Origin of the sequence: Candidatus Schmidhempelia bombi str. Bimp, assembly GCF_000471645.3 — a bacterium.
Taxonomy (GTDB): Bacteria; Pseudomonadota; Gammaproteobacteria; order Enterobacterales; family Orbaceae; genus Utexia; species Utexia bombi.
Map to the genome: position 1 here is coordinate 1 of NZ_AWGA01000063.1, position 57671 is coordinate 57671.

Consider the following 57671-nt stretch of genomic DNA (forward strand, 5'->3'; position numbering starts at 1 on the left):
GCCCCGCCGTAAAGGGGCGTTAGACTTAGGTGGTTTACCTGGAAAACTTGCTGATTGTCAAGAAAAAGATCCAGCCTTATCAGAGCTTTACCTCGTGGAAGGGGACTCAGCGGGTGGCTCAGCTAAACAAGGGCGTAACCGCAAAAACCAAGCGATTTTACCGCTAAAAGGAAAAATCTTAAACGTCGAAAAAGCCCGTTTTGATAAAATGCTCTCATCACAAGAAGTGGCGACTTTGATCACGGCGTTAGGTTGTGGTATTGGCCGCGATGAATATAACCCAGATAAAATGCGGTATCACAGTATTATTATTATGACCGATGCCGATGTTGATGGTTCTCATATTCGTACATTATTATTAACATTCTTCTATCGTCAAATGCCAGAAATTATTGAGCGTGGTTATGTCTATATTGCCCAACCACCATTATATAAGGTCAAAAAAGGTAAGCAAGAGCAGTACATCAAAGATGATGAAGCAATGACGCAGTTTCAAATTACCTTAGCGCTAGAAGGTGCCTCGCTACATGTAAACGATCATGCGCCAGCTATCTCTGGTGAAGCGTTAGAGAAATTAATTGCTGAATATCAGCAAGTCCAAAAACTGATCAATAAAATGGAGCGACGTTATCCAAAAGCGTTATTAAATGAGCTTATTTATCAACCAACATTAACGGAAGCGCAACTTAAAGATCAAAACCAGATCAAAGATTGGATAGCTGCCCTTTCAGAAAGTTTAAAACAAAAAGAACAGAATGGTAGTGGATATAGCTATACCATTACGGAAAATGCGGAACGTCAATTGTTTGAACCAATGTTAACGATTCGAACTCATGGCGTGGATACCGATTATGCTCTAGATTTAGGCTTTATCTATAGTAATGAGTACCAAAAATTATGTCATTTAGGTGAACAATTACGTGGATTAATTGAAGAAGGCGCTTTCATCAAGCGTGGTGAACGAACACAATCAATTACTCAGTTTGAACAAGCAATTGATTGGTTAATGAAGGAATCACGCCGTGGTTTAGCTATTCAGCGTTATAAAGGTCTAGGAGAGATGAATCCGGATCAACTCTGGGAAACAACCATGGACCCACAAAGTCGTCGTATGTTACAAGTAACGGTTAAAGATGCGATTGCTGCTGATGAATTATTTACCACATTGATGGGTGATGCGGTTGAACCTCGCCGCGCCTTTATTGAGGAAAATGCGCTTAAAGTGGCTAATTTAGACTTTTAATGATGAGCTATCCCAGCACCCGTATTGAGGTAATATATCTGACCTAATAAAAATCAGATCCATCCATAACAAACAAATAAAAAACCAGGCAACTATGTCTGGTTTTTTATTGATTAAATTTTTTCTAAGTTCATCTCAATCATCATATATAAATACAGATAATAGTTAGGATTAAATTATAATAAACGCGGCTTTTAAAAATATAGCAGATCACTTTAGCATAAATTTATGGTGGTATAGTTTCAATAAAAGCAGTGGAAATAAACGCAATAAATTACCAAGAAAAAGAGTATTTATAACTAGCAATAAACGAGTTCAAAGAGATTAAGTAAAAATATAATTTATACTTACAAAGATTGTTTTCTCAAATTAAATCAATATTATCAATAGCATTGATTAAAGTCTATTTAAAATTAAAATAAGGGATAATCGTTATCTTTTTGAATCACATTCATTAGTCTAACTAAATTAGTTACTGTGACCACGAGTACTTCCTAATTTTTAGTCACACTTATATATAGCAGAGTCAAAATAACAGTTCGTTAGAAAAATGTTTAAATATCATTATAAATAAAATAAAACCTACCTTAGATAGCACAAAACAATTAAAGGCGTATTAAATAAACAAGCCTATCCTTATCACAAATCGCTACTGTTAGATCAATTCATCTTGACCTATCTTGGTATTCCTGATTTAAACCAAAATATTGACTACTAGGCGATGAATATAATTTTAGCTTAAATTTATCTGTTAAAAGATCACAGTATTAATTAGTGTGAGACGTCGTTATTGAATAGAATGTACCACTATATAGATATATCTGAAGTATTATCTGGTTAAATTCAATATTGATTTAAATGAATAAAAAACAGTTACTACACCCTGTTATATGGATACACAGCCTATCTTACATGGATATCCCCCCTTTGAGTATCAAAAGCAAAGCTAATTTATAACCAATCACTGTAAGAATTAAGATACTTATATGATAAATTGGATAATGAAAATAGAATTTTATTTACTATCAGTAAAAACATCTTTTTGTTCAATAAAGATTAATACCTAACAGAGTATTTTATCCGAAGTATCATAGTAGCAGATACCTTTACCAATTAGGCAAGCTTATTGAAATCGCTCGCCTATAGTATTAGTTAAGTCAAAAGCAGTAATAGCCTAGTATTATTTAACCTATTTATTTAAAGATCCAATATCGTTTCGCCAAAAGTAGGAAACTAATAATTGAGATAGCAACAAAGATAGCACCAACGAAACCTACATAAGCCACTGAGCTATGGATAATGACCTGACTTCCAACCAATGCGCCACCACCAATCCCAATATTATAAATTCCTGAATAAAATGCATTGGCGACATCATTTGCATCTGGCGCAGCATCTAGTACCTTGCTTTGTAGTGACATACCAATCATAGTGATAGCCACACCCCAGCATAAACATAATAGAAGAACAAGGTATTCATTGGTTGCGACAAACCAAAGTAACATTAAACAGAACCATAAAAGAAATAATGGCACCAAAAATATTGGTATTGGGTATTTATCTAAATAATAAGGGAAGAGTAAACTACCTAATATTCCTGCAAAACCAATACATAATAGCATTAATACAATCGCTTTATTACTGTAACCACCTATATTTAACATAAAAGGCGTAATATAGGTATATGCCGTAAAATGACCAACAATGGTAATTGCAGTTAATCCGTAAACACATAATAATGTTGGGCGTTTAAATAGCGCTAGGGCTAGTCGCACAGAATTGCTACTCGTGCTTGGTGACGTTGGTATCAAGTAGGCTAATGCAATCGTGACGAGTAATGCCGCCGCACCAATAACTAAAAACGTCACTCGCCATCCAGCTATTTGCCCAATTATAGTTCCAATAGGAACCCCTAATACGGTGGCTATCGACGTGCCAGCAACAATAAGTCCCATAGCACGCGCTCGCTTACCAACAGGTGCTAATCTTACCGCTAATGGCGTAATAATTGACCAGAAAACAGCATGAGCACAGGCAATACCAATGCGTGCAATCATCAGTGTAGTAAAATTCCATGCTACACCGGCAAGTAAATGGCTGGCGATAAAAATAGTAAATAAACCAATTAGCAATTTATGCCGTTCAATTTTGGCCGTTAGAATCGTCAATGGTAACGACAGTAACGATACACACCAAGCGTAAACAGTGATTAATAATCCAGTATGCGCAACATTCATAGAAAAACTTTCGGCAATATTGGTTAATAATCCTACAGGCACAAACTCAGTAGTATTAAAAACAAAAGCGGCAATCGCTAAACAAAACACCGATGACCAAACCTTGGTTTTAGATCTCATCTCATTCATAGATTAACGTTTTCTCAGCAAACAGTGACAATAATTATCATATAAAAAATGGAAGATATAGGCGCTAAAGCATATAGATAAAAATATAAAATTTTCTCAATAGCTATTGGGCGATTTAATCATGTATAAAATAAAAATAAACCACATAAGAATTATGTGGTTTATTATTTAAAATCATTAACATTCGTTGTAAAGCAGCCTACTACTATCTTTTAGAAACGTGTTGGATAGCTTCACCGCCCGATTCTATATCTTGGCCAACACCATGCACGGTATGACAGGCAGTTAATAAAAAACAGCTAATTGCAATAATGAAAGTCAATTTTTTCATGTTACTCATCCTTAAATCTTTTAATGTCCAATTCATCATCATCATTGTCAATGAACAAGATAAAACCTTATATAGTCCACTGATTTTGTTATCATAATTGGCTCTATGTTTAAAATCAAAGGCTATTACTTTGTATTATCACAATCTTATCAACAGGGAAATAGTGATAAATTTATCCATGAATTCAGTTAAAATAGTATTGAATAATTAGATTATTTATATATTATTTTTATCTTATTGATTTAATCTATTTAACGAATTAACGCATGGTTAACGTATGACGCTGCAACAACTTAAATATATTATTGAAATCGCTCGCTGTGGTTCAATTAATGAAGCAGCAAAAAAATTGTTTATTACGCAACCAAGTTTATCGTCTGCCGTGAAAGAGCTTGAGCAACGTCTTGGCATTGAGATTTTTGTCCGGTCAAGCAAAGGGGTGTCGTTATCATCTGAAGGCGTAGAATTTTTAAGTTATGCTAGACAAGTGGTTGAACAAACTGAGCTACTTGAACAGCGTTATATCAATAAGAAACCGACCAAACGATTATGCAGTATCTCAACCCAGCACTATGCATTTGCTGTTAATGCTTTTGTAAATTTAATAAAAAATAATAATTCAGATGAATATGAATTTACTTTACGTGAAACGCGGACTTATGACATCATTACCGATGTAGCTTCATTTAAAAGTGAAATAGGCATTATCTATCTAAATGATTTTAATCGTAAAGTATTAAGCCGTATCTTAAAACAACATCACTTAAAATTCACCCCGCTTTTTGAAGCCAGTCCTCATGTCTTTATGAGTAAAAAGCATCCATTAGCAAAACAAAATTCAGTAACGCTCAGTCAGTTAGAGGATTTTCCTTATCTCTCTTTTGAACAAGGCGACTATAATTCATTCTATTTCTCAGAAGAGATTTTAAGTACGGTCTATCATAAAAAAAATATCTATGTGAGCGATCGGGCAACATTATTTAATTTATTGATAGGTTTAAATGGTTATACTATTAGTACTGGAATATTAAATAGTGATCTAAACGGATCGGATATTGTCGCCATTCCTTTAGAGGTAAAAGAAAAAATTTTAGTGGGTTGGATCACAACGGCTAATGCGTATTTAAATCAGACCGCGCAAAGCTATATTATTGAATTGGAGAATCTAATTCGTCAATATGGATTTCAATTGGTGAAATAAAATAGTTGATAATAGAATCAATAAACTATGTCATTAATTTATTAATTCTATTATCAAATTTATAATTCGTCTATGTGATGACCAAGTTATTTAGGTAAGGTAATTAGTTTATTCCGTATCTGCTGAGTTGCCGCAACGATATTTTTTAAACTCGCTACCGTTTCTTTTTCGCCACGCGTTTTTAAACCGCAATCAGGATTAATCCATAATTTGGTTTTATCCACTTCAAATAACATCTGTTCAATGGTTTGACTAATTTCAGCCACCGTCGGAATACGTGGAGAATGAATATCATATACCCCTGGTCCCACTTCTGTTTTAAATTGCTGAGCTTTAAGTACTTTAATAATTGATAAATTAGAGCGTGAGGCTTCAAAAGAGATCACATCTGCATCCATATTATCAATATCACTTAAAATATCTTCAAACTCACTATAACACATATGGGTATGTATCTGAGTGTCACTTTTTACACCACTATGTACCAATCTAAATGCCGGTATCGCCCAATCAAGGTAACTAATGTGCCACTCTTGTCGTCTTAACGGTAATTTTTCTTTTAATGCGGCTTCATCAACCTGAATTACCCGAATACCTGCGGCCTCCAGATCCAAGACTTCTTCTCGAATCGCTAATGCAATTTGTAATGCTGAGTTACGTAATGAAATATCTTCACGAGGGAATGACCAGTTTAAAATTGTTACTGGCCCAGTTAGCATCCCTTTAACTGGTTTGTCAGTTAGTTTTTGGGCATAAACAGTGTAATCAACGGTGATAGGTCCCTTACGTGCTACATCGCCCCAAATAATAGGTGGTTTAACACAACGTGTACCATAAGATTGTACCCAGGCTTTTTCTGTAAAAATAAATCCCTCTAATGCTTCACCAAAAAATTCTACCATATCGTTGCGTTCAAATTCACCATGAACGAGTACATCTAAACCAATTTGTTCTTGTAATGCTATACAATCGGCGATCTGTTTTTCAATAAAATGGCGATAATCGATAGCTGAAATAGTGCCTTGTTTGAACTTAGCACGATAGGTTCTAATTTCCGCCGTCTGTGGAAATGAGCCAATAGTTGTGGTTGGTAATAGCGGTAAATTAAATGCCTGTTTTTGTATTTGTTCACGCTGAGTAAATTCTGGATGACGTATAAAATCGTCATCGACTAATTTCGCTACTCGTTCGTTAACTTGGGTATTTTCAGTGTAACGGGACTGGGTAAACAGTTCTTGATTGGCGGTATACATCGCATGATGAGTATAATCTTTTTCGGCAATTAAGGTTTTTAACTGATTTAATTCAGTTAGCTTTTCTTGGGCAAAAGCAAAATAACGTTTTTGCGTATCAGTCAATTTGGTTTCATTATTCAGCGTATAGGGCACATGCAATAATGAGCAAGAGGTATTGATTACGACGTTATTTGCCTTACTGGCTATGGATTTTAATCGTTCAAGGGTGTGTTGATAATTATTTTTCCAAATATTTTTCCCATTAACGACACCAGCAAATAGCACTTTATCTTGAGCAAAGCCATATTTTTCTATTAATTTAAGTGAGTATTCACCTTCGACAAAATCTAAACCAACTCCATCGAAAGGTAATTGATTGACACGTTCATAAGCATCACGAATATCACCAAAATAAGTTTGTAATAAGACTTTAGTTTGCCCTTTATGTTTTAATATGCCGTCATAAAGCTGGGTAAATAAGGCTAAATCACTTAAAGTTAGATCAAGAACTAACGCCGGTTCATCTATTTGTACCCACGTTACCGAAAGTTGATTTAATTGTTCTAACAATGAACGATAGGCGTTGATCATTGCAGATACAAAATCTTTGGATTGACGATTACCGCTATAACGCGCTAGTTTTAAGAAAGTAAAAGGCCCTATTACAACCGGTTTAGTTTCAATATTAAGGGCTTTCGCTTGTTGGTATTCGTCAAATAATTTAGTCCCCGTTAATTTCAATTCAGTTTGATTATCTAATTCTGGTACTAAATAATGATAGTTGGTATTAAACCATTTTTTCATGGCTAATGCTTTAACATCCCCTTTTTCTCCTTGATAACCGCGAGCCATGGCAAAATAAGCGGCCAATGGCGAGAGATCGAGCGTACGATAACGATGAGGAATCGCATTAAATAAAATCGCGGTATCTAACATTTGATCATAAAAAGAGAAATCATTTGAGGAGATAAAATCTACCTGCGCCTGATGTTGGATTTGCCAATGGGTTTCACGCAATAATTTAGCAGTAGCTTGTAATGCCTCTTCGCTACTTTCACCTTTAAAATAGTTCTCTGTCGCGAATTTTAATTCTCTTAAAAGACCAATACGTGGATAACCAATAACTGCTGTTTTCATTTTAATCTTTCCCTGTCTGTTTTTTAAGTAAATAAAAACATAACATAAAAGATCCTTATAGGATATATGCTTAATTTTTATAAATACATATAGATTAAACCTATATCAATGCCTAACTTACTGTTTAAACAACAAATAAATAGCCACTAGGCTATTTATGGGGAATCATCAATATAAAATAATTGATAAAAAATGCCACTTAGTTAAAGTGGCATAAATGAGCGCATACCTTATTTAGCATTCAAAATGAGTATCGTGACAAATTTAATCCATTACCAATTAAGATCAAATACCTCTATATTTTGTTGTCCGCCATAAATATCATACCATGGCGTGGCGTACTGTTTTAAAATTGCGTTGAGCTCTTCAACATTTTGGCGGCCGACGGTATCTAACCATTTTAGTAATCCATCACGCCCACCTTTAGCATAAGCAGCGACACCTTCGAACCAAGTTGCGCGCCCGCCCAAAATACCGCTATAGTTTGCCCCAGCTTCACCCGCAAATCGCAATTGTTGATGAAAGCGCTGTGTTGGAACGCCGGCACTTAAATAAATAAATGGTCTTGTTGCCGCTTCGCTAGCTTGACGGAAATAAGTCTCGGCTTGTTTTTGCGTATAAACTTCAGGTTGATTGTCATTAAATCCAGCGACATAATTAAATAATACGGGAACTTCAACTTTTAAAATATCAATATGATATTGATCTTTAGTGAATTCTTTAATCGTATCAATCACTTTTTGGGGTTTAATTTGGGCAAATTCGGGACTTTTATCATCAGTGATATGATTATCATAAACAATAGGTTCAACAAAAACCGGCATATCGCTAGCACGAGCTTCTTCGCCTAAACGCTCTAAAAAAGCATGTTTTTTGTCTAAAATATCTTGGGGATCATCGGGATTATAGTATACTAATACTTTCGCCGCATCCGCTCCCTTTTTAATTAAACGTTGTAGTGATTCTTCTGGTAGTAATTCTGGCAAACGGCCTGGTGTATTGACATCATAGCCGGTTTTTTCATAGGAGAGGATTAACCCCGCATTGGCATTTTTCTTTGCAATACCCTTAAATCCTAACTCTTCATCTAAGAGAATGGCGCTAACATATTTGGTCAGTTCTTGTGATACGAGCTCTTTAAACTCATAAACCATATCGATATGATAGGCATCCTTACCTACTGCATTTTGCATCATTTTGACCATAGAACCACGTTGATCAATCGCTAAGGCTGCGATTATCCCATCCTGATTAGCGACGCGATTCATACGTTCAAACTTACCACGAGACATCTTTACTTTCGTACGCATTGCAAATCCTCCTTCCTTCGTTCATTTTATTGTAGACCTCGCGATATAAAGCTGCAATGTAAAACATGACTAATAAAGATTAAATAAAATAAAAATACTATTTATACCCCATTAACAATTGTTTGGATATTTAGACGAATGATAATATTTTGAAATATATTCAATTTTATTGCATAATTATGTAATATTTAGTGATTTTAAAGACCTTTAATAATTAAACTCAACATAGCGAGATGATACGTTGTTGTGTCGAATAACCTAGTTATAGATTTATTGACCTATAACGCTTATCAATATGTTATTAACCAGTAAGGTCAAGATGAGATTAACACCCAATATGGATAACATGACTAAACCTGACGATTTAGCTAAGCTATTTAAAGAATTACTTCGTCAAGAGACATTTAGCTCACAAATTGAGATTGTTCAAGCATTGCAACAATATGGCTTTGAGAATATTAACCAATCTAAAGTATCACGTATGCTGACTAAATTTGGTGCTGTACGAACTCGTAATAGTAAAATGCAAATGGTTTACTGTTTACCGGCTGATATCAGCGTGCCGTCTACAAGTAGCCCATTAAAAAATTTGGTATTGGATATTGATTACAACCATTCTATGGTGGTTATCCATACCAGCCCAGGTGCGGCACAATTGATTGCCAGATTATTAGATTCTATTGGTAAATCAGAAGGGATTTTAGGGTCGATTGCTGGCGATGATACCATTTTTAGTACGCCAACGCTAAATAGTACCGTTGAGCAACTATATCAAACTATCGTCGATCTATTTGAACAAGAGCTTTAAGCCATCTATTCCCTGAAAGTGAATGTATATGCCATTCAGGGAACGATGGATTTTAGATATTGCTATAGGCGTCTACTCACCACCTTCATCGTATTGACGACATAAAACCAGGGTCTCTTCTATTAACCTACGTGCAATAGTGCTATAAGGGGGAATAACAGGTAGTGATTGATAATGATACCAATCGGCCTCAATCAGCTCCTCAGTATCAATCATTATTTCGCCTGACTCGTAATCAGCTAAGTAAGCTAACATTATTGAGTTGGGAAAAGGCCAAACTTGCGACGCAACATAACGAATATTTTTTATCGTAATGTTGGTCTCTTCAAATACCTCACGCTGCACCGCTTCCTCTATCGTTTCACCCACTTCAACAAAGCCCGCTAGCACCGTATAAATAGGGTTTTGCTGATGTCGAACATGCTTCGCTAATAAAATTTTATTTTTATTACGTATGCCGACAATAATCGAAGGCGCAATTTGTGGATAGTAGCGCTGCTGACAATAGTTACATAAACAGCACCATTCGGTTTGACTAATAGACATTGGCTTATTGCAGTACCCACAAAATTGGTGTGACGCATAAAAATCCGCCAGCTGTACGGCGCGCCCTGCCAATTTGAATAATCCATCGTCGACATTGCCCAATAAGCATTTAAGCCAACACATCTCTGCTGGCATTTCATGACCAACAAACCAGACCGTTTGCTCTTTCCAGTGACCGATTTGTTGAGCGGTCAAGCCTGTTAATTGCCATTGCTGGGCATGACCATAGGGAATATCACCCTGTGGTAACCATAACTTGCCTTTAGCACTAATAAGCCAAAGCCCCTGTTCACTTCCAGTTAATTTAATTTGAGCAAGTTGCATTATTGATACGCCAATGTTTTATGGGTAGACATCACTACCGTAATGATATGTGATGCTCAGATAAAAAAAGAACGATCCTTGGATCGTTCTTTTTTGCTCGCTTATTTTTTCTTTTTCTTCTCATGAAGACCTTTTCTCTCAAGCTCCCAATAAATAATTTTTTGTTGGGCAATAGTAAAAATATTACTAACAGTGTAGTAAAGCACTAAGCCTGATGGGAACCATAGGAAGAAAACGGTAAAGATGACAGGCATAAACATCATCATCTTTTGTTGCATCGGATCAGTAACTGGCGTCGGTGACATCTTCTGAATTAAGAACATCGTACCACCCATTAATAGTGGCAGAATATAATAAGGATCCTGTGCCGATAAATCCTGAATCCATAATGCAAATGGTGCATGGCGCAATTCAACTGAATTACCTAACATATAGTATAATGCGAGGAAAATTGGCATTTGAATTAATACCGGCAGACACCCACCTAACGGATTCACTTTTTCTTGACGATAAAGTGCCATCGTTTCTTGGCTTAAACGTTGTCTATCATCACCATAGCGTTCTTTTAATGCTTGTAAGCGTGGTTGCAATACTTTCATTCTCGCCATTGAACGATACTGTGCACGGGTTAAAGGGAATAAAATACCACGCACAATAAATGTGATGATAATAATTGCCACGCCCCAATTAGTCACAAAACTTTGAATAAATTTTAACAAATGAAATAGTGGTTGGGATAAGAACCATAACCAGCCATAGTCTACGATAAGATCAAGATGTTTAGCTGTTGCTGCCAATTGATCCTGAAGTTCAGGACCTAACCACAAACTTGCTTTAAGTACTTGTTCTGATGCTGGGGCAATAGTGATGGTTTCACCTTTAAATCCAACTAAAGCAACACTGTTCTTATTAACCGATTTAGTATAAAGCACATTATCTTGATTTTGTGCAGGAACCCAAGCTGAAGCAAAATAGTGCTGTAACATCGCCACCCAGCCATGTTGGGTAGATTCATTCAGATTACGTTTACTAATTTCATCAAAATCATATTTTGAGTAATTGCTATTATCACTTGAAAAGGCAGCGCCACGATAAGCATGTTGCCCCAAGCCACTGCCACCTTCTGTGGTTGCATTTTCTGGTAACTTCATGGTTTGTTTTAACTGACCATACATAGCGACGTCAATCGGTTGAGATGTCTGGTTAGTAATATGATAATTCACATCAATAGCATATTTACCGCGATGTAATACAAACTCTTTAACAAAGACTTTACCGTTTTCTGTGTAAGTCATTGGAATATGCAGTTCATCCACCCCATCCGCTAGTTCAAATTGCTGTTGTGCTACCGTATAGATTGGACGTAAGCCGCCTTGTAAGGTACTATCAGGCCCATCACGGCCAATAAGCCCGCTTTCAGCAATATAGATGAAGTCAGGATGCGTCATTAGCAACTGATAAGGTTGATCGGATTTTAGTGTCTGATCATATTTAAGCAACTGAGCAGATTGTATATCACCACCATAAGTATTAATGGTTAATGATAAAACGTCAGATTTAACAGTAATCAATTGACTTAACTGAGTGCCATCAGCACTTTTATTAACAAGTTGACCTGCAGTCTGATCGATCTTTTCAGGTTTTGGCGCTAGCTTATCTGCATGCCAAGTTTGCCAAATCATGAGAGACACAAAAAGTAATGCCATGAAAAAAATATTACGTTGAGATGTCATTAGTGTTTTCTCTATAAAATCAATCTTTTGGTGGAACTGGATCTTCGCCACCAGCGTGTAAAGGATGACATTTTAATATACGTTTAACCATTAGCCAACTACCTTTTAACAAACCAAAGCGACGAATAGCAACGATAGCATAATGAGAACAAGTCGGTTGAAAACGACAATGTGGACCTAATAACGGACTAATAAATCGTTGATAACCACGTATTAGTAAAATTAGACCTTTTGCTCCATAAGAAGTGATGTGCGTTTGATTCGATGACATAACTGCCCCAACAGTTCAATAACTTGCTGATTATCTAGACCTATCACAGCCGTACGAACCATAAGTACAAAATCCATCTTCGGCAATTGATACTGGTTTAAGCGATAGAATTCACGCGCAAGACGCTTAATGCGATTACGATCATGGGCACGCTTAAGCTGCTTTTTAGCAATAGCAAAACCTAATCTAGGATAAGCAAGCTGATTATTACGCGCTAAGATAGTTATGTACGGAGAACCCGCTCGCAGCGGCTCCTGAAAGACATAACCAAAACTGGCGGGAGTTAACAGACGTAACTCCCGAGGGAATGTGAGCTTAACCACTCAACAATTCAAATAACAAGCAGAAAATTAGCTGCTTGATACAGATAAACGAACGCGGCCTTTAGCTCGACGACGAGCCAATACCTGACGACCATTTTTAGTTGCCATACGAGCACGGAAACCGTGAGTACGATTACGTTTTAAAACTGAAGGTTGAAATGTGCGTTTCATGACGATTTATACCTAAATCAAAATTATCATTATTTAAAATAGGGAAAGCCCTACATCGATTAAGAGGTCAAAATTCTACCTATAAATCACTAATTAGTCAATGATAAATCCGTCAATTATTACCTTTTATACTTAAGGTCCAAATTGGATTAACTAGTAAATCGAGTCTAAAATAATTAAGCATATTCAATCCATCTTTTTAGTAAAATAAAAAACTAATGTGATTAACTAATTCATGCCGTTTATTTAATTACATAGACATTGGATTAAATCTCCCATTTCCTTTATAAAATAGACTTATTAATTTATTTTTACCTAAAATTTAAATAATAATTAACCATTTAACAATCAAATAAATAGTATAAAACGATTAAAATTATATGGTCTTTATATAGATTTCTTTTCTATATAAAAGTAGGATAAGCCGACTATTGAAAAATGGAATAGTACTGATGTTATCAGTACTTATGTTTACTAAAGGAAGGAGCAAATAATGGGAATTATTACTTGGATTATTTTAGGTCTTATCGCTGGCTGGTTAGCTAAATTTTTTATGCCAATTGGTAGTGTGGGCGTGGTAAAAACCATGTTATTAGGGATTGCAGGAGCTTTGATTGGTGGCTATATCAGCACCTTCTTTGGCTGGGGTTCCGTAACTGGTTTTAATTTCCCAAGCATTATTATTTCAGTCTTAGGCGCAATTGCTTTAATTTATGTTTATCGTTTATTGAAAAAATAATGAATTAATATAGTCATAGCCATAAAAAAGCTGTTTTTATGGCTATGACTTTCCCCTCTTTTTAGGTTGTTCGACCTTCATACTTCCATTATTTATTAACTTATTATATTTTTTTATATCCCTTACCCGCTTATCAGATTTATTTGCATCACAATTGGTAGCTACCTATTGACACATAAAACAGAATCGTTAATGCTATATCTTATATGACGTATATAACGTCATATAGCGTCCATTTGGACAAAACGATTTTATATTGTTATCGATCACACAACATAATTCAGAGTAGAGATATAAAGAAGAGGCACATTACTCAGGCAAGCTATTTTAGGCATTAATGCGATTAATTTTAGCTAAAGGGAAATAATGCCAAGGTTTGGTCCTTAATCATCATAAGATCAAATCGACCACAGGGGCTAATCCCTTTGGGTTGTCACCTTATTATTTAATATGATTATTAAAATGGGTGGAGCGCTTCATGGTTAAAACTGCGTTATTTAATCTTTTTCGCTCGAACCTTTGTTCAAAACCTTTTTTGATACGAGGAATTCATGAATACAGTAGCCAATCACGATTTTGTGATAGCCAAATTTGGTGGTACCAGTGTCGCTGATTATCAGTCGATGTGCCATAGTATTGATATCGTCTTATCTAATCCTAATATTAAAGTGGTAGTGCTTTCTGCCTCAGCTGGAATCACCAATTTGCTGGTAGCGCTAGCTGAAGGACGTAATCCAGATATCCGTGAGCAACACATCCAGAAAATTCAAGCAATACAATACGAAATTCTGCAGCATTTAACCGATAATCAAACGGCAAAAGCGTATATTGATCAAATCATTGTCAATATTAGTGCACTATCCGAAGCCGCAAGTTTAGCGACCTCATGCGCTTTGACAGATGAATTAGTGAGCCATGGTGAATTAATGTCATCTTATCTATTTACGCAATTGCTCAAACAAAAACAGGTTAATGCGATATGGTTTGATGTGCGTAAAGTATTGCGTACTGATGACAACTTTGGTAAAGCAGCGCCTCAATTCAAACAAATTAAACAACTTTGTTGTGCCCATTTAAAATCTATAACCGAAAAACAATTAGTTATCACTCAAGGTTTTATCGGTAGTGAACTGAGCGGTAAAACCACCACGCTTGGACGTGGGGGCAGCGACTATTCCGCGGCGCTTTTAGGCGAAGCATTAAATGCAACTCGTATTGATATCTGGACAGATGTCGCTGGCATTTATACCACCGATCCAAGAATTACTCCTAATGCTAAACGAATTGATGATATTACGTTTGCTGAAGCCTCAGAAATGGCCACATTTGGTGCGAAAGTATTACATCCTGCAACGTTAGTTCCCGCGGTACGTAGTAATATTCCTGTGTTCGTTGGTTCAAGTAAAGCGCCAGAAGAAGGGGGGACAATTGTTTATAATTCCAAAAATATTACTTCCACCTTACCTTTATTTAGAGCTATTGCTCTGCGTCGTAAACAGACCTTATTAACGTTACATAGTTTAAATATGTTGCATGCACATGGTTTTTTAGCCAACGTGTTTGATATTATGGCAAGACATAATATTTCCGTTGATCTCGTCACGACGTCAGAAGTAAATATAGCTTTAACATTAGATACAGCAGGGACGAATACCAATGGCAATAATTTATTAACGGATGAATTGCTTAAAGAATTATCTGAATTATGTCATGTACAGGTAGAAGATAATCTAGCTTTAGTCGCTATCATTGGTAATCAATTAACCGAAGCCAAGGGAATGACGACGCAAGTTTTCAATACGTTATCTTCTTTTAGCATTCGCCTTTCTTGTTACGGTGCGAGTACGCATAATATTTGCTTTCTCGTTAATAGTAATGATGCCGATACTCTGGTGCAAAAATTACACCACAGCCTTTTCGAATAATCATGGTATGACAATCAGATGATGTCTCTCATCATCTGATTGATTTATCCAATTAAATCTATATTTATTTGTCTATATATTGTTTTAGGATTATTCATTATTTGCATATAAATAGACAACTGCTTACGCTTCTATTTAAGTTGTTACGTGTATTTAAAGCGACTAACCTATCCCAAGTAAGAGTCGTGTTACATTTCTAATTTAATTAAAATTTTGGTATATTAAATTAAATACCAACTCATATCATAGTTTATACTTAACAACTACAACGGATAATTAGTCATGCTTAAGATCTTCAACACCCTGACCCGAGAAAAGGAAGCGTTTAATCCCATCCACCCAAATAAAGTAGGAATGTATGTCTGTGGTGTCACGATTTATGACTTGTGTCATATTGGTCACGGACGTACCTTTGTTGCTTTTGATGTTGTGAGTCGTTATTTACGTTTTTTAGGTTATCAATTAACTTATGTGCGTAATATTACCGATGTTGATGATAAAATTATTAAACGAGCACGAGAAAACGGGGAATCGTGTCAACAACTCACTGAGCGCATGTTAACCGAGATGTATCGAGATTTTGATGCATTAAATATCCAACGTCCTGATCAAGAGCCACGTGCGACTGCGCATATGGCTGATATTATTGAATTAGTTAATACTCTTATTAAACGCGGTCATGCTTATGTTGCCACTAACGGAGATGTAATGTTCTCCGTTGAAAGTGATAACCATTACGGATTATTGTCTCGACAAAATTTAGAACAGCTACAAGCTGGAGCACGTGTAGAAGTAACCGAGGTAAAACGTAATCCAATGGATTTTGTGCTCTGGAAAATGTCAAAACCGAATGAACCAAGTTGGGACTCCCCATGGGGAAAAGGTCGTCCGGGTTGGCATATTGAATGTTCAGCAATGAATAACAATGTCTTGGGTCATCATTTTGACATTCATGGTGGCGGTGCTGATTTAATGTTCCCTCATCATGAAAATGAAATTGCTCAATCGACTTGTGCTCACGATGGACAATACGTTAATTATTGGATGCACTCTGGCATGGTGATGGTCGATCATGAAAAAATGTCCAAATCATTAGGCAATTTTTTTACTATTCGTGATGTTCTTAAACATTATGATGCCGAAAGTGTAAGATATTTTTTACTCTCTGGTCATTATCGTAGTCAACTTAATTATAGTGAAGAAAATCTAAAACAAGCAAGAATCGCACTTGAGAGATGGTATACCGCCTTGCGTGATACACATAATGTTGAAATGGATTATCAAGATAATCCTTACTATCACCGCTTTTGTATGGCAATGAATGACGATTTCAATACCCCTGAGGCCTATTCAGTACTATTTGATCTTGCTTCGGAAATTAATAAAGCCAAAGCAGAAGACAACTTACTGAAAGCAAACCAATCAGCTACATTATTACGTTATCTTGCTAATAATGTACTAGGACTATTAACCCAAGATCCGCAAGCCTTTTTACAAGGCAAGAATGATGAGGTTGATGTCGCTCATATAGAAGCCCTAATTAAGCAGCGTAATGAGGCCCGAGCAACTAAAAATTGGGCACTTGCTGATGCTGCCCGTGATCAGCTAAATCAGTTAAATATTGTTCTTGAAGATGGTCCGACAGGTACTACTTGGCGTAAAAAAAGTCTTTAAATAGCTTTATCATAAAATCAACTAATTACAATGATTAGTTGATTTTATGATAAGTATCCACTATCTACTCCTTTAGCCCTACCCTTGCTATTTTTAATTAACCTAAAATAAGCGTCGATAGTAAGAAATAAGTAATAATTAGCCTTATTCCTCTTTAAATTACCAGAGACCAATTGAACATAAGATAAACCGATGACCTTATCTTTTTGGTACTAAAAAATCTGCTTCGCCATAGAAACTATCATTAACTTAATCGTTCAATGAGTTAGAATGAGTTGGTTTATCAGCTAGCTGGCGGTCAATAGAAGATAACATACCCCGCAATATATTTAATTCTTGTACTTCTGGTCTTGCACGCGTATATAAACGACGTAAGCGATTAATAACCTGCCCTGGATGATTAGTTTTAATAAATTGCGTATTAATCAAGGTTTTTTCCAAATGCTCATAAAATCGCTCTAACTCTTCGGATTGTGGATATTCCCTCGCTTTTTCTGGTGACATAAAATGGTCTGGCTGAGATGATCTCGCTAACATTGCCATACGAATTTCATAAGTCAATATTTGTACCGACATGGCAAGATTTAATGAACTATATTCGGGATTCGCTGAGATAGCGACATGATAATGGCATTTTTGTAACTCGTCATTCGTTAATCCTACCCGTTCCCGACCAAACACTAAGGCAACCTGCCCCTCATACGCTTCGCTTACTATTTTCTCGCCGCAAGCACGCGATGCCAATACTGGCCATTGTAAACTACGTGAACGGGCGCTGGCGCCAATAACCAAACGACAGTCACCAATCGCTTCATCTAAGCTACGGGTAATCGTTGCATTTTTAATAATATCACTCGCCCCAGCGGCTAACGAAATCGCCTGTGAATCGGGTTTGACAATAGGATTAACCAAATAAAGATCAGAAATCCCCATCGTCTTCATGGCTCTTGCCGCTGACCCCATATTACCCGTATGCGATGTTTCGACTAATACAATGCGCACGCGATCTAAACAAGAAAAATTATTGATTGTCATATTATTGCCACAATTATTCGAAATATTACCAGTTATAATAACACAGAGGTGGTCAAGGTACGATAAATACTGGTATACTATGCGCCGAAATTGCATGACAATAGCAATTGTCAGTTCTGTTCTTTAACATCAATTGGAAAAAACTTATGCATCCTATGCTAAATATTGCTGTGCGCGCGGCACGTAAAGCGGGCAATTTAATTATTCGATCACATGAAAATCCTGATTCAATTCAAGTAGATAAAAAAAGTGCTAATGATTTTGCAACGAATATTGATCGTGCAGCTGAAGCCTTAATTATTGAAACGATTAAGCGTGCTTATCCTGATCATACAATTATTGGCGAAGAAAGCGGTTTGGCTAAAGGTAACGATAGCGAAACGCAATGGATTATTGACCCAATTGATGGTACAACTAACTTTATTAAAGGTTTTCCTCACTTCTCTATTTCTATCGCAGTACGTGTAAAAGGTCGTACTGAAGTCGGTGTTGTTTATGATCCAATGCGTAATGAGCTATATACGGCATCTCGTGGTCAAGGAGCACAATTAAATGGTTATCGCATTCGCGTGTCTAATGCTAAGGATCTTAACGGCACATTGCTGGCAACGGGTTTACCTTTTAAAGCGAAACAATTCAGCGAAAATTATTTTCGTGTAATGGAAAAATTATTTACCAAAGTCGCCGATTTTCGACGTACTGGTTCAGCGGCGCTTGATTTAGCTTATGTTGCTGCAGGACGGGTTGATGGCTTTTTTGAAATCGGTTTAAAACCGTGGGATATTGCTGCTGGTGAAATTATTTTACGCGAAGCGGGTGGTGTCATCACTGATTTTGCTGGTGGTGTAAACTATATGGCTTCAGGTAATATTGTTGCTGGTAATCCTAAACTGGTTAAAGACTTTATCAGTTTTACTCAAAATGATTGGATTGATGTTTTAAAACGTTAACTCGCTATTTATATTATTTATCTCTCTTACTTAAAGTAAGAGAGATTTTCCTCTCTTCTACCCACTAATTCCATCAGTTACTTATCGTAATATTATAAGTTAGCGATATAAAAACTAATCTTGATAACATTGTAAATAATATGATGTTCATTGAATATAAAATACGTAAAAACACCATATAATTTCTACGTTATTTTTTACTAAAAACATATTTCTTTCTATAAATTTCATTTTTTTTACATTTCAATTTGACATCTTTACATAAAGCCGATAACCTAAACAACATAGATAAATTTACTAATTTATCTATAACAAAATAGTTAAAGAATTTATTACATCGTAACTAGAAAAGGAGTTATTATGAAACAACTAGATAAAAAACAAATGAAATCAGTTGCTGGTTCAGGTTTTGATTCATATTTCCCGACTTTCCCTGAGCAATTTTTTCCGATGGATTCTTGGTCGAATAGTAATCAATGGAGTAGCCAAAACATGGTTACTAACGGCTTTAATAATAATGGTATCTCTAATGGTAACGATAACAATGTCATTAGTAATGGCTCTTCTTCTAATAATTGGGTTAATTATTACAATTAATTTGGAAAGTCAATTTTTCTAATATTGCTTTGTAATCTTTATCTAATAAGCTTAAAGAATCATATTCTGTACTAATAGAATAAGGTTCCTAATTTAGACCTGCATTATTTTATTTCTATAATGTGGGTCTATTGTGTTTTGAGATTAAAAGCTATCTACTATCATATCATTAATACCGCCGATCTACATATTGGCAGCTTATACTGATGATAGTAAATTTACAGTTGTATGTGACGTTTTATAACAGACTAAAATAAAAACATATTGTTAACAAGTTCACAATGAAATAATTAGTCAAAAACAAATAAGTTAGTTGTTAGATCGGGCGCAGCATTAGGTAATATTAATAGCAAATAATTGAAATAAAATTCTAATAGGACTTATATATAGATTTTATACTAAAGCCCTCAGGTGGTGCATAAAAAACAACCGCAGTTTTAGTATGCCATTCAATATTTTTCAAGACTTTCACCCACTTTTTTATGCAAAGTTTGAGTGTTAGCTAAATGATGTTATTGCTATTTTTACCATTCTTTAAATGAAAATATTATCTATTAAGTTTTATAAAAACTTAAATTAGAAACTTATTCGGCTGGGTAATTATATTATTTCATAATCACCGAGAGAACTCAGTTTGCTTTAAATCAGATAACATATAATTATGAATAAATCTCTATTTCGCAATGTATTTCAATATAATAATACTCGCTGGCGAGGAAAAGCGCTGATTACGACTTTTTTCCCAAGCATTGTTATCAACAGCATTGCATTATTATTTATCGCGATATTTATTAGTTTTATTTTATTTGCACATTATCATCGTAGAATTCAAGTAAATGGGGAAATTATTACTCAGTATCTACCAGTAAATGTCTACGCCCCCCAACAAGGTTATGTGATTGAATTGCTAGCCTCAGTAGGCGATAATTTGAAAAAAGGCGATCCGCTCTATCGGCTTGATGTCAACAGGGTTACACAACAAGGAAAACTTAGCCAAAATATGGTCAATGTGATTCAGGATCAACTTAAACAGATTGATAGTCTGATTAAATTACTGGAAAAAAATAAAGATCATGCGCTAGAAAATACGCGTAATCAGCTCAAAATGCATCAAGATATGTATCAAAAGACCCTAAAATTACTCAATGACTCGGAAAAGGAATTAGCTCGACTCAAACTTAGCATTAAAGATTATAAAAATTATCTTGGTAAAGGATTAGTAACAAAAGATGAAGTAAACTATCAGCAGTATCTTTATCAACAACACCAAAATACCCATCAAAATTTTTATTCACAACTGATTCAAGAAGAACTACAACTGACAAATTTAACCAGTGATCTTACTACACAAGAACTTAAATTCTCCGATCAAATTTTGCAATATGAAGACCGCCGTTACGAGCTACAAAAACAGTTATTAGAAAATAACGCCAATGATACCATTATGATTAATTCCCCTACTGAAGGTAAATTAGAATCACTAAGTGTAACACTTGGTCAAATGGTCAATACTGGTGATAGTCTGGCACAAATTTTACCACAAAAAAATAATCCTTATTATGCAGTATTATGGTTACCAAATACGAGTGTTGCTTATGTTCATATTGGTGATAAGGTTAATATTCGATATGATGCCTTTCCTTTCGAAAAATTTGGTCAATTCCCTGGCAAAATTATTTCGATCTCGTCCGTTCCAACGTCAAAACAGGAGCTGAGCCAATATAATAGTGTACCCCATCAATTTAACACGCCATCAAACAGCAATTATTATAAAGCGATTGTTGCTTTACCTATACAGGAAATTATCGATAATGGTAAAGCCTTAACGTTAACCAGTGGCATGACTTTACAATCGACGCTCTTTTTAGAAAAAAGGGCATTATATCAATGGATGTTTACCCCTATTTATCGTATAAATAAAAGTATAAGTGGTGCAATTCATGGCTCAGAATAAGATTAAACAGCTACTCACTAAGTTAGATTTTTCTTTTTTACCTAGTGTACCATTAACATTACAAACTGAGGCATCGGAGTGTGGATTAGCGTCTCTTTCAATGATTTGTCGTTACTATGGAATGCAGATCGAGCTATTTTATTTACGACAAAAATTTGGGGTATCAATACATGGGGCAACCTTAGATGATTTAGCAAATTACGCAGAAAATTTGAATTTACAGACCAGAGCGTTATCCTTAGATCTGGATGAATTGTCACAATTGCGATTACCTTGTATTTTACACTGGAATATGAATCATTTTGTTGTGCTAGCTAAAATTGTTGGTCAGCACTTTATTATTCATGATCCAGCAGTAGGAAAAAAACGTTTAACCTTAGCCGAAATGTCACAACATTTTACCGGTATAGCCCTAGAAGCTTGGCCAACCACTACTTTTCAGCAAATTGAACAACGGCAAAAATTAAATTTATGGCAAATGTTAAAAAATGTCAAAGGACTAAAAACGGCATTATCAAAAATATTCTGCTTATCCCTATTAATTGAATTTATCGGTCTATTTATCCCGATTGGGATCCAATTAGTTACTGATCATGTGTTACAAGCCACCGATCACGATTTATTGACACTTATCTGCCTTGGGCTATTATCATTCATTCTTTTCCGTACGTTTACCAGCATGTTGCGTTCTTGGACCTCATTGATGATGTCTACGTTGATCGATCTACAATGGAAAGCGGGACTATTTAGCCACTTATTGAAACTACCTTTATCTTATTTTGAAAAAAGAAAATTAGGGGATGTACAAGCACGTTTTACCTCGCTCGATAGCCTACGAACCACACTAACTGAAAATATGATTAATGGTATTATCGATCTGATTATGCTAACAGGTCTGTTTGCGATGATGATCTTATATGGTGGCAATTTAATATGGGTTATTTTGGGTTTTACGGGTGCTTACCTTGCTTTACGCTTAGTCACTTATCCCTATTATCGCCAATTATCTGAAGAATTAATGATTAAAGAAGCCAGTGCAAGCTCTCATTTTATGGAAACCTTATATGGTATTGCGACGATTAAAGTATTAGGACTGTTACCACAACGCGGTAAACATTGGTTTAATTTAAAAGTCGATGCTGCCAACACCACTATTCGTCAAAAAAAGTTAGATATGATGTTCAATGGCATTAATCACTTAATTGATGCGGTTAGTCAAGTGGTGATTATTTGGCTCGCGGCTACCATGATTATGAATGAGCAAATGACGTTAGGGATGTTTATGGCATTTAATGCGTACCGAGGTGATTTTACCGCACGCGCAATTCAATTGATTAATATGGCATTACAATTACGTATATTATCACTACACAGTGAAAGAGTCGCAGATATCGCCTTAACCGATCCCGAACCAAGTCAACCACTGCAACGCGTAGAATATCCACTGGTATCAGCAACTTTAACGGTTGAAAATCTCGTCTTTCATTATGATTCTAATGCGCCACGACTATTCAATCAATTAAGTTTTAGTATAAAAGCGGGAGAAAATGTGGCCATTATAGGTCCTTCTGGTATAGGAAAAACGACGTTGCTAAAAATAATGGCTGGTTTACTAGCTCCCACTCAAGGACAAATTTTATTTAATGGTCATAACATCTACCAACTGGGATTAAATAACTATCGTCAATACATCGCTTGTGTTTTGCAGGAAGATAAGTTATTTGCTGGTTCTATTGCAGATAATATTGCTAGCTTTGAACCAGAACAAGATAGAGAATGGATTATTCATTGTGCTAAATTGGTCAATTTGGATCATGAAATTAGCCAATTAGCCATGGGTTATGAGACTTTATTAAGTGAACTAGGGGGAAGTTTATCAGGTGGGCAAAAACAGCGTTTACTCATTGCCCGAGCCATTTATCGTCGTCCAGCGCTGCTATTTTTAGATGAAGCGACCAGTCACTTAGATGTAGATAACGAGCAAATCATTAATTCATCGATTAAAGCGTTGAATATTACCCGTATTATCATCGCTCATCGCCAATCAACTATCAATAGTGCTGATCGAGTGATAGATTTATCAACACTGTTACAATTAAATCAACACTAATGTTACTCACACAAGGTATATCGCTTTTACTTCATTTTAATGCCTTATCAACTAAGTCGTTATGACAGTGAGATAAAGTGAATATTCTTGCCGTCATTGAGCGATGAATAACCTATGACAGTAAGAAAATACTTGATGCTATTTCGGAACACTCAATAAGCGGTAACAACCATTTTAGTAATATCAAAATAATTTAGACTTATGTCATTGAACGACTAAAAACAGATAAAAATAAGATAGGATTGATAAAAAAGAATATGTTGAGTGGTCGGCGAGAGAGGATTCGAACCTCCGACCCACTGGTCCCAAACCAGTTGCGCTACCAAGCTGCGCTACTCGCCGTTATCGGTGCACATAATAATGCACCAGATAAAGCCTGTCAATAGTTAAATTGAATATTTTATTTTTTTAATTGCATTGGCGCTGGTGTTCTACCCATACGTTGATAAAATTCGGTCACAAATTCTTCATAACGTTGGTCGGCAACCGCTTCGCGTATTTCTGCCATTAAACGTTGATAGTATCTTAAGTTATGAATCGTATTTAATCTAGCACCTAAAATTTCACCGCATTTATCTAAATGATGTAAATAGGCCTTAGTGTAATGTTGACAAGTATAGCAATCACATTCTGGATCCAATGGCGTGATATCATCTTTATACTTCGCATTTCGAATCTTTATAACGCCATTTGTGACAAATAAATGCCCATTACGTGCATTACGTGTTGGCATAACGCAATCGAACATATCAATACCACGGCGTACCCCTTCAACTAAATCTTCTGGTTTGCCTACGCCCATTAAGTAACGCGGTTTATCCGCAGGCAACTGTGGACAGGTACCTTCTAAGATACGATGCATATCCTCTTTTGGTTCGCCAACGGCTAACCCACCAACAGCATAACCATCAAAGCCAATTTCAGTTAAGCCTTTAATTGAGATATCACGCAGTTCCTGATGAACGCCACCTTGCACAATACCAAATAAGGCATTTGGATTTTGTAATTCATCAAAACGTTGGCGGCTACGCTTGGCCCAACGCAGCGACATTTCCATCGACTTTTTGACATAATCCCAATCTGCTGGATAAGGGGCACATTCATCAAAAATCATGACAATATCTGATCCCAAATCCTTTTGAATCTCCATTGAAATTTCAGGTGATAAGAAGATCGAATCACCATTGATTGGATTACGGAAATATACTCCTTCTTCTTTAATTTTACGGATATCGCCTAAACTAAATACTTGAAATCCGCCTGAATCGGTCAAGATAGGGCCTGACCACTGCATAAAATCATGCAAATCTCCATGTTGACGCATAATGGCTTGTCCTGGCCTTAACCATAAATGAAAAGTATTACCGAGTAAAATTTGTGCGCCGGTCGCAGCCACTTCTTCTGGCGTCATCCCTTTTACTGTTCCGTAAGTACCAACGGGCATAAACGCAGGCGTTTCCACTGTGCACTCAATACCACGACGATCAAATTTCATTCGACCACGACGGGCCATACCATCTGTATTATCTAATTCAAATTTCATAATTACCTCGCGACCAAATAAACAGTTTGGCGCTCTCTATTTAACTCAAAAGTTATTTTAAGGATCATATATAATCATCAATAAGCTATCATGTTAACTTTTGATTTTTATATATTGGTTATTTTTTTGTTACCCACATTGCATCGCCATAACTAAAAAAGCGGTAGCGTTGCTCAATTGCCTGATGATAAGCATGCATGACATTATCGTAACCAGCAAAAGCAGAGACCAACATAATCAAGGTTGATTCAGGTAGATGGAAGTTAGTAATTAATGCATCTATCACATTAAATTGAAAACCCGGATAAATGAAAATACGAGTATCAGCAAAAAAAGGCGCAATCTGTCCCGTCGCTAGTGCCGCACTTTCTAGTGCTCGAACAGAGGTTGTTCCTACAGCAACAACGCGATTACCTCGCGCTTTACAGCGTTGCACTGCTTCGACAACGTCTTGGGGAACCTGTGCATATTCAGCGTGCATCACATGTTGATAAATGTCCGCAACCCTAACTGGTTGAAACGTACCTGCCCCCACATGTAAAGTGACGAAAGCAATTTCAATCCCTTTCTCTTTTAAGGTTTGAATAAGGGTATCGTCAAAATGTAATCCTGCTGTAGGTGCCGCAACGGCACCAGGCACTTTATTATAGACCGTTTGATAAAGCTCGCGATCTTGGTCCTCATCAGGCCTATCAATATAAGGAGGTAATGGCATATGTCCAATCTTATCTAAGATAGAAAGCACATCGGAAGGAAATTGTAATTCAAATAACGCATCATGACGTGCTAACATCGTTACCTGCACCTGCCCTGTTTCACCTAATACAAGTTCGGTACCCACTTTCGGGGCTTTAGAGGCTTTTACATGCGCTAATACGCGATGGTTATCCAATATTCGCTCAACAAGAATTTCAACTTTCCCGCCTGTTATTTTTTGTCCATACAGCCGCGCTGGAATCACTCGGGTATTATTAAATACCAATAGATCGCCTGGATTAAGCTTCTGTACAATATCAGTAAAAACACCAGAATCGAGGGCGCCAGTTGCCCCATCAAGCGATAATAGTCGACACTGACTGCGCATTTTAGTTGGATAACGGGCAATCAATTCATCAGGAAGTTCGAAAGCAAAATCAGATAACTGCATAATCAATTAGGCACTCTAACAAAGAACAATATTTTAGGGTAACAAATAGTCGGCTAGTCTAATTGTCAAAAGCGATCTGTGCAAGTAATATCTGTGGTTATTATTACTCTTATCAATGGTGACGATACGAGTTTAATAATGTTAATGCGATTTACTAGCTAATACATTCGAAAATGAGTAAAATAACCTGCCAAATCAATTAATTATTACAATATTGATTACCACAATAATAATGAAAGGAAACTGTAATGAAATTAAAAAAGACATTCATTATCTCTGCATTACTCGTGACGCCAATGCTATATGGTTGTAAAAGTCTCAATAACGAAAATTTAGTCAATACCAGTGCCCAAGCACTGCAAGTGGCAACATTATCTGATGCCGATATGAAAGCGCTAAGTGATAAATCTTGTGCTGAAATGGATGCTAAAGCGAAAATCGCTCCCGCTAATGATAAATATACGCATCGTTTAAATACTATCGCGCAATCGTTAGGCAATAAAATTAACGGTACTAACATTGATTATAAAGTTTATTTGACCGATGATGTCAATGCATGGGCGATGGCAAATGGTTGTGTGCGTGTTTATAGCGGTATTATGGATATGATGAACGATAATGAACTACAAGGTATTATCGGACATGAATTAGGGCATGTTGCTCTAGGTCATAGTAAACGCGCTATGCAAGTTGCTTATAGTACCCAATTGGCGCGCAATGCTATTGCCGCAACGGGTGGCGCGATTGCATCGCTAACCCAATCCCAATTAGGTGATATTGCACAACAATTTGTTCAATCACGTTTTTCTCAAAAACAAGAGTCCGCGGCGGATAACTACTCATTTGATTTATTAGTGAAAAAAGGGATAAATCCTGTAGGATTAGCCACCTCTTTTGAAAAATTAGGTGGGGATAATGCCTCTATTTTAAGTACCCATCCATCGTCAAAAGATCGTGCTAAAAATATTTATAACCGTATTGATAAGATGAAAAAATAGTCTTATATTTTATATAAAAAAGGACACATTTCGTGCCCTTTTTTGTTATAGGCGTTCATTAACGGCGTGGTAGACCGCCAAAGCCCCCCATACCGCCGCCCATTAAACCTTTCATATTGCGCATCATTTTCATCATGCCACCACCTTTCATTTTCTTCATCATCCGCTGCATATCATCAAATTGTTTAAGCAGACGATTCACATCTTGTACTTGCGTACCTGAACCTGCCGCAATACGGCGCTTACGTGACCCTTTAATAATTTCAGGATTGCTCCGTTCCTTTAAGGTCATGGAGTTAATCATGGCTTCCATCTTAACGGTAATTTTGTCATCCATTTGTGATTTTACCTGTTCTGGAAGTTGCCCAACACCTGGCAATTTAGCTAACATGGCTGTCATTCCACCCATATCACGCATTTGTTTAAGCTGATCCAGAAAATCATTCAGATCAAATTTATCCCCTTTTTTGAGTTTAGCCGCGATTTTTTCCGCTTTTTCATGATCAACTTTACTTTGTAGCTCTTCGATCAATGAAATTACGTCACCCATCCCCAGAATGCGCGATGCAATGCGATCTGGATAGAACGGTTCAAGCGCATCGGTCTTTTCGCCCATCCCTAGGAATTTGATCGGTTTGCCCGTAATGTGGCGAATGGAAAGCGCCGCACCTCCGCGCGCATCACCATCGACTTTAGTTAATATTACCCCTGTTAAAGGTAATGCTTCATTGAAGGCTTTCGCCGTATTAGCCGCATCTTGCCCTGTCATGGCGTCGACGACAAATAAGGTTTCGATTGGATTGATCGCTTGATGTAACTGTTTAATTTCAGTCATCATATCGCTGTCAACATGCAAGCGACCAGCGGTATCGATAATCAATACATCATAAAAATGGAGTTTGGCATGTTTGAGTGCATTTTGTGCTATATCAAGGGGTTTTTGTTGTGATTGAGAAGGAAAAACATCAACTTGAATCGCTTGTCCCAATGTCTCTAATTGTTTTATTGCCGCAGGTCGATAAACATCGGCAGAGACCATCAACACTTTCTTTTTCTGTTTATTCTTTAAGAACGTGGCTAATTTAGCCACACTGGTGGTTTTACCCGCACCTTGCAAACCCGCCATTAATAAAACCGCTGGCGGTTGAGTCGCTAAATTAAGTTCACTATTGACCTCACCCATAGCCAATGTTAACTCATTTTGAACAATTTTAATAAATTCTTGCCCTGGTGTTAGGCTTTTGTTGACATCCTGTCCTACCGCTTTTTGTTTAACCTGATGAATAAAATCCCGCACTACCGGTAAGGCAACATCAGCCTCAAGTAATGCCATACGCACTTCTCGTAATGCATCTTTAATATTATCTTCAGTTAAACGACCACGACCACTAATATTACGTAGGGTTTTGGATAACCTTTCTGTTAAATTCTCAAACATAATTCATCTCTAAAATCTGGGGAGTTCACTTTGTTTTATATCATAGCAGAAAACGATAATATATGCCTGTTTTGGAATAGCAAAAGATCAAGCAAAGGGGGGAGAACATTTAAGTGTTACAGCGTAAGCAAAAAAATATGATAACATTTTACTTAATCGCCTTTCTCAATCAAGTAAAGCTATCAAGAGCGCTTAATTGATCCTGAAACAGGATCAATAAGCCATTTATTAATCAATTTTGTGTGAATTTTAGTGTTGCTTTACCCTCTGGCATAAAATAGGTACCAAATTTGACTAATCCTGCCTCTTTGAGATGGCATATTAAGGTATAGTGCAGCATCATCTTATCATCACTTTCTTCTAATTTAATATCGACTGTTTGTAATCTTGGTTCATATTTTAATAACGTCTTTTGCATCGCGTGCATTAATACAAATGCCGAAGATGGCAAACCTTGATAAACTTGCGCCATATCGGGTAAACCATAATCAGGAAGATGTTTAATTGAACCTGCGCGACTATTTAAAATTCGCTGCATATTATCCATCACGCTAATTATTTTTTGCGTTTTTTCATTGAAACTACTGATTGCTGTACCTGAATTAAAAAAGCCCAGCAAAGTATCATAAAGTGAAGGTCCCATCTATTTCTTCCTTACTCTTCAAGCAAGATTAATTTATATTGACTTACTTCAATTTGTTTTGCTTTCATAATATTTAAATCTTTACGTTTTAGTAGTAATCGCCAATTATCTTGAGCTAAATCTGGATCTTTATATAAAGCGATCATCCCCACAAACTTAGTATCGTCTTCAAGCGGTACATCGAGTGACAAGGAACTACTCGGTTTTAATATTACTTCTTTGGTTGCGAGTAGGGCATCGCCTAAAATATCAACATCATTATCGACCAGTGATTGATAAGTAGCCGCTTTGAATGACATATCATTTTTTAATTGATAAATACGTAGCACGACCGATGTTGGAAGGAAATCATCATCAAGATTCAATTCTGATCTTGCTGTAAAATCCGCATGGAAGGTTTTAACATCCCACAAAAAAACCGATTTTGTCATATCAACAGTGGCATTACCGACCTTTTGGACAGCACCACATCCCGTTAAAGATAAGATGATGCACATAGAAAATATCGTGCATAGATAATGAATAAATTTCATACTATTTCCTTTTTATTATTAAACCGCTATACCGCGGTAACATCCCAAATTAGTCAAAATATATTGTTTATTAGAGGAAACGTTTTTATCTGGTAACCTAGCTGTCTGTCCTAATCGAGCTTTAAAACCACCTGCTTTTAATTGCGTTTTGGGTAAGAATTTTTTGTCTATCTTTAAATAAAGCTGCGCATCAACGCGATAACCTAAATAAAGTCTAAGTAACATCATTACATCGGTATGTTGTTGTTGATCGGGTAACAAACTTTCAATAATATCTGCTTGTTGAGGAATGATCGTGATTTTTATCGTCTGATTAGACTCTTTAAAACGGCGACCTAACATGGCATTTTTACCTAATTGTAACGAATCTTGACCGCCAAGTTGAGTTGGTTTATCTACATTTACCCAAGTAGGGTAAAATTCTTCGACCTCGACGTCAACATTAGCCACTACAACTTTGATCATGCCGATAATACCCTCGGCAGTGCGCGTACGTTGCGTTACCAGTCCCATTAAAGCTAGAAAACGTGACGACGGCGTCGCGACCACTTTTTCTGTTCCTGCAATACCAAGCCCAGTCAAGCTTAATAAACAACGTGATATTGGATCTTGACCGCCTACATGATAACTCGCAGGGTAATGATATTTGAGCCAAATTCGATAAAATTGCGTGATAATTCGATGATTAAAAATATCTAAGAAATCAGTTAATGCCTCGTACCCTTCTTGACGTTTTATAATATCGTCAAGCAATGCATAAGGCATGACGGCATCCACGCCATATAAACCTAGGAAAGTCGTTCTAACTGTATCTGGTCTAGGGATAATGGTATTACGTTCAATATATTTTAATTCGCTAGCAGGGAATCCCATATCTGGCGCCGGTGCAAAACGTATCGGATCTTGGCTAGGTGATTCGGAACAGCCAAGTCCTACGTTTGAAGGCGAAAGTTGTTCAACAAACTGACAAAAGCGATAAAAATTGATTCGATGGAGCTTTTGCTCCAACTCTAGGACTAGATTGCTGTTCGTGATGTCTTGCTGGTCGGCCATGAGACTTTCTTTCCTGTCGGTAATAAAACGAGAGTAAGCTGGGTAAATAAATTAAGATCAGCATACAAAGCAAAGAATTGATGAAGTAATTCGCCAAATAACATCACATCACCCTCACCGGTAAATTGATGAGTATTTAAAGTAACTTCTATTTCAATACCACGTTGTATCATTCCTTGCTCAATCCGTTTGATTGACTTATGTGTTACATCCATAATGCCTTCTAAACGACGACGGTTTAGTTCATTATCTGTCCAATCATATAGCGCTAATGTCCCTCGCAATACTTCTGCATTCATTAAAGAGAGGTAATTAGGCGCTAAATGTGACAATATTCGCCATTGGAAACGATCATTGGTCGGTGGATAATAAGGTAATGTTGGCGAACATAAATTTGTCACTTGGGCAATATAAGATTGCGCGCTCCCCACTTTATTAATACGTGCATGGCGTAAGGCTTTACGCGGTAACATGCCGTTTGTACCCGTCACTTTTAACGAAAGTGTTTCCGTTTCAAGATTCTCATGACGTTCCCAAACTTTACCGCCTAAAATAAGCCACGTCTCATGCAATCCTGTCGCGCCTTTACGGACACGTGTATGGTAATAACGTTCTGGGGCATCATGTCTTAACATTCCCCCACGATGTTTAAAGCTGGTAAAAGAGACGTAAGGATATCGACCATTATGGGTAATAGCTTCAATATTATCGACTGAATAAATCTCAACATGTCCATCTTGTCGTAACAGTGGTCTAAGTAAATATTCACTTTCAAGCTGATTAACAACAATAGGATCGGCTTCTAAGGAAAATAGATTAATCACGGGCACACAATGCAATCGAATATTTTCATGACTGAAAGGCATATCAAAAGACCAACTTTGATTCAGTACACATTCAATATCAAAATAACTGCTTCCGCTGGGAATCGCTTTAATATCAACGCCCCGTAAATCAATAAACATAAATTTTTCTCGAAAAGAGAAATATTCAAGCAATAGTTGATAACCAGCAAACGCATTATCAGGTTTTAGCCATAGTCTGTCATCAGCATCAAACCCAGCCGCCTTTATGCTACCGCCAAAAGGCTGCCGCTGTTCGGCGCTAGCCGAATAGCGAATATACATATTTGCGACCTGCTGCGTTAACGCATAATGTAATGCTGAAGCAATCGGCGCATCAGCATTTAAATAAAGACGTAATTCAGAGAGATCTAATTGTTCCCAGTCAGCTAATTCGCCAAAACTAAATCGAATTGAAATAACCGAGCGACCATCGGGTTGGATAGAGACTTTAGCCTGCGTTACTTCCAATGGTTGTAATTTCACAGCATGTGTCGTTCGATATGGGCATTGGGTCTTTGCTGGACCAATGGGTTCCGTTAATAAGGTTAATCCAGCTGCAATGTTTTCTTGTCGCGATAACGTGGCATAATCTGGCTTTAATTGTACAATTGACAATGATGGAATTAAACGTAAATAATGAGGCCAAAGCAAACTCACTAGACCTTCTGTTAACTCTGGTAAATCATCATCTATTTTTTGTCGCAAACGCCCCATTAAAAAGGCGAACCCCTCAAATAATCGTTCTACATAAGGATCTCTATCGCCTACCCGATCCATATTTAACATACCTGCGCGATCAGGGTGAATTTTAGCAAATTCTTTTCCTGCTTCACTAAGATAACGCATTTCTGATTCGTAATAACGTTGTATTAAATCATCCATTCCTTTTTTCCTTTATACTTTAGCGATCGCCATCGCTCGTGCCGGATCGAGGTGCATTAATTCATCATTGATTTTTTCTATTTGTTGCATAATTGCCACTTTATTACTTTCTTTGAGTTGCCATTTTTGTTTAAGCAATTTGAGTAAGTGGGATTTGATATCGAACCATAGATCGGCCTCCCATTCAACTAATGAAATCTGTTGTTGTTGACTATTAATTAACTCTAATAATCGTAATGCGACCTCTTTTTCTCCCACATATTCAGCCACTTTAGCTTGTGTATAACGTAATAAAAAACGCTGTTTAGGTGATACCAGCATCGGTAAGTTTTGCAACCAAGTAAATGCACTCGCTAAATTTTCTTTATTTGCTAGTTCTACTGCCTGCTGAGCGATGTCATCCCAGTTATTATCATCATTATTTAATGCTATTGGTGGCAAACTTGCCTCACCGTCTAAATGATGAATCATGGCTGAATGAGTAATCCAATTAAGCGTCTCATCATCCGCAAACGGCATACCATTTTCATAAGTTAAACGTTCAATGCCTTTTAGACGATCGAGCATCAATCCAACATCGGTTAAATAGATCTCAGCCCATTCACTGCTTGGCGGTCCCATTTTCTGCAAGGCCATCACGGCATACCGCTGTAAATCTAACCAAAAATGGTTGGTTCCTTCCATAAAGGCCGTTTCCACTCGCTCAAACAGTTCGCGCCAGTCTTGACTGATAACCAAACGTTGAATATTGTTTCTAAGTTCCGTTCGGGGCGCGGGTAAACGTGTTTTACCGGTGTGATCGCAAGGTGGTAACATATGAATAGTATCCCAACGTAATGTACGCAATAAACGCCCTGCGGCTAAATATCCTTCTGGTTTTTCGCGTAGAAATACAGCAATACGTCGAGCCTGATCAAGGACATCCCGCTGAGAACGTAGATTGGTTGATAAACTATTATCATAAAGCGCCTGTGGGGAGGATACATTGACAGGTTCTGAACTGGCTACCGGCTCAGGCGTCGATGGTTTCGGCGATGATTTTACATTACCAGCAAAGAATTGAATTAATGCACTTAAATCGGGTTGATTCTCCTCACTAAAGATGGATTGGCTGGTCTGCTTAATTAGCTCAATCGCCGCAATAATACGTTCTAGTTCGGCGGTTGGGATCGGACGGCACGCGTTAAGTAATTCGGTAAATTTAGTTTGAGCCAACCACTCAATACTATTTTTACGTATATGTTCGCGAGAAGGAAAAAGATCATTGGTAAAGTAACTTAATAAGCCTGCTAATAATTCAATACCATCAGTAAATCCTTCTATGCCTTCTGTTTTAAGCTTAGCCCAACAGTAATAACTAGCAACACGAATATCTTTACTACTATTTTTTAGAATATCTTCACTGGTGTTAATAATTAACGCTGCATCAATACCTGATAATTTTGCAATTTCTTCTTTAATTAACTGAAAATTATCAGTATAAGTAGGATCGTCGCCAGTTGGCTTATCGGCTGAGATTGGCATTAACCAGTCATGCCACTTTTCCTTTAAACGTCGTTCAATATCCTGTTTAGCATCTTTGCCTTCAAATAACGACGATATCAATTGAGCTAACATACGTATGTCCTTTTCATCCATAACAATGAATACGCGTTGATAAAACACTTATCGCTATTCACTGTTGCTGATAATAATTTAAGAACTAAACTGAGTAAGTTTATTCTTTTTAATTTTAATTATTTATCCTAATATCCAAACCGCTATCGCTTTATTTCATCCGACTATGATTATGTCAGTGACTATCATCTCCATATACATAGACGTCACAAAGTCTAATGATATTGAACAATATCATTAGACTGTAAGTTATTAAAGATAATCTCTATTTTATGCATTTTAGCTAAAAATTAATTTCAAACACCGATTTAGGTAATTGGAAATTTCGTAATTTTAATAAGTTGATCGGTCCAGAGCCCGATTGGGTACGCAAAATATATTTAAGTTTTTTATTTGGTTCAACCTGCCATTTTATCTCAAACCGGCTATTGTCTATTTGACGTATTTGCGCTGACTCTAACAATCTTATCCATGCCCAATCACCAGAGTAATATTGATATAGCTTAAGTCCCGTTTCTTCCGTATTCCAACTTAATTGAGCATGAGCAGAATAATCATTATCTGGCCAATGAATACGTTTCCAAGCGGGTTTTTGATTAAAATAGACTAGTTTTTGTTTATTAATCACCAATTCCGATTGAACAATATTATGTCCACTACGCGCCATTAAATCGAACTCAATTTTAGCATCACCGCTTTCAAAGACTTGGTTAGCTAATTGATTGAATAACTCCAATGTAGTTAAGAATTCATGACTAAAATTTAATCCTTCTGAATTAACCGGATCGATGACCCATTTATCCCCTTTTTTAATCAAAATTCCTGTCAATTCTGATTGTATAAATCGATCGATCACACCCGAATCAGGACGAATAAAGCGAGATAGTTCAGCTAGTGAGGCATCATTATCGGTATTTTTGAATGGATAGCGTCCAGCAAATGATTTTTCCCATGAATAGACGATAGCCTCACGCCATGTATCATTAAAACTTTTTGCAGCTGGTGTTAAAATAACCTGCCAAGCTTGTTCAAGCGGTCGTTTAAAGATACTGTATCCAAATCCTGACCATTCTTCACCAAGATTTGCCGCAATTAAGTTTCCATAATCACGCGTTGCGGTTAGATCAACCGAGGTTCCTTGAAATACACTCTTTGCCAACTGTTGCGCCATGGCTTGCGGATTAGCACTACTAACAATATTTTGTAGTTTTAATTTCACCTGAATAACCCGCATTAAATAAGTTTGTAAACTTAATTCATTGTGGTTATCTGATTTTAATAAATCTAGAATGGGACCAAAAGTAGGTGTTAATGGCCCTGTCGCTTCATTACTGTTTTTGAGTAGATTAGGAACATCGCGATTTTTGACTAATTCTTGGGCAGAACGAATTAATTCACGCGAGAATCCGTCACGATGATAAGCAACTTCTGCATGATATTTTATAACGCCAATCAACGCTAACAACGGTGATTGACGATTATCAGATAGTAATGAAAGTTGGTCAATAACATCTGAAATCGTATCAACATTATTCCACTGAATATTGTTTAAAAATAATAACCATGCCGCACTATAATCAGCAAAATAGCGATCAGTTAACCGTTTTTTAAGAACCTCTGGAGAAATGGAAACCAGTGCAGTTTCACTACCATCACTTAATACCCAGTCGATCTGTTCCTGTCGTGATTTGGAAGCTTGTTTAATTTCTCGCTCAATCATATCTTCCCACGCTTGCCGAGTATAAACACCAGGAATGACTTTATTTGCGGTGAACAAAGCCCGACTATCTACGCCATTTAATAAATTAATCAGGGATAGATCATTGAATCGCTGGCTTGCTCGTTGAATAATGCCTTGATAAATGGTTGTTTCCGCATTCTGTAATCCAATTTGATTGATTAAAACTTGACGAACATCCCGAATCAATTCTTGGCTAATTGGCGCTTTCCATTCAGGTTGTTTTTTAAGTCTATTTCCCCAAAATGTTAACAGCTCAGGCATCAAGCGCTGCCAATCCCCATCACTAATATCATTACCATGCTTCCAATGTTGGGTAACAAACTGTCCTAGGTAATGACCATCAGCTTTATCTGGATAGCCTAACATTAAGTAAGTTTTTAAAATATCATAGCCATTATCAATTAATTTATCGTATTTTGTCTTATTCGTTGGCGTATAAATAATTCGAGTAAGTTGACTGTTTAACCATAGATTTAATGGTTTAATCACATTCTCTTGGTTAGTTTTATAATATTTCTGCCAAAGTGCATGATATAACTTATCATTTTGACTTAAGCCAAAACGGTAGGTTAACGGTGGTAACTTCTGCTGACGATATTCTAATTTTCCAATAAGTAATTGCAATTGATATTGGGCTTCAAGTCGCTGTACATAGCGTGATGTGGTGTTTTGATTAATTTGATCAACGACGTGTAAACTTTGATTAATTAGTTTTCGGTTATGAATAAATGAAGTGCTTAAACCGATAACCATTAACACTGTAGCTAGCAAGGTTACACAACAAGCAATTGTACCTAAACTGATCCCCATTCGTTTATTTTTTGCTTTTTGGTTATCGGCAATGATTTTCATCCAGAGCGGTGATAATTGGAATGAAACATTACTATCCGTATCGCTACTGTCTGTTTGAGCATCTTTATGAGTTTGGTAAAAGGCGGTAAAAAATAATCCACGTAATACTGGACAATATGGCTGAGCAAAGAAACGCGTAAACCAGTTTTTTAAGCGCGGTATCTGTGTTTGCGCTAAATATTGGGATAACTCTAGTAAACAAGCGTGATGATTATGCAACATCACTTGTTGCATACCGATTTCGGTACACTGTGTAGTTAAATGAGTTAACGCTGTGGTGATATTATCAATATCCTGTTTTTTATGACCATCAAAACAAACCCCAACGCTCTGTTCTATACGGCCCTCTTGCTGCCAGCTTAATTGCTTATTCTCAACTAAATAAAGAGGAATGTCCCAACCTAAAGCCTGATTTTGTTTTCTTATTTGTAATAAAGCGTGTTCAAGCGTATGTGTTTTCTTATACTGTTCATCAGCATAATCGGAAGGTAATATCCACACTGTTGCATTAACAGGTTTATAATTAAATACCCATAATCGAGATAAATAACGTTTTACCATTTTAAACCAATCCGGATTGATTGGCGTTTGTATTTCCCCGCCCCAAATCAGTAATACATTATTGCTAACTAACCACTTTTTATCGGTCAACGCAGGGATAACGTTATCTACATCTTGCTGACGACCAGTAACGAATATTTTTCTAATTTTATAACGCCAAAAAATTCCATAATGGTAATGACAATGCGCCACCATACTGGTAAATTCAGAATAAGGTTTTGGTTCTTCGACTTTTTTGGGTTCTGAAGGGTTTAATGATTCCTGTTTAGATTTATCTTTAGCCCATAAAAGACGACTGCTAGTGATAATAATAGGGGTAAATAATAATACTAAAATTAATAATAGTGATTGTAACCAAATAGCGGCTTTTTGACCAAGGGTCACATATCCAAGCTCGTCACCCATTACATATAGAATAGAAGCAAGTACACCGCCACAGAGTAAAATAATAAAAATAAGACCTAGTATTTTCCAGTTTTTCTTCATTTACTACACCTCATCCTTTTCCTTATCTTTAGAAAATAGTATGTCCTGTTTATTTCCTATTGCCTTCAATCTGATTTTTCTACTTTTATTCAACATTTGATGACATAACGCCTCTATTTTTACTATCTGGTATCGTTCTATTCCGATAGGGGAAACTTGGTTAAGAAAATTTACCAGATACCCTTTGAAATAGTGTTTAAATAATGATCCTTCTGATTAAAATAAAAATGGATAACTTAGTTAATTTCTATTTCCTATTAGTGTTTAAATCTTCTTCGCAGATCAGTTCTCTGATTGGATCTTACCGGATGATTAATACTTTTTTACAACGAAATTAGCATTAGCGACGGGTTTTAGAATGGTCCCTATTTTTACCTATTCTATAAAAATTATTTTGATCGCTAAATCTTATAGTATTACAGATTGTAAACTATTTTCTAACCAATTTTTATCGTTATCCTCTATATTATTTACATTTATCACTACTAAAGGCTCAAAATATACACAATGCACCATACTATGGCTTATTTAATTATTTAATCACGGATAGAAGTATAATCAATAAAGAAATAACCTTATTGTCATTAGCAACAAGTAATAATGCTTAGTCACTTTAGGTTCTAAATAAAGCATAATAAAAACCTGATTCATTACCTATCGCTATGGCTATAAAGTTATCCTCTATTTTATCGAACTCATAGTAAAACTATCTTAGCCATATTAAATGGCTAGATAGCTTAGATTAACTTAGTTTACTCTTCCACCTGTGGACTATCCCATGTTAATGAGAGACCTTGTTCGGTATCAAAGTCAAGTTTAAGCACTTTATCGTGATAATTTTCTGCATTGGCTTGTAATAACAAATTAGAAACAACAGGTAGAATTTGTTGATTTAAGATACTATCGATATTACGAGCGCCTGTATCAGGTAGCAAACAAGCTGCAACCAATTCATCATATACAACTGGGCAAATATCAAAACGAACTCGGTAATGACGCATTAATCTAGCCGCAACTTTATCAAATTTAATTTGTAAAATTTGTCGCAATGCTGTCTCATCCAGAGGTCTAAAGATGACAGTTTGGAAACGAGCAAGTAATGCCGGCTGGAAATGTTCTCGCAAAATCGGGCGTAACAGCTCTTGTTGGGTAGCAACTGACGGCTCTTCAGGTAGCTGCTCAAATAATGCCATCAGTTCATCACTGCCTAAATTGGATGTCATTAAAATAAGTGTATTACGGAAATCAATTTCACGACCTTCCCCGTCACGCATAAAACCACGATCAAAAACTTGATAGAATAAGTTAAGCACATCGCGATGCGCCTTTTCTACTTCATCAAGTAATACGACACTATAAGGCCGTTTACGCACAGCTTCAGTCAAAATACCACCTTGACCATAACCGACATAGCCTGGCGGTGAACCTTTAAGTTGTGATACGGTATGTGCTTCTTGATATTCAGACATGTTGATGGTAATTAACGCGCGTTCCCCACCAAATAATGCATCAGATAAGGCTAAAGCGCATTCCGTTTTACCTACCCCTGATGGACCAACTAACAAAAATACGCCAATTGGGGCATCTTCAGCGGTTAATCCCGTTTTACTCGCTCTGATACGTTTCGCTATATCGAATAACGCATGATCTTGTCCAACGACGCGTTTACGTAACGTATCTTCTATCTGTAATAGATGACTCTGTTCATCTTTTAATAAACTTTCTAATGGTACGCCACTCCAATCTGCAATCACCGCTGAGACAATTCGGCTATCAACATCTAACGAAATTAATGGCGAATGCCCTTGTAGCTTGTGAAGCTTTTGTTGCGTTTGCGCTATTTCTTCGGCGATGGTTTCATCATCACTTTCTAGTTGGGTTCGTAATTCAATTAATTTTTCTATTAATTTTTTTTCTTGGTCAAATTGCGATTGTTGTTGTTTTCGTTGTTTTTCAAATTCTTCAATTTGCTGAGTAATTTCCATTCGCCTTTGTGGTAAGGTCGTTTTACCAATAGATTCATCATTTAATAACGCCTCTTCTTCAATTGATAGTGACGCTAATTTTGATTGTAGATCAATGATAGATTGTGGCACCATATCTAAACTCATTCGCACTCGGGCAGAAGCAGTATCTAATAAATCTACCGCTTTATCTGGTAATTGGCGACCACTGATGTAGCGACGTGATAGTAGAACCGCTGTTTTTACCGCTTCATCTAAAATATGTACCCCATGATATTGGGCGTAACGTGATTTTAGTCCGCGTAACATAATACATGCTGTTTCATCGTTTGGCTCATCAACTTTAACAATTTGAAAACGTCTTTCAAGCGCAGCATCTTTTTCGAAATATTGTTTGTATTCTGACCATGTGGTCGCCGCGATTGTTCTTAACTCTCCCCGAGCTAAAGCGGGTTTGAGTAAATTGGCAGCATCACCGCTACCCGCCGAATTACCGGCGCCAATGATTGTATGAGCTTCATCAATAAAGAGTAAAATAGGGGTTGCTGATTGTTGTACCGCAGTTACCACATTTTTAAGCCGTTGTTCAAACTCACCTTTTACACCAGCTCCTGCCTGTAATAACCCTAAATCAAGCGTAAGAATAGTAACATTTTTTAAATGTTCAGGTACATCGCCGTTCACGATACGTAAGGCTAATCCTTCAACTAAAGCTGTTTTACCTACACCTGGTTCGCCAACTAAAATTGGATTGTTTTTACGACGACGAGATAGAATATCAATCATTTGACGAATTTCATTATCTCGACCAAAAATAGGATCAATTTTCGATGCACGTGCTTTTTCGGTCACATCTTCGGTAAAACGGCTTAATACTGCTTGATGATGTTTCTGCGTTTCCATTGTAGGTTGGTTTTTTGTTGAGGACTTATCCGCTTCGCTTGAATGATTTTCAACCTCCGATCTCATTTCGGCTTTCTCTGTTAGCAATGACGGCTCACTCTCACCAAAGAACATCGGATTATTTGGTCCCTCATCAGAGATATCATCTAACTGGGAGCGGAAACGTTTTAGCGCAACGACAGATAAACTTACTAGTGGCCAAGCATTCTGTGCTTTTAACAGATGTGGCATTTCCTGTAATGCTTGCAATAAATGGATAGATCGAATTGTTTCTTCTTTATCCTCCAATGACGCTTTTAGCCATGCCGCTTTTAACAAAGCTAATAAGGAGGAAGATAATGTTGGTTTTTGTTTTATAGTATGCGGTAAAGAATCGAGATAATTTAATAACCCTTGCCAAACCATATCCATATCAAGTTGATAATGCCTAGCAACCACAGTAATATCACTATTGCCTTGTTCTAATAATTTTAATAACCAATGCTCAAATGTAATCTCAGTATGCGCTCTGGTTTGGCATAAACTGGCAGCTTCTTCTAATGCTTGCACGCAATAAGGATGGAGTCGCTGTAATAGAATGGTTGGGTCAAAATTCATCACTTTTCCTTTTTTGATATATCTTAATTATTTGTTGGAAATTCCGGATCAGATAAACTGATCCGGATAATCACGCGAGTGAATAGAAATTAACTGCGGCCTTCAACCCAGCTATCTGAATGGATAATATTACCATCCTTATAAGTCCAGGTGATTTTTTCATAACGAAGTTCAATACGTTCTAAGTGATTGTATTGTTCTTTTGTTGGATCTTTGATGTTGTGCATTTCAGGTTTAACAGAAACAACTTTTACGCCTTCCATTAAAGTATTGAAGTATTCAACTTCCTGTCCTGCATCATCAATTTTATACCACTTAATTTCTACATTCTTTAAATTTTGACCTGTAGTTACCGCTTTATATAAGTAAGGAGATGATGAATCTACTTCTTTAACAAATTCAAGCGCTTTATGTACGCGAGTACCGGTTAATTTACCCGTATTACCGTCTGTTGGGATATAGATTTTATGGTCAAATTCAACCACTTCTACGCTTCCTTCACGTCCAGCAACAGTTACTGAACCTTTGATTTCTGCGCCGCCATCATCTTTTAAGAACATATACGCTGGTACAGCCATTATTTATTCTCCTATTATTAATTATAATTAACATTATTGACTTATTTCTTCATTCAGCAAGCAACTTGCTGGTTGAGGAATTAAGCTTATTTCAACCCGTCGATTTTTGGCTCGATTCTCTAGAGAATCATTGTCCATCAACGGTTTTTTCGCTCCAAAACCTTGCGTTGCGAAACAGGTATCAGGAATATCACTATTTTTGATAATCCAATCTCTTACAACATCTGCTCGTTCACGTGATAATTGTAAGTTTTTATTTTGTTGACCGGTAGAATCTGTATGTCCTGTAATGAGAATCAACCAACCACCTTCATTATTTTGTTGAATTTGATTTTTTAAATCCGCTAAAGCATTAATTAAAAACTTATATGATTCTGGTTTTAATTTGCTTTGCCCACTTTCAAACAGTGATACGCTATCTAAACGAATGGTTTGCGGTTGTTTAATAACTTCTTTTATCGTTTCGATGATCACTTTTTCTGGTTCTGGTTGCTCTGGTGGCTTAGGTATATAACGACCTATAGCTTGCGTTAAGGGTTCAACTAATTGTTGACCACGATATAAACCAAAGCCTAAGCGTAATGGTTCTCCCTTTTGGAAATAATCATTAAGCCGTTGGCGATCAATCTTTATGGTATTAAGTGCCGCTAATTTCTCGTCATAACTGTTATCAGCAATTAAATCAAAGTGATGGATATCTTTTTGGACTTTCTCGATCAATTTTTGATTATTTAAATAAGAAGCTGTTAAGCAGCCAATAAAGAAAAAGCTAGTAAGGATAATAAACCCTAGCATCATCTTAGTTAATGGTGTAAATGGATAAGAAATTGGCATTAATTTTACTAAGCGATCAGGCGGCGAAATAACGGTCTGAATGGCTTTAGTATTTGGTAAAACTAAGCTGGTCCTCTCCAAAAGTTTTAATTCAAATAAATGATGGGTAATATGCTGATTATTCAACGGTAAAATAACTTGCCCAGTTGGAATGCAAGGCATAATAGGTTGTTTACGATCCGCTAATGCAGTTAATACGGTTTGATCAAACCATTGCGCAACCTCTGTCAACATTGCACGAATATGCATACGTTGCTCGCGTTCTTGCGGTGTTATTTTATTTGAATTAACCCAATTATCGATTGGTGTTACATAGTTATCCGATAAATAAATCTGCTGGTTGATAAGCTGATACCAATAAACAGGTAAGGGGGCGGTATCATTATATTGTATGTTATTTAAGCCGACATGCGTTGACACATAAACAGGTAAACGATATTTAGCTATACGGCATGTATCGACCCAGGATTGACGGAATGCATGTAACTTTGCAATAAATAGACCTTGCTTATCTTCTTGTTCTGGATTGAGTGCAAGGAATAATCCTATCCGCCCCAACATATCTGGCCAACGAGACACTAATGAATCAAAAACGATAGGAAGTGCCGCGCTTTCTTCAACATAGATCCACACCGCATCTGAAGAGACAACAATATGAGATTCGGCTAACGATAGATCATCAGGAAAAAATGCATTAGCACTGTTGCCAGTAACCAATAATATCGGTAAACGATAACGTTGTCTGGCTGGTAATAAATCTAACTTCTGCTGTAAAAAAAGAATATTAGCTGTTGATGCTTTAAGCAAGCGACGATATCGATATGATCGATATAGTAAGATTAAAGCAATACTTAATACTAAGACAGTACCAATCATCTTCCATCCGTAACTAATAGGAAAGAAGAATAAAAGTAAACATAAACTTAGCACTGTGGTATAGATGATCTGTAAACGCCATGGATAATGATGCATAATGCCCCCTTATCCTAATAGCGGTGTAATCAACAGATCTAGCTGATGATTTAAGTAAAAGTAAAGAATAATCGCTGTAATGACCGACGCACCAGTTAAAAGCAGAAGTAAAAGTTTGTGGCCTAAATAACGATGAGTAGCCACTTGTTCTATAATTGGATGAGTTTGGTCTTGTTCATACTCACGTACTGCCTCACGCAGTGCAAGGATAAGATGATCGCGCTCCCGCTGAGGTTGATCTAAATAGCAACCTTGAAAACCCAACCCAAGGACACGATCAAAACAGCTAAGCACTAATTGTTCCTTCTTATCCGCCCGTAAACGGCTACGCACTTTTTCAAATAGGGTATAACCCGCATTGTGCGTGTTGAAGAAAACAACTTGCAATGGTGCGCCTAACCAACTTTCATAATCATATTTATGTGCATCTTCACGATGACATAATAATACAGTTTCATCCAATAATGCACATAATGCATAACTAATATCATCAATGACATCTTGTGAATATTGTGCTTGTTGCAATGTTTCACGAACAGTAATAATGTGATCTTTGCATTTTTGATAAAGCTTACTGCCTGAGGTAATGCTGGCCCCTTGCTTTAATTGAACTACAATTAAAACAGAATCACGTAGTAATTCATCAATTAATATTGGCTTTGGTTGCATGTTCATGATCGTAATACCGCAAAGAGTTCTATTGAAATATCAGGCATTGCTCTTGGTATATAAAACTGACAACACCGCGCAGTTAACATATTTTTCGCAGAAGGATGAGTTAAATCCAATGCAAAATACTGATTTTCTAGGCGCATAGGTATTGCAGCGGGGACATGACTTAACGGTTTTATCGGTATACCTGATAATGCTGAATGAATGATTTGATTAACATCGTCTGGTGCACCAGCTTTACATAAAATAGGGAATTGCGTTTGCAGCTGATGTCCTGGCATGCTGGAATGAACTGATAAATAAAAATCTGCCTCTTCCACCAATCGATTATCATTAAGACGACCTGTCCACAATGTATCTTTATCATGTACCAGATCAATTTTAATAACACGCGATGGTAAACTTTCTTCAAGTAAATTTCGTAGCAAATTAAATAACGGTGGGAAAACCGTATTTAGTGAGGCGTGCTGATAAGACGGAATACCATCAATATCATTGGCTAATGAGAAAGTCAACAACGCGCCAGCTAGCGAAATCAGTGTATAATATAATTTCTCAGGATGAAGCTGAGGGTTATCGCGTAAAAATTTTAATTGTGGTTCAAAGCTGTTTAATGCATTGAGTAACCAAAATAGTGATACATCTGCCACCGCAAACTCAGCCATTTGTTGATTACGTTCATGACGCATTCCCATTAATCGCTGTCGTTTTGCTTGTAATTGTACACACAACAACTCAAGTTCTTTTATTAACGAACCACTTTGAGTGGATAAATTAAGCAACGGGGGTAAATATTCGCTATCTAGGATAAATTGCCCATTTGGTGCACGTTTCAACTTAGCAATAGGGCAGGTTAAATATTCGCTATGATCTTCAAAATCAAATAAAAAGGAGAGCGAATATCGTTCAACCGCAATCGTTTCTGTACCATGGCCTAATAGATCCGGTACTTCCATCCATTCGCATTGGTAACGTAATGGTCTTTCGGCTGGTTGTGAATCTGAAGCACAATTTCCACCATTGGCTTGTAACAAAGGTAGACCTATGTAAACCGTTACTTCCTCTACATGCGCAGGCACTTCTGTAACAAGATCGCGACTAGGCGGTAAACTATCTGAAATATCAGTATTAATTAAAACACCATCAGATAAACGGATATTGATCACGGTCGCGCTAAGGCGATTGACATTTAACGCTTGTGCATCAATCTCTAATCGTTCAACACCCCAAGGGTTAGCTAAATGATATTTAGCTAATTGTTGCTGACTATAGGTTTGCCATAATGCTTGCTGCTGAAATTGTTCGGGGGATAAGAACACCCCCTCATTCCATAATGGACGATAAATTTTCATAATTACCGATAACTCCCAGTATTTAACTTAAATGGTATTAAGGTTTAGCCTTTGGCATTTGTGATACCATAGATAAGTTAATATCCATTCCTTCAATCTGGAAATGCGGCACTAAGAAGGTTTTCACACGGAAAAAGCCTGGATTATCCTCAATATCTTCTACGATGACTTTAGCTTGACGTAATGGATGAGACGCTTGTACTTCATCGCTTGGATCGGTCATTTCTGTTACTAAGTTACTAATCCATTTATTTAGTTCTAGTTCAAGTACACGACGATCTTTAGTAGCACCAATGTTTTCACGTTGAATCACTTTTAAGTAGTGAGCGATACGTGAAAGTAAGAAAATATAAGGTAAACGAGAATTGATACGGCTATTTGCAGTTGCTTCTTTAGTGTCATAAATGGCTGGTTTCTGGCTAGAATTTGCCGAAAAGAAACAAGCATAGTCATGATTTTTATAAAACGATAATGGAATAAATCCTAAATTGGCAAATTCAAATTCACGTGTTTCAGGAATTAAGATTTCAGTTGGAATTTTAACCTGATTACCCGTACCTAAATCATATAAATGAATTGGTAAATCATCGACTAATCCACCCGCTTGCGGTCCACGAATTTGGACACACCAACCGTTGCGAATAAAACTTTTCACCATATTGGCCGCAAAAGCAAATGAAGCATTAGCCCATAAATAGCGTTCATGATCAGGACCTTTGACTTCCTCAATATAGTTGAAGCTACGTACAGGAACTGTATCAGGACCATAAGGTAAACGTGCTAATACTCGAGGTAAAGTTAAACCAACGTAACGTGCATCATCTGTTTCACGGAAACTATTCCATTTAGTGTATTCAGCACGATCAAAGTAGTTAGCAATATCCTTAATCGCTGCGACTTCTTCCATATTTTTCTTACCGAAGAAAGCAGGACCGACTGAAGCAATAAATGGCATATGCGCTGCTGCCGCCACTTTAGAGATATTACGTAGTAGAGACACATCCTGAGCACCACAACCAAATTCATAGTTAGAAATGGTAACACCAATCGGCTCTCCGCCCGGCGTATCATATTCTTGAATATAGGTATGACGATAGAATCCAGTTTGATTAATTTCTGGCGCATCTTCAAAATCTTGGATTAATGCATCTTTAGAAACATCTAATAACTCTATCTTTACGTTACGACGGAAATCGGTACGATCAACTAAAAATTTTAAACCTCTCCACGCTGATTCAATTTGTTGAAATTCAGAATGGTGCATAATTGCATCTAATTGACGACTCAATTTTTGGTCGATTTGGCTAATATGATAGTCAAGTAAATGTTTATCTAACTTTTCGACTTTCTGAGCCGAACTCTGTAACATTTTAAGTAAAATATTAACAGCTAATGTAATTCGCTCATCAGGTGATGATTCAAATAATACATCGTTATCTTCATACTTATTAATATCTTCAACTTTATCAATAGTATTAAGATTTATCTTATTGAATAATGATTGGTAAACACTTGTTGTTTCTTCTACTTCAGTAGCATGACCCACAGATTCTTTTTGTGCAGAAGACATATTTTTAACCCCTATAATTCTTAACTGCTGCCGTTTTAACTAAGTTTATTGAGTAACTTAATAATGATTTATTCTGCTGTTGCATCCTTAACAATGGCTTGTAACTCAGCACGAAGTTCGTCAGATAATTGCTCATCTTTAACAATTTTTTCAAGCTCATGACGGAAGGTCGCATTATCAAGTAAATTTGATTTTAAATCGCGTAATAAGTTACGCATAGCGAGCAAAGAACGTAATGCAGGAATCTTTTTAGCGACTTCTTCTGGTGTAAAATCTTTCATTGACTGGAAATCAAGATCAACCATGACTTCTGATCCATCATCAGCTAACGTATTTTCAACCACAATCTTGGCTTTTGGATTAAATTCTTTTAATACAGAATCAAAATTATTTTTATTAATTGAAACTTTACTTTTTTCAGACAAAGGACGGGTATCTTGCCCATGACTGTAGTCCCCCATAGCAACAATTTTAAGCGGAAGTTCAACTTTTTTCTGAGCACCGCCAGTATGAAGGTCTAATTGTATATTAACACGAGCCGCAGGCACTTCATTTTGATAACTATTAGACATAATACATCACCTTACATTGTAAATATTTAGTCTTTACAATTTTACCATAAGTTAGATTATCCATGTAAACAAAAAAACATAAATCATATCAATAAAATCAATAACAGATTCCGATTAAACACATAACATATTGGTTATTAAGCAGTTTTCTGGGAAAGTATTTAAAAATTTTTGTAATAAAAAATAATTTTTTTACAAAAAATAGAAAATAAATTAATAATATTAGTGATAATTTAAATGATTTTCTAGGCAATTAATCGTTTTTAACGATAAAAGGAAAGATAATTTAAGGGCATTGCTTTACATATTAGTGTTTTCTATTACTAGAACTATAAATAAAGCAATTGCCTAACTATTTATAAACAGATGAAATGTTTTGTTAAATATCCGTTAATTAATAATAAAAATGACTGCTTATTCTCCTGCTATCTAACTGTAAATTCCATTGATTAATTAATACATTAGCGTCATCGACCAAGAGTTTCCATACTTGACCAACCGTATGGTTAGGTTGTGTCGATGGTAACAATTCTCTTGGTGTTACTAATTGTATATCCGCAGGTAAATAACGTAATTTTTGATAAAGTACATTGAACGTCTGTTGATGGGGGTGACCAATCGCTATCGCATAACCTTTTTTACGGGCCAATTGGATGGCAATATCAAATTGAGCAGCAATATCATCTTCATTGATTGAATCATCCAAAAATATATCGCGAGATAATGTATCAACATGATAAATTTCAGCCGCTTCTTTCACACGAGTTGCGGCAATAGTACGGCTATCTAGGAAAAATAAAGCATAGTTAGAGACTCGGGCCATCACTTTCTTCATACCTGACAGACTGGACGTCATCCGACTACCCATATGATTATTGATACCTACCGCATAAGGAACTTTAACAATGGCTTCGTCAATAATACGCGCGATTTCGGCTTCTGACATGTCTGGAAATAAAGTATCTTTCTCTAATCCAGTAAGACGGATAGGCGCCATAGGTAAATGAATCATAACTTGATTACCATACAAATGGGCATAGGTAGCAATTTGTTTAGCGTAGGGGGAATTAGGCAGTACAGCTACTGTAATTTTGGGTGATAATCGCACAACTTTTTTTTCAATTTCTTGCCGATAACCAAAGTCATCGATAACAATAGCTAAACGCGCAGCCGATACCGGCAAAATGATCATACTTAATAAAATAAATGTTAAAAATCGACTCATTGTTTTAACCACGCTTGGGGATTTAGCGCTTTTCCATCTCTTCTTATCTCAAAATAAAGTGCTGGCTTACCTTGTCCACCACTATTTCCAACTAGTGCAATTGCTTGACCGGTTTGCACATTATCATCAACTTTAACTAATACGCGTTGATTATAACCATACAAACTCATATCCCCTTTTCCATGATCTATGGCGACTAAAAATCCATATCCCTGCAACCAGTTTGCTAATATAACTCGCCCAGCAGCAATCGCTTTAACCGTAGCGCCTTCTTTGGCACTAATGACTAATCCCTTCCAATAGAGTTCATCTTGTAAGGCTTCGCCAAATCGATGAATAACCTTACCCGCTAGAGGCCAACTCAGTTTATTTTGAGGTTTGCCGATACCGCTAACACGTGCCATCAACGCCTTTTCAGATACCGTTGGTTTGTAATTACTCTGTTTTTGACGGGAACGAATTTCTGCTGCTTTTTGTGATTCCTGTTCAGATTTACGACGTGCATTATGTCTAGCCTGATCCAGTTGTGTCTGTAACTTCGCTTCATTTTCACGTAACTCATCTAGCTTTTGCTGTCCAGCTTGCATTGAAGAGTCTAAGGCGATAAGTGTTTTCTTACGCATTTGACGATTAGCCACAAGACTTGCTCTTTCCTGTTTTTGTTTATCTTGTAACACTTGCTGTTCTTGCCTTTTTATTTCCACTTTCTGTTTACGATCAATCAGTTCCATCTGAATGGTTTTTAATTGATTAATTTTCTGTTGTCTAAATTGGTTAAAATAACCAAAATATTGGATAATACGTTCTTTACGCTCATTCTCTTTTGCTTGAAAAATGAGTTCTATTCCAGAATTGCGACCTAAAAGAAAAGCATGCGTTAATTGGTTGGCTAAGATTTTGCGTTGTTTGGCTTGATCTTTCTCTAACTCACTGATTTGACCATTTAATTGCGTTATTTGTTGATCAATCTTGTTTAATGCATTGTCTATTGACTGAATCGATTCTAATAACTTAGCGATCGACGTTTCTTGCTTTTGTAATTCTTTATTTAATGCTGCGCGCTCTATGCGCTGCTGAGCTAATTTCTTTTCTTGTTCGGCAATCGATTGACGAATAGAAGAAAGACGATCTTTATTATTGGCGTAAGCAGAATAAGAAACAGTGGTCATTGCTCCCAGTAGGCTACTTAATAAAATAACTAAAAATCGTCTTTTCATATGACTAACGCTCTTATCCATTAGAGCGATATTTCCTATTATTTTAATTTAAACAATGGTTTACCGGTCATTTCTTGCGGTATGTCCATATTAATCAAGGTTAATAAGGTTGGTGCAAGATCAGATAATTTACCCCCTTCTATTGCTACCGCAGGTTTACCCACATAAATTAATGGTACAGGTAAATTGGTATGCGCCGTATGTGCTTGCCCTGTTTCATCATCACGCATTTTTTCCGCATTGCCATGATCAGCAGTAATTAATAACTGTCCATCAACCTGTTTTACGGCATCAACCACACGCCCTATACAGACATCCAAAGCCTCAACGGCTTTTACCGCTGCCTCAAATATTCCCGTATGTCCGACCATATCACCATTAGGATAATTACAAATAATGACATCATATTGTCCATGAGTAATCGCATTCACTAATTTATCCGTTAATTCTTGAGAGCTCATTTCTGGCTGTAGATCATAAGTAGCGACTTTAGGCGAATTAACTAAAACACGGTGTTCATGATTAAATGGCTCTTCTACACCACCATTAAAGAAGAACGTAACATGTGCGTATTTTTCCGTTTCAGAAATACGTAATTGCGTTTTATTATGTTTGGCTAACCATTCGCCTAACGTATTGGCTAACGAGGCTGGTGGATAAGCGACAGACGCCTTAATATTATCCGCATATTCGGTTAACATCACGAATTCAGCAAAATTAATCACGCGTTCACGTTTGAAGCCATCAAAATGACTATCGACAAAAGCACGTGTAATCTGTCTTGCACGGTCAGCACGGAAATTCATAAAGACTAATACATCCCCATCTTCCATTCTTGAACTGACATCATCCTCTGACTGAATAATCGTTGGTTTAACAAATTCATCGTTTTCATCACGTGCATACGCGGCTTGTAAACCGTCGAGAGCAGTGTTAGCTTTAAATTCACCCTTAGCATCAACAATCAATTGATAAGCTTGCTCAACACGTTCCCATCTATTATCACGATCCATCGCATAGTAACGACCAATAATCGAGGCAATACGTCCTTTTCCTAATTCAGCAAATTTGTTATGTAAACGTTGTAGTGGCATTTGTGCACTGCGTGGCGGCGTATCGCGCCCGTCAAGAAAAGCATGTAAATAAATCTTTTCAGCGCCGCGTTGTGCCGCTAATTCAACCATCGCAAGGATATGATCATCATGGCTATGTACACCTCCCGGTGATACTAATCCCATAATATGAACCGCTTTACCATGGTTAACCGCCTTATCGACAGCACCTGTTAAAACTGCATTAGTAAAGAAGTCACCACTAAGAATATCTTTTGTAACGCGGGTGAGATCTTGATAAACAATCCGCCCTGCACCAATATTGGTATGTCCAACTTCCGAATTCCCCATCTGACCATCAGGTAAACCAACATCCATACCTGAGGCTGAAATTAAGGTATTTGGGTAATTTTTAAGCAGACTATCCATTACAGGTTTTTGTGCTGCGGCAATGGCATTATCTTTTTGCTCTTCACGATACCCATATCCATCAAGAATAACGAGAACTATCGGTTTATTGCTCATTTGTTTCCACCTTTTTATACCAGTTCATTTTTTAATTTTATTGTATTGTATTCTACTATAAGAAACCGATTAGAGGTATAGGAAATATCAGATGCTATCTATAACCATTTGAATATTTTGGGTATTGCTTTTATGGCTAAAAGTCAAGGGTTAACCGTCAATTCAAGATAAATTATCGATGTCCGCTATTTATACTGTTTAGTGCCTTAAAATAGATATTAATTTGAATCGTGGTTTTAACTATATAAAACATGATCATCATTTATCCATTTTAACTCACAAATGAATAAATGATGATGGTTTAAATGATATCTTTTATCTCTTCGCTTGCGATTGAGGTACTAGCCACCAAACCGTTTCGCTTCGATGATATCAGGTAATTGTTTAATCTTATTTAATACACGATTTAATGCTGTCTGATCATAAACCACTAATATCATATCGATGGTGGCAATTTGTTGCTTAGCATCGCTACGACTCGAAACACTCGATACATTCACCTTTTCATGCGCCAAAATAGTGGTAATATCACGTAATAAACCATTGCGATCATTGGCGATAATCTGCATAACAAATTGATAACTCTCTTGCTGATTATCTCCCCATTTGGCATCGACAATACGTTCAGGTGCATGATTTTTTAATTCAATAAACTGTTCACAATCGGCTCGATGTACTGAGATTCCACGTCCTAAGGTAATAAATCCAGCGATATTATCGCCAGGGATAGGTAAACAGCAACGAGCAAGGCTATACATTAAATTACCTAGACCTTCGATAATAATTTGCCCATTGGCCTTATTATTGCGCAATAATTGAATCTGTTCGGATTTTTGCGTAATTTGCTTTAATACCGCTTCATCTTCCTCTTCTGCCGTTGGTTTGTTTAATTTGGTATTAACAAAATTGATTAACTGATTAATGCGAATATCGCCACTACCAATACTGGCTAACACTTCTTCAAACGAATGGGCGTTATAGCGTTTGATCAGTAATTTTTCTACTTCTTTAAAGGTGGTATCGATCTGGGACAACTCACTTTCTAAGATTTGCCGTCCAGATAAAATATTTTTATCACGATCTTGTTTTTTAAACCAAGCCTGAATTTTGGCTCTAGCGCGGCTACTATTTACAAAACCTAAATTAGGATTAAGCCAATCACGACTTGGATTAGGTTGTTTTTGGGTAATAATCTCGACTTGTTCACCCATTTTTAACTGATAAGTAAAAGGCACAATGCGCCCTGAGATTTTGGCACCAATGCAACGATGACCAATATCACTATGAATATGGTAAGCAAAATCAAGCGGAGTTGATCCGGCAGGTAAATCCACCACATCGCCTTTTGGTGTAAAAACATACACTCTATCATCAAAGACTTGACTACGCACTTCATCTGGAATGGTACCGCTGTCTGACATCTCCTCGCGCCATGCAAGCAATTTACGCAACCAAATAATACGCTGATCATAAGCGGTCATTTTATCCGTACTGCCTTCTTTATATTTCCAATGCGCAGCGATCCCCAGCTCTGCATCGTTATGCATCTGCTTTGTACGGATTTGAATTTCGATGGTTTTATTCTCAGGACCTATAATCACCGTATGAATGGATTGATAACCATTTGGTTTAGGATTAGCAACATAATCATCGAATTCTTTAGCGATATGCTCAAAGTTAGCATGAATGACCCCTAAGGCAGCGTAACAATCTTCAATCCGCTCAGCGATAACTCGAACCGCACGAATATCATAAAGCTGATCAAAAGAGAGCAATTTATTTTGCATCTTACGCCAAATGCTATAAATATGTTTGGGACGACCATACACTTCGACTTGTATATGATCCACATTCATCATTGCCTGTAAATTTTTTACAAAATTATCAATATAATGTTCGCGATCAATTCGTCTTTCTTGTAATTTACTTGCAATGAGACGGTAATCATTGGGGTGCATATAGCGGAAACAGAAGTCCTCTAGTTCCCATTTTAGTTGCCCGATACCCAACCGATTAGCCAACGGCGCATAAATGTTAAAACACTCTTTGGCAGCCAGTACACGCTCCTCTTCGGAGGCGCCAAGCATATCACGTAAAAACATAATTCGTTCAGCTAATTTAATAATCACGCTACGAAAATCTTTTACCATTGCTAATAACATACGACGTATATTATCAATCTGTTCTGGCGTTTGATTACTGTTACCCCCTGCTTTAAGTTGACCAATATTTTTCATACTTATCACACCAAAAGCGAGTTGAATGATATTCTTATCAATATCATCTTCTAAATCATCGTAGCGGATCACTTTCGCTTCAAGAAAAGGAAATAATAAGGCGGCACAAAAACTGTCGACGTCTAAATTAAGCATCGATAAAATTTCAATCATCTCGATAGCATTATGAAAACAGATCAACTGTTTATCTGAACCCGCGCTATTTTCAAAGCAAAAATCCCATATTGATTTAAATTTATCAAATGTTGCCTTATTAGATAACTGTAATTCTTGTTTAGCCCACTTATCGAAATCAAACTGTTCAAGGGCATAATGTTCATCAAGATGTTGATGAGCGCCTCTTACTGATACCATAATTTTATTCCGTTAATCCTGATTGTTTATTTTACGAACCTTATCATTGATTCAAGATGTTTCGTTTGAGGAAACATATCAAGTATCGCTAATTGATCTATCCTATAGCCAGCCTCAAGTAAAATTTTACTATCTCTTACTAATGTTGCTGGATTACATGATATATAAATAATGGTCGAACACGCCATAGAGACCATCTGCTTAACCATATTTAATGCACCAGAACGTGCGGGGTCAAGCAATATTTTATTAAATGGCGTAGTATTTAACCATGTTGCGGTTTTATCTAAATGATCCAAATCGTGCTGATAAAAGTGCGCATTAAGTGTTTTTTGGTTATTTAGCCGTTGATTGACGGCAACATTCGCCGTTGCTTTTTCAACTAAGGCGTTAACCCCCTCAATTCCGACCACTTGCTTAGCATATTTCGCCATCGGTAATGAAAAATTGCCCATTCCACAAAACAGATCTAACACATAATCTTCATCAGTTAATGCTAACCAATCTAGCGCTTTAGCCACCATTTTTTGATTTATTTCCCGATTTACTTGGATAAAATCTAAAGGGCTGAACGTCAGTTGTAAATCATCGATATAATAATATGGATCACCATTTTGTGTTAGCTGTACTAATGTCTCACCATGTAGATAAAAACTGAGTTGATATTGCTCAGCAAAAGAGGTTAATTGTTGTTTATCTTGCTCAGATAATGGCTTTATATGACGCAAAACCACAATGATTCCGCTCTCTACGTCTAATATCTCTATATGACCTAACGCTTTTTTATTGGTTAGTGAATTCAATCTATCACGTAAAGGCTGAACTAACTTTGCTAAGTTCGGCGTTAAGATCGGGCACATGTCGATATTAACAATATCATTGCTCGTCTGTTTGCGAAACCCCATCACTAATCGATCGTTAATCACCAATAAAGCTAAACGCGCACGGCGACGATAAGCATAGTTATTAGCTGCAATTACGTCCACGCTTAAGTGATTTAAATTTATGCCTGTTTCTCGTTCTAATAAGTACTGTAGTGCTTGCTGTTTACTCTGCTGTTGAATTGCGGTTGAAGCGTGTTGTAACTGGCATCCTCCACATATCCCAAAATGCTGGCAAGCAGGTTGGACTCGTTGCGGGCTATCATTCTTACGTCTAACAACTTCCGCTTTGGCATAATGCTTTTTGTCCTCAGTAATACGAATATCAACTTTCTCACCAGGTAATGCTTGCTTAACAAAAATAGTTTTTCCTCGCTCTTTAGCAATACCTTGACCAAATGCATCAAGTGCCATAATCTCAACTTGTTTTACTTGGTTCGTGATGGGTTTACGAATTGGAGTGTAAAAATTGGCCATATCATTTTCTTAATATATTTGACGATCAGCAAATTTTTTTATTAATGCAACATTGATTTCAGAGGGTACAAAGCTTGATACATCTCCATGATGCATGGCTATTTCTCTCACCAACGTCGATGATAAAAAATGATATTTTGCTGAAGCGATTAAAAATAACGTTTCAAGATCCGGTTTTAGCTGAACATTGATTTCAGCTAACTGTTTTTCATATTCAAAATCTTGACTGTTTCGTACTCCACGAATTAATACCGAGGCATGTTGCTCACGAGCAAAATCCGCCATTAACTGCGAAAATCCCAATACCGTTACCTTCGGTAAATGAACAATACTTTGGCTTACCATCGTTACGCGCTCGTCTAGGGTAAACAAGGTTTTCTTACTTGGGCTTGCCGCAACCGCAATGATTAAATGATCAACCAAATTTGCCGCACGTGTAATCAGATCGATATGTCCATTAGTGATAGGGTCAAAAGTACCAGGAAAAATAGCAGTGATTATTTTTTTCATAACCAAACCTGTGTATGATGTACGATTTAAAGTTATATCATACCGAATTTTCGGCATAATTGTTAGTTTTAGGAACAGAAACAACCATGGTAAATAAGATCTCTGCGGTAATTATTACTCTTAATGAAGAAAAAAATATTGGGCGTTGTTTGTCCTCACTACAAGGTGTGGCTGATGAGATCATTGTAGTGGATAGTGGTTCAACCGATGATACTCAACATATTGCTATGCAGTATGGGGCACAATTTATCGTTCAACCTTGGCAAGGTTATGGGAAACAAAAGAATATCGCTGCTGAAAAGGCAAAGTATGAATTTATTCTCTCATTAGATGCAGATGAAGCGCTTTCCGAACAACTCAGGTCAACACTAATCGCCATTAAAAATCAACCGATGGCAGATGCTTACCAGTTTAATCGTTTAACCAATTATTGTGGGCAATGGATTCGTCATTGTGGTTGGTATCCTGATAAAAAAATCAGATTATGGCGCAAAGGTATGGCCAGTTGGACCACGCCTCGTATCCATGAAACGATTAAACTAGCTGGCGGCGTTAACGCTAAGCCAATCCAAGGCGATTTACTCCATTACACCTATTATACGATTGCCGAACATATCGCGGTCGCCAATAAATATACGACTTTAGTTGCTCAAGAATACGCTGATCGAGGCAAAAAACCGACCTTGATTAAATTATTTTTAAGTCCAATATTTGGTTTTTTACGCGATTATTTTTTACGTTTAGGTTTGCTCGACGGCTATTATGGTTTTGTTATTTGTTTAGTCGCCGCTTTTTCAACCTTTTTGAAATATGCAAAACTTAAACAGCTTTTACAAGAGGAGAAATAATGCAACCCT

At 36.7% G+C, this 57671-nt stretch carries 45 protein-coding genes, 1 tRNA gene and 1 riboswitch (1 of these 47 running past the window's edge); of the genes, 13 read left to right on the forward strand and 33 right to left on the reverse strand.

Annotated elements, in window-relative coordinates; translation table 11 throughout:
* On the forward strand, positions 1-1243 hold a 1243-nt coding region (locus O970_RS06330; RefSeq protein WP_024496284.1), incomplete at its 5' end, for a toprim domain-containing protein.
* A gap of 1193 nt (positions 1244-2436) precedes the next feature.
* On the opposite strand, the gene O970_RS06335 is transcribed toward O970_RS06330, so the two are convergent.
* Together O970_RS06335 and O970_RS06340 are read right to left on the reverse strand one after the other, a co-directional pair.
* A complete protein-coding gene (locus tag O970_RS06335; RefSeq protein ID WP_036562894.1) occupies positions 2437-3600 on the reverse strand; it encodes a sugar transporter in 1164 nt (387 codons plus the stop codon).
* Positions 3601-3814: 214 nt separating this feature from the next.
* Positions 3815-3940: an entericidin A/B family lipoprotein gene (locus O970_RS06340; RefSeq protein ID WP_081685278.1), complete on the reverse strand. Its 126-nt coding sequence runs from the start codon at positions 3938-3940 to the stop codon at positions 3815-3817.
* Positions 3941-4217: 277 nt separating this feature from the next.
* Between O970_RS06340 and O970_RS06345 the strand changes: the two genes are divergently transcribed.
* On the forward strand, positions 4218-5141 hold the full coding sequence (locus tag O970_RS06345; RefSeq protein WP_024496286.1) for a LysR family transcriptional regulator: 924 nt from the start codon (positions 4218-4220) through the stop codon (positions 5139-5141).
* 86 nt (positions 5142-5227) lie between these two features.
* Here the strand turns inward: O970_RS06345 and metE are convergent, their stop codons facing one another.
* A complete protein-coding gene (metE, locus tag O970_RS06350; RefSeq protein WP_024496287.1) occupies positions 5228-7513 on the reverse strand; it encodes a 5-methyltetrahydropteroyltriglutamate--homocysteine S-methyltransferase in 2286 nt (761 codons plus the stop codon).
* 272 nt (positions 7514-7785) lie between these two features.
* Positions 7786-8823 carry a tagatose 1,6-diphosphate aldolase gene (locus O970_RS06355; protein WP_036562875.1) on the reverse strand — a complete coding sequence of 346 codons (1038 nt, stop codon included), beginning with the start codon at positions 8821-8823 and terminating at the stop codon, positions 7786-7788.
* 337 nt (positions 8824-9160) lie between these two features.
* Here O970_RS06355 and argR point away from each other — a divergent pair, with 337 nt between their 5' ends.
* On the forward strand, positions 9161-9631 hold the full coding sequence (gene argR / locus O970_RS06360; protein ID WP_024496289.1) for a transcriptional regulator ArgR: 471 nt from the start codon (positions 9161-9163) through the stop codon (positions 9629-9631).
* Positions 9632-9703: 72 nt separating this feature from the next.
* Here the strand turns inward: argR and nudC are convergent, their stop codons facing one another.
* The 5 genes from nudC to rpmH all read right to left on the reverse strand — a co-directional run bounded on the left by nudC (position 9704) and on the right by rpmH (position 12999).
* Positions 9704-10501: an NAD(+) diphosphatase gene (gene nudC, locus O970_RS06365; RefSeq protein ID WP_024496290.1), complete on the reverse strand. Its 798-nt coding sequence runs from the start codon at positions 10499-10501 to the stop codon at positions 9704-9706.
* 101 nt (positions 10502-10602) lie between these two features.
* On the reverse strand, positions 10603-12234 hold the full coding sequence (gene yidC, locus O970_RS06370) for a membrane protein insertase YidC (RefSeq protein WP_024496291.1): 1632 nt from the start codon (positions 12232-12234) through the stop codon (positions 10603-10605).
* 19 nt (positions 12235-12253) lie between these two features.
* Positions 12254-12505 (reverse strand): membrane protein insertion efficiency factor YidD, encoded by a 252-nt coding sequence (gene yidD, locus O970_RS06375; protein WP_036562877.1) that lies wholly within the window; start codon positions 12503-12505, stop codon positions 12254-12256.
* On the reverse strand, positions 12457-12828 hold the full coding sequence (rnpA, locus tag O970_RS06380) for a ribonuclease P protein component (protein WP_024496292.1): 372 nt from the start codon (positions 12826-12828) through the stop codon (positions 12457-12459). The genes yidD and rnpA overlap by 49 nt, the downstream gene beginning before the upstream one ends.
* 27 nt (positions 12829-12855) lie before the next feature.
* Positions 12856-12999: a 50S ribosomal protein L34 gene (gene rpmH, locus O970_RS06385; protein WP_024496293.1), complete on the reverse strand. Its 144-nt coding sequence runs from the start codon at positions 12997-12999 to the stop codon at positions 12856-12858.
* A gap of 493 nt (positions 13000-13492) precedes the next feature.
* Here rpmH and O970_RS06390 point away from each other — a divergent pair, with 493 nt between their 5' ends.
* From O970_RS06390 to cysS, 3 genes are all read left to right on the forward strand, one after another.
* Positions 13493-13738, forward strand: a complete 246-nt coding sequence (locus tag O970_RS06390; RefSeq protein ID WP_024496294.1) for a GlsB/YeaQ/YmgE family stress response membrane protein — start codon at positions 13493-13495, stop codon at positions 13736-13738.
* Between the two features lie 291 nt (positions 13739-14029).
* Positions 14030-14223: riboswitch (Lysine riboswitch) on the forward strand.
* Between the two features lie 66 nt (positions 14224-14289).
* Complete coding sequence (gene lysC, locus O970_RS06395; protein WP_024496295.1) at positions 14290-15663, forward strand: lysine-sensitive aspartokinase 3; 1374 nt, start codon at positions 14290-14292, stop codon at positions 15661-15663.
* A 282-nt stretch (positions 15664-15945) separates the two neighbouring features.
* Positions 15946-17337 carry a cysteine--tRNA ligase gene (cysS, locus tag O970_RS06400; protein ID WP_024496296.1) on the forward strand — a complete coding sequence of 464 codons (1392 nt, stop codon included), beginning with the start codon at positions 15946-15948 and terminating at the stop codon, positions 17335-17337.
* A gap of 249 nt (positions 17338-17586) precedes the next feature.
* Here the strand turns inward: cysS and trmJ are convergent, their stop codons facing one another.
* Positions 17587-18372 carry a tRNA (cytosine(32)/uridine(32)-2'-O)-methyltransferase TrmJ gene (gene trmJ / locus O970_RS06405; RefSeq protein ID WP_024496297.1) on the reverse strand — a complete coding sequence of 262 codons (786 nt, stop codon included), beginning with the start codon at positions 18370-18372 and terminating at the stop codon, positions 17587-17589.
* A 146-nt stretch (positions 18373-18518) separates the two neighbouring features.
* Between trmJ and suhB the strand changes: the two genes are divergently transcribed.
* The 4 genes from suhB (at position 18519) to O970_RS06425 (ending at position 23983) form a co-directional block, all read left to right on the forward strand.
* The gene (gene suhB, locus O970_RS06410; protein ID WP_024496298.1) at positions 18519-19322 is read left to right on the forward strand and encodes an inositol-1-monophosphatase; all 804 of its coding nucleotides are present in this window, start codon (positions 18519-18521) and stop codon (positions 19320-19322) included.
* A 360-nt stretch (positions 19323-19682) separates the two neighbouring features.
* Positions 19683-19919: a hypothetical protein gene (locus tag O970_RS06415; RefSeq protein WP_024496299.1), complete on the forward strand. Its 237-nt coding sequence runs from the start codon at positions 19683-19685 to the stop codon at positions 19917-19919.
* Positions 19920-20580: 661 nt separating this feature from the next.
* Positions 20581-21873: an HlyD family secretion protein gene (locus O970_RS06420; protein WP_036562881.1), complete on the forward strand. Its 1293-nt coding sequence runs from the start codon at positions 20581-20583 to the stop codon at positions 21871-21873.
* Positions 21860-23983 (forward strand): peptidase domain-containing ABC transporter, encoded by a 2124-nt coding sequence (locus O970_RS06425; protein ID WP_024496301.1) that lies wholly within the window; start codon positions 21860-21862, stop codon positions 23981-23983. Before O970_RS06420 ends, O970_RS06425 begins: the two co-directional genes overlap by 14 nt.
* A gap of 265 nt (positions 23984-24248) precedes the next feature.
* Here the strand turns inward: O970_RS06425 and O970_RS06430 are convergent.
* From O970_RS06430 to queA, 3 genes are all read right to left on the reverse strand, one after another.
* Positions 24249-24325 (reverse strand) — tRNA-Pro (locus tag O970_RS06430).
* Positions 24326-24383: 58 nt separating this feature from the next.
* The gene (gene tgt / locus O970_RS06435) at positions 24384-25526 is read right to left on the reverse strand and encodes a tRNA guanosine(34) transglycosylase Tgt (RefSeq protein WP_024496302.1); all 1143 of its coding nucleotides are present in this window, start codon (positions 25524-25526) and stop codon (positions 24384-24386) included.
* 118 nt (positions 25527-25644) lie between these two features.
* On the reverse strand, positions 25645-26673 hold the full coding sequence (gene queA, locus O970_RS06440) for a tRNA preQ1(34) S-adenosylmethionine ribosyltransferase-isomerase QueA (protein ID WP_036562884.1): 1029 nt from the start codon (positions 26671-26673) through the stop codon (positions 25645-25647).
* A 248-nt stretch (positions 26674-26921) separates the two neighbouring features.
* Between queA and loiP the strand changes: the two genes are divergently transcribed.
* Positions 26922-27671 (forward strand): metalloprotease LoiP, encoded by a 750-nt coding sequence (gene loiP / locus O970_RS06445; protein WP_024496303.1) that lies wholly within the window; start codon positions 26922-26924, stop codon positions 27669-27671.
* Between the two features lie 58 nt (positions 27672-27729).
* Here the strand turns inward: loiP and ffh are convergent, their stop codons facing one another.
* The 20 genes from ffh to coaD form a co-directional block, all read right to left on the reverse strand.
* Complete coding sequence (ffh, locus tag O970_RS06450) at positions 27730-29109, reverse strand: signal recognition particle protein (protein WP_024496304.1); 1380 nt, start codon at positions 29107-29109, stop codon at positions 27730-27732.
* 232 nt (positions 29110-29341) lie between these two features.
* Entirely contained in the window at positions 29342-29752 is a 411-nt protein-coding gene (tssE, locus tag O970_RS06455; protein ID WP_024496305.1) for a type VI secretion system baseplate subunit TssE, read from the reverse strand.
* An 11-nt stretch (positions 29753-29763) separates the two neighbouring features.
* A complete protein-coding gene (gene tssJ, locus O970_RS06460; protein ID WP_024496306.1) occupies positions 29764-30285 on the reverse strand; it encodes a type VI secretion system lipoprotein TssJ in 522 nt (173 codons plus the stop codon).
* Between the two features lie 18 nt (positions 30286-30303).
* A complete protein-coding gene (tssG, locus tag O970_RS06465; protein WP_024496307.1) occupies positions 30304-31338 on the reverse strand; it encodes a type VI secretion system baseplate subunit TssG in 1035 nt (344 codons plus the stop codon).
* A complete protein-coding gene (gene tssF, locus O970_RS06470) occupies positions 31302-33065 on the reverse strand; it encodes a type VI secretion system baseplate subunit TssF (RefSeq protein ID WP_024496308.1) in 1764 nt (587 codons plus the stop codon). The genes tssG and tssF overlap by 37 nt, the downstream gene beginning before the upstream one ends.
* Before the next feature lie 12 nt (positions 33066-33077).
* Positions 33078-34682 (reverse strand): type VI secretion system protein TssA, encoded by a 1605-nt coding sequence (gene tssA, locus O970_RS06475; RefSeq protein ID WP_024496309.1) that lies wholly within the window; start codon positions 34680-34682, stop codon positions 33078-33080.
* Between the two features lie 283 nt (positions 34683-34965).
* A complete protein-coding gene (locus O970_RS06480; RefSeq protein WP_024496310.1) occupies positions 34966-38322 on the reverse strand; it encodes an ImcF-related family protein in 3357 nt (1118 codons plus the stop codon).
* A gap of 752 nt (positions 38323-39074) precedes the next feature.
* On the reverse strand, positions 39075-41786 hold the full coding sequence (tssH, locus tag O970_RS06485) for a type VI secretion system ATPase TssH (protein WP_024496311.1): 2712 nt from the start codon (positions 41784-41786) through the stop codon (positions 39075-39077).
* Positions 41787-41875: 89 nt separating this feature from the next.
* The gene (locus tag O970_RS06490; protein WP_024496312.1) at positions 41876-42364 is read right to left on the reverse strand and encodes an Hcp family type VI secretion system effector; all 489 of its coding nucleotides are present in this window, start codon (positions 42362-42364) and stop codon (positions 41876-41878) included.
* 33 nt (positions 42365-42397) lie between these two features.
* Positions 42398-44170, reverse strand: a complete 1773-nt coding sequence (locus O970_RS06495) for an OmpA family protein (RefSeq protein WP_024496313.1) — start codon at positions 44168-44170, stop codon at positions 42398-42400.
* 9 nt (positions 44171-44179) lie between these two features.
* Complete coding sequence (tssL, locus tag O970_RS06500) at positions 44180-44845, reverse strand: type VI secretion system protein TssL, short form (RefSeq protein WP_081685280.1); 666 nt, start codon at positions 44843-44845, stop codon at positions 44180-44182.
* Positions 44842-46194: a type VI secretion system baseplate subunit TssK gene (tssK, locus tag O970_RS06505; protein ID WP_024496315.1), complete on the reverse strand. Its 1353-nt coding sequence runs from the start codon at positions 46192-46194 to the stop codon at positions 44842-44844. The genes tssL and tssK overlap by 4 nt, the downstream gene beginning before the upstream one ends.
* A gap of 37 nt (positions 46195-46231) precedes the next feature.
* Positions 46232-47764 (reverse strand): type VI secretion system contractile sheath large subunit, encoded by a 1533-nt coding sequence (gene tssC, locus O970_RS06510; protein ID WP_024496316.1) that lies wholly within the window; start codon positions 47762-47764, stop codon positions 46232-46234.
* Between the two features lie 68 nt (positions 47765-47832).
* Positions 47833-48336 (reverse strand): type VI secretion system contractile sheath small subunit, encoded by a 504-nt coding sequence (gene tssB, locus O970_RS06515; protein WP_202976364.1) that lies wholly within the window; start codon positions 48334-48336, stop codon positions 47833-47835.
* Positions 48337-48730: 394 nt separating this feature from the next.
* Positions 48731-49561 (reverse strand): divergent polysaccharide deacetylase family protein, encoded by an 831-nt coding sequence (locus O970_RS06520; RefSeq protein WP_024496318.1) that lies wholly within the window; start codon positions 49559-49561, stop codon positions 48731-48733.
* Positions 49558-50778 carry a murein hydrolase activator EnvC gene (gene envC / locus O970_RS06525; protein ID WP_166667090.1) on the reverse strand — a complete coding sequence of 407 codons (1221 nt, stop codon included), beginning with the start codon at positions 50776-50778 and terminating at the stop codon, positions 49558-49560. The genes O970_RS06520 and envC overlap by 4 nt, the downstream gene beginning before the upstream one ends.
* A gap of 38 nt (positions 50779-50816) precedes the next feature.
* Positions 50817-52355, reverse strand: coding sequence for a 2,3-bisphosphoglycerate-independent phosphoglycerate mutase (gpmM, locus tag O970_RS06530; protein WP_024496320.1), 1539 nt, complete (start codon positions 52353-52355; stop codon positions 50817-50819).
* 341 nt (positions 52356-52696) lie between these two features.
* On the reverse strand, positions 52697-54946 hold the full coding sequence (gene relA, locus O970_RS06535; RefSeq protein ID WP_024496321.1) for a GTP diphosphokinase: 2250 nt from the start codon (positions 54944-54946) through the stop codon (positions 52697-52699).
* Between the two features lie 26 nt (positions 54947-54972).
* A complete protein-coding gene (gene rlmD, locus O970_RS06540) occupies positions 54973-56304 on the reverse strand; it encodes a 23S rRNA (uracil(1939)-C(5))-methyltransferase RlmD (RefSeq protein WP_024496322.1) in 1332 nt (443 codons plus the stop codon).
* Positions 56305-56313: 9 nt separating this feature from the next.
* The gene (coaD, locus tag O970_RS06545; RefSeq protein ID WP_024496323.1) at positions 56314-56814 is read right to left on the reverse strand and encodes a pantetheine-phosphate adenylyltransferase; all 501 of its coding nucleotides are present in this window, start codon (positions 56812-56814) and stop codon (positions 56314-56316) included.
* Between the two features lie 86 nt (positions 56815-56900).
* Between coaD and O970_RS06550 the strand changes: the two genes are divergently transcribed.
* Both O970_RS06550 and O970_RS06555 read left to right on the forward strand, forming a co-directional pair.
* Positions 56901-57662: a glycosyltransferase family 2 protein gene (locus O970_RS06550; protein ID WP_024496324.1), complete on the forward strand. Its 762-nt coding sequence runs from the start codon at positions 56901-56903 to the stop codon at positions 57660-57662.
* Positions 57662-57671: the 5' end (the start) of a glycosyltransferase family 2 protein gene (locus O970_RS06555; RefSeq protein WP_024496325.1), read on the forward strand. 791 nt of this gene lie beyond the right edge of the window; 10 of the gene's 801 nt are visible here — the first part of the coding sequence; its start codon is at positions 57662-57664; its stop codon lies off the right edge, out of view. Before O970_RS06550 ends, O970_RS06555 begins: the two co-directional genes overlap by 1 nt.

Excerpts from the sequence above, each read along its gene's own strand:
- nudC (WP_024496290.1), bottom strand. The coding sequence starts at position 10,501 with ATGCAACTTGCTCAAATTAAATTAACTGGAAGTGAACAGGGGCTTTGG.
- loiP (WP_024496303.1), top strand. The coding sequence starts at position 26,922 with ATGAAATTAAAAAAGACATTCATTATCTCTGCATTACTCGTGACGCCA.
- tssH (WP_024496311.1), bottom strand. The coding sequence starts at position 41,786 with ATGAATTTTGACCCAACCATTCTATTACAGCGACTCCATCCTTATTGC.
- cysS (WP_024496296.1), top strand. The coding sequence starts at position 15,946 with ATGCTTAAGATCTTCAACACCCTGACCCGAGAAAAGGAAGCGTTTAAT.
- tssL (WP_081685280.1), bottom strand. The coding sequence starts at position 44,845 with ATGAACATGCAACCAAAGCCAATATTAATTGATGAATTACTACGTGAT.
- rpmH (WP_024496293.1), bottom strand. The coding sequence starts at position 12,999 with ATGAAACGCACATTTCAACCTTCAGTTTTAAAACGTAATCGTACTCAC.
- yidC (WP_024496291.1), bottom strand. The coding sequence starts at position 12,234 with ATGACATCTCAACGTAATATTTTTTTCATGGCATTACTTTTTGTGTCT.
- tssC (WP_024496316.1), bottom strand. The coding sequence starts at position 47,764 with ATGTCTTCTGCACAAAAAGAATCTGTGGGTCATGCTACTGAAGTAGAA.
- tssB (WP_202976364.1), bottom strand. The coding sequence starts at position 48,336 with ATGTCTAATAGTTATCAAAATGAAGTGCCTGCGGCTCGTGTTAATATA.
- lysC (WP_024496295.1), top strand. The coding sequence starts at position 14,290 with ATGAATACAGTAGCCAATCACGATTTTGTGATAGCCAAATTTGGTGGT.
- argR (WP_024496289.1), top strand. The coding sequence starts at position 9,161 with ATGGATAACATGACTAAACCTGACGATTTAGCTAAGCTATTTAAAGAA.
- tssE (WP_024496305.1), bottom strand. The coding sequence starts at position 29,752 with ATGGGACCTTCACTTTATGATACTTTGCTGGGCTTTTTTAATTCAGGT.
- O970_RS06340 (WP_081685278.1), bottom strand. The coding sequence starts at position 3,940 with ATGAAAAAATTGACTTTCATTATTGCAATTAGCTGTTTTTTATTAACT.
- O970_RS06425 (WP_024496301.1), top strand. The coding sequence starts at position 21,860 with ATGGCTCAGAATAAGATTAAACAGCTACTCACTAAGTTAGATTTTTCT.
- tssF (WP_024496308.1), bottom strand. The coding sequence starts at position 33,065 with ATGGATGATTTAATACAACGTTATTACGAATCAGAAATGCGTTATCTT.
- suhB (WP_024496298.1), top strand. The coding sequence starts at position 18,519 with ATGCATCCTATGCTAAATATTGCTGTGCGCGCGGCACGTAAAGCGGGC.
- tssK (WP_024496315.1), bottom strand. The coding sequence starts at position 46,194 with ATGAAAATTTATCGTCCATTATGGAATGAGGGGGTGTTCTTATCCCCC.
- O970_RS06335 (WP_036562894.1), bottom strand. The coding sequence starts at position 3,600 with ATGAGATCTAAAACCAAGGTTTGGTCATCGGTGTTTTGTTTAGCGATT.
- O970_RS06520 (WP_024496318.1), bottom strand. The coding sequence starts at position 49,561 with ATGAGTCGATTTTTAACATTTATTTTATTAAGTATGATCATTTTGCCG.
- coaD (WP_024496323.1), bottom strand. The coding sequence starts at position 56,814 with ATGAAAAAAATAATCACTGCTATTTTTCCTGGTACTTTTGACCCTATC.
- O970_RS06355 (WP_036562875.1), bottom strand. The coding sequence starts at position 8,823 with ATGCGTACGAAAGTAAAGATGTCTCGTGGTAAGTTTGAACGTATGAAT.
- envC (WP_166667090.1), bottom strand. The coding sequence starts at position 50,778 with ATGAAAAGACGATTTTTAGTTATTTTATTAAGTAGCCTACTGGGAGCA.
- tssA (WP_024496309.1), bottom strand. The coding sequence starts at position 34,682 with ATGTTAGCTCAATTGATATCGTCGTTATTTGAAGGCAAAGATGCTAAA.
- yidD (WP_036562877.1), bottom strand. The coding sequence starts at position 12,505 with ATGTCATCGAATCAAACGCACATCACTTCTTATGGAGCAAAAGGTCTA.
- trmJ (WP_024496297.1), bottom strand. The coding sequence starts at position 18,372 with ATGACAATCAATAATTTTTCTTGTTTAGATCGCGTGCGCATTGTATTA.
- queA (WP_036562884.1), bottom strand. The coding sequence starts at position 26,673 with ATGCAGTTATCTGATTTTGCTTTCGAACTTCCTGATGAATTGATTGCC.
- rlmD (WP_024496322.1), bottom strand. The coding sequence starts at position 56,304 with ATGGCCAATTTTTACACTCCAATTCGTAAACCCATCACGAACCAAGTA.
- O970_RS06345 (WP_024496286.1), top strand. The coding sequence starts at position 4,218 with ATGACGCTGCAACAACTTAAATATATTATTGAAATCGCTCGCTGTGGT.
- gpmM (WP_024496320.1), bottom strand. The coding sequence starts at position 52,355 with ATGAGCAATAAACCGATAGTTCTCGTTATTCTTGATGGATATGGGTAT.
- O970_RS06550 (WP_024496324.1), top strand. The coding sequence starts at position 56,901 with ATGGTAAATAAGATCTCTGCGGTAATTATTACTCTTAATGAAGAAAAA.
- O970_RS06480 (WP_024496310.1), bottom strand. The coding sequence starts at position 38,322 with ATGAAGAAAAACTGGAAAATACTAGGTCTTATTTTTATTATTTTACTC.
- O970_RS06420 (WP_036562881.1), top strand. The coding sequence starts at position 20,581 with ATGAATAAATCTCTATTTCGCAATGTATTTCAATATAATAATACTCGC.
- O970_RS06490 (WP_024496312.1), bottom strand. The coding sequence starts at position 42,364 with ATGGCTGTACCAGCGTATATGTTCTTAAAAGATGATGGCGGCGCAGAA.
- tgt (WP_024496302.1), bottom strand. The coding sequence starts at position 25,526 with ATGAAATTTGAATTAGATAATACAGATGGTATGGCCCGTCGTGGTCGA.
- tssG (WP_024496307.1), bottom strand. The coding sequence starts at position 31,338 with ATGGCCGACCAGCAAGACATCACGAACAGCAATCTAGTCCTAGAGTTG.
- O970_RS06415 (WP_024496299.1), top strand. The coding sequence starts at position 19,683 with ATGAAACAACTAGATAAAAAACAAATGAAATCAGTTGCTGGTTCAGGT.
- O970_RS06390 (WP_024496294.1), top strand. The coding sequence starts at position 13,493 with ATGGGAATTATTACTTGGATTATTTTAGGTCTTATCGCTGGCTGGTTA.
- tssJ (WP_024496306.1), bottom strand. The coding sequence starts at position 30,285 with ATGAAATTTATTCATTATCTATGCACGATATTTTCTATGTGCATCATC.
- ffh (WP_024496304.1), bottom strand. The coding sequence starts at position 29,109 with ATGTTTGAGAATTTAACAGAAAGGTTATCCAAAACCCTACGTAATATT.
- metE (WP_024496287.1), bottom strand. The coding sequence starts at position 7,513 with ATGAAAACAGCAGTTATTGGTTATCCACGTATTGGTCTTTTAAGAGAA.
- relA (WP_024496321.1), bottom strand. The coding sequence starts at position 54,946 with ATGGTATCAGTAAGAGGCGCTCATCAACATCTTGATGAACATTATGCC.
- O970_RS06495 (WP_024496313.1), bottom strand. The coding sequence starts at position 44,170 with ATGCATCATTATCCATGGCGTTTACAGATCATCTATACCACAGTGCTA.